The sequence below is a fragment of the Luminiphilus syltensis NOR5-1B genome (genome assembly GCF_000158175.1).
GTDB classification, from domain to species: domain Bacteria; phylum Pseudomonadota; class Gammaproteobacteria; order Pseudomonadales; family Halieaceae; genus Luminiphilus; species Luminiphilus syltensis.
The window spans coordinates 2,331,126-2,388,796 of record NZ_DS999411.1 but is presented as its reverse complement, the minus strand read 5'-3'; the positions used below and the strand labels follow the sequence as shown (position 1 = coordinate 2,388,796).

At 58.1% G+C, this 57,671-nt stretch carries 50 protein-coding genes, 3 tRNA genes and 1 pseudogene (2 of these 54 cut by a window edge); 12 read left to right on the top strand and 42 right to left on the bottom strand.

Going from position 1 to position 57,671, the window contains the following annotated elements:
• Positions 1–830, top strand: the 3' portion of a protein-coding gene (gene aguA, locus NOR51B_RS10765) for an agmatine deiminase (protein WP_009019361.1). The gene continues 277 nt to the left of window position 1, outside the view; only the last 830 of its 1,107 coding nucleotides appear in the window; the start codon falls outside the window, past its left edge; its stop codon occupies positions 828–830.
• Positions 831–1,064: 234 nt separating this feature from the next.
• Here the strand turns inward: aguA and NOR51B_RS10760 are convergent.
• Positions 1,065–1,140 (bottom strand) — tRNA-His (locus tag NOR51B_RS10760).
• Positions 1,141–1,226: 86 nt separating this feature from the next.
• Positions 1,227–1,303: transfer RNA gene (locus NOR51B_RS10755), tRNA-Pro, on the bottom strand.
• Between the two features lie 161 nt (positions 1,304–1,464).
• Here NOR51B_RS10755 and folD point away from each other — a divergent pair.
• Positions 1,465–2,316, top strand: a complete 852-nt coding sequence (gene folD / locus NOR51B_RS10750) for a bifunctional methylenetetrahydrofolate dehydrogenase/methenyltetrahydrofolate cyclohydrolase FolD (protein WP_009021716.1) — start codon at positions 1,465–1,467, stop codon at positions 2,314–2,316.
• Positions 2,317–2,318: 2 nt separating this feature from the next.
• Here the strand turns inward: folD and cysS are convergent, their stop codons facing one another.
• Together cysS and NOR51B_RS10740 are read right to left on the bottom strand one after the other, a co-directional pair.
• Complete coding sequence (gene cysS, locus NOR51B_RS10745; RefSeq protein WP_009019134.1) at positions 2,319–3,704, bottom strand: cysteine--tRNA ligase; 1,386 nt, start codon at positions 3,702–3,704, stop codon at positions 2,319–2,321.
• Positions 3,697–5,352, bottom strand: coding sequence for a glutamine--tRNA ligase/YqeY domain fusion protein (locus NOR51B_RS10740; protein WP_009019391.1), 1,656 nt, complete (start codon positions 5,350–5,352; stop codon positions 3,697–3,699). Before NOR51B_RS10740 ends, cysS begins: the two co-directional genes overlap by 8 nt.
• Before the next feature lie 130 nt (positions 5,353–5,482).
• On the opposite strand from NOR51B_RS10740, the gene NOR51B_RS10735 reads away from it, so the two are divergent.
• Both NOR51B_RS10735 and NOR51B_RS10730 read left to right on the top strand, forming a co-directional pair.
• Complete coding sequence (locus NOR51B_RS10735) at positions 5,483–5,992, top strand: peptidylprolyl isomerase (protein ID WP_040482032.1); 510 nt, start codon at positions 5,483–5,485, stop codon at positions 5,990–5,992.
• Positions 5,993–5,997: 5 nt separating this feature from the next.
• A complete protein-coding gene (locus NOR51B_RS10730) occupies positions 5,998–6,714 on the top strand; it encodes a UDP-2,3-diacylglucosamine diphosphatase (RefSeq protein WP_009021625.1) in 717 nt (238 codons plus the stop codon).
• On the opposite strand, the gene miaE is transcribed toward NOR51B_RS10730, so the two are convergent.
• The gene (miaE, locus tag NOR51B_RS10725; protein ID WP_050759466.1) at positions 6,676–7,332 is read right to left on the bottom strand and encodes a tRNA-(ms[2]io[6]A)-hydroxylase; all 657 of its coding nucleotides are present in this window, start codon (positions 7,330–7,332) and stop codon (positions 6,676–6,678) included. The genes NOR51B_RS10730 and miaE overlap by 39 nt on opposite strands.
• Entirely contained in the window at positions 7,323–7,838 is a 516-nt protein-coding gene (locus tag NOR51B_RS10720) for a DUF1289 domain-containing protein (protein WP_230198453.1), read from the bottom strand. Before NOR51B_RS10720 ends, miaE begins: the two co-directional genes overlap by 10 nt.
• A 181-nt stretch (positions 7,839–8,019) precedes the next feature.
• Here NOR51B_RS10720 and acnB point away from each other — a divergent pair, with 181 nt between their 5' ends.
• Positions 8,020–10,632 carry a bifunctional aconitate hydratase 2/2-methylisocitrate dehydratase gene (gene acnB, locus NOR51B_RS10715; protein ID WP_009020990.1) on the top strand — a complete coding sequence of 871 codons (2,613 nt, stop codon included), beginning with the start codon at positions 8,020–8,022 and terminating at the stop codon, positions 10,630–10,632.
• 86 nt (positions 10,633–10,718) lie between these two features.
• Entirely contained in the window at positions 10,719–11,261 is a 543-nt protein-coding gene (locus tag NOR51B_RS10710) for a DUF924 family protein (protein WP_009019547.1), read from the top strand.
• Positions 11,262–11,355: 94 nt separating this feature from the next.
• Here the strand turns inward: NOR51B_RS10710 and NOR51B_RS10705 are convergent, their stop codons facing one another.
• The 25 genes and pseudogenes from NOR51B_RS10705 to NOR51B_RS10585 form a co-directional block, all read right to left on the bottom strand.
• On the bottom strand, positions 11,356–13,206 hold the full coding sequence (locus NOR51B_RS10705; protein WP_009019498.1) for a transglutaminase family protein: 1,851 nt from the start codon (positions 13,204–13,206) through the stop codon (positions 11,356–11,358).
• Positions 13,203–14,162 carry a DUF58 domain-containing protein gene (locus NOR51B_RS10700; RefSeq protein WP_009019035.1) on the bottom strand — a complete coding sequence of 320 codons (960 nt, stop codon included), beginning with the start codon at positions 14,160–14,162 and terminating at the stop codon, positions 13,203–13,205. Before NOR51B_RS10700 ends, NOR51B_RS10705 begins: the two co-directional genes overlap by 4 nt.
• Positions 14,163–14,172: 10 nt before the next feature.
• A complete protein-coding gene (locus NOR51B_RS10695) occupies positions 14,173–15,090 on the bottom strand; it encodes an AAA family ATPase (protein WP_009019228.1) in 918 nt (305 codons plus the stop codon).
• 39 nt (positions 15,091–15,129) lie between these two features.
• On the bottom strand, positions 15,130–16,332 hold the full coding sequence (locus tag NOR51B_RS10690; RefSeq protein WP_009019868.1) for an O-succinylhomoserine sulfhydrylase: 1,203 nt from the start codon (positions 16,330–16,332) through the stop codon (positions 15,130–15,132).
• Positions 16,333–16,341: 9 nt separating this feature from the next.
• Entirely contained in the window at positions 16,342–17,847 is a 1,506-nt protein-coding gene (gene purF / locus NOR51B_RS10685) for an amidophosphoribosyltransferase (protein ID WP_009020879.1), read from the bottom strand.
• Positions 17,848–17,862: 15 nt separating this feature from the next.
• Positions 17,863–18,432 (bottom strand): CvpA family protein, encoded by a 570-nt coding sequence (locus NOR51B_RS10680; RefSeq protein WP_009020035.1) that lies wholly within the window; start codon positions 18,430–18,432, stop codon positions 17,863–17,865.
• 3 nt (positions 18,433–18,435) lie between these two features.
• The gene (locus NOR51B_RS10675; RefSeq protein WP_009020006.1) at positions 18,436–19,053 is read right to left on the bottom strand and encodes an SPOR domain-containing protein; all 618 of its coding nucleotides are present in this window, start codon (positions 19,051–19,053) and stop codon (positions 18,436–18,438) included.
• A gap of 3 nt (positions 19,054–19,056) precedes the next feature.
• The gene (locus NOR51B_RS10670; RefSeq protein WP_009021185.1) at positions 19,057–20,286 is read right to left on the bottom strand and encodes a bifunctional folylpolyglutamate synthase/dihydrofolate synthase; all 1,230 of its coding nucleotides are present in this window, start codon (positions 20,284–20,286) and stop codon (positions 19,057–19,059) included.
• Positions 20,287–20,524: 238 nt separating this feature from the next.
• A pseudogene (gene accD / locus NOR51B_RS10665) lies at positions 20,525–21,370 on the bottom strand (acetyl-CoA carboxylase, carboxyltransferase subunit beta); the annotation flags it as partial.
• A 46-nt stretch (positions 21,371–21,416) separates the two neighbouring features.
• Complete coding sequence (trpA, locus tag NOR51B_RS10660; protein WP_009021186.1) at positions 21,417–22,244, bottom strand: tryptophan synthase subunit alpha; 828 nt, start codon at positions 22,242–22,244, stop codon at positions 21,417–21,419.
• An 8-nt stretch (positions 22,245–22,252) separates the two neighbouring features.
• A complete protein-coding gene (trpB, locus tag NOR51B_RS10655) occupies positions 22,253–23,473 on the bottom strand; it encodes a tryptophan synthase subunit beta (RefSeq protein WP_009021233.1) in 1,221 nt (406 codons plus the stop codon).
• Entirely contained in the window at positions 23,470–24,096 is a 627-nt protein-coding gene (locus tag NOR51B_RS10650; RefSeq protein ID WP_040482030.1) for a phosphoribosylanthranilate isomerase, read from the bottom strand. Before NOR51B_RS10650 ends, trpB begins: the two co-directional genes overlap by 4 nt.
• 51 nt (positions 24,097–24,147) lie before the next feature.
• Positions 24,148–24,972, bottom strand: a complete 825-nt coding sequence (gene truA / locus NOR51B_RS10645; RefSeq protein WP_040482029.1) for a tRNA pseudouridine(38-40) synthase TruA — start codon at positions 24,970–24,972, stop codon at positions 24,148–24,150.
• 13 nt (positions 24,973–24,985) lie between these two features.
• On the bottom strand, positions 24,986–27,412 hold the full coding sequence (locus tag NOR51B_RS10640; protein WP_009020841.1) for a FimV/HubP family polar landmark protein: 2,427 nt from the start codon (positions 27,410–27,412) through the stop codon (positions 24,986–24,988).
• An 89-nt stretch (positions 27,413–27,501) separates the two neighbouring features.
• Positions 27,502–28,524 (bottom strand): aspartate-semialdehyde dehydrogenase, encoded by a 1,023-nt coding sequence (locus NOR51B_RS10635; protein WP_009019794.1) that lies wholly within the window; start codon positions 28,522–28,524, stop codon positions 27,502–27,504.
• A 27-nt stretch (positions 28,525–28,551) separates the two neighbouring features.
• Positions 28,552–29,628 carry a 3-isopropylmalate dehydrogenase gene (leuB, locus tag NOR51B_RS10630; RefSeq protein ID WP_009021055.1) on the bottom strand — a complete coding sequence of 359 codons (1,077 nt, stop codon included), beginning with the start codon at positions 29,626–29,628 and terminating at the stop codon, positions 28,552–28,554.
• Positions 29,628–30,278 (bottom strand): 3-isopropylmalate dehydratase small subunit, encoded by a 651-nt coding sequence (leuD, locus tag NOR51B_RS10625; protein ID WP_009021239.1) that lies wholly within the window; start codon positions 30,276–30,278, stop codon positions 29,628–29,630. Before leuD ends, leuB begins: the two co-directional genes overlap by 1 nt.
• The gene (leuC, locus tag NOR51B_RS10620; RefSeq protein WP_009019692.1) at positions 30,278–31,705 is read right to left on the bottom strand and encodes a 3-isopropylmalate dehydratase large subunit; all 1,428 of its coding nucleotides are present in this window, start codon (positions 31,703–31,705) and stop codon (positions 30,278–30,280) included. The genes leuD and leuC overlap by 1 nt, the downstream gene beginning before the upstream one ends.
• A 186-nt stretch (positions 31,706–31,891) precedes the next feature.
• Positions 31,892–34,102 carry a bifunctional 23S rRNA (guanine(2069)-N(7))-methyltransferase RlmK/23S rRNA (guanine(2445)-N(2))-methyltransferase RlmL gene (gene rlmKL, locus NOR51B_RS10615; protein ID WP_009020813.1) on the bottom strand — a complete coding sequence of 737 codons (2,211 nt, stop codon included), beginning with the start codon at positions 34,100–34,102 and terminating at the stop codon, positions 31,892–31,894.
• Positions 34,095–35,237, bottom strand: coding sequence for a hypothetical protein (locus tag NOR51B_RS10610; protein ID WP_040482028.1), 1,143 nt, complete (start codon positions 35,235–35,237; stop codon positions 34,095–34,097). Before NOR51B_RS10610 ends, rlmKL begins: the two co-directional genes overlap by 8 nt.
• Positions 35,237–35,923 carry a hypothetical protein gene (locus NOR51B_RS10605; protein ID WP_050759465.1) on the bottom strand — a complete coding sequence of 229 codons (687 nt, stop codon included), beginning with the start codon at positions 35,921–35,923 and terminating at the stop codon, positions 35,237–35,239. The genes NOR51B_RS10610 and NOR51B_RS10605 overlap by 1 nt, the downstream gene beginning before the upstream one ends.
• Positions 35,924–36,012: 89 nt before the next feature.
• A complete protein-coding gene (locus tag NOR51B_RS10600) occupies positions 36,013–36,636 on the bottom strand; it encodes a class I SAM-dependent methyltransferase (RefSeq protein ID WP_009020202.1) in 624 nt (207 codons plus the stop codon).
• On the bottom strand, positions 36,636–37,355 hold the full coding sequence (locus NOR51B_RS10595; protein WP_009021111.1) for a dienelactone hydrolase family protein: 720 nt from the start codon (positions 37,353–37,355) through the stop codon (positions 36,636–36,638). Before NOR51B_RS10595 ends, NOR51B_RS10600 begins: the two co-directional genes overlap by 1 nt.
• 43 nt (positions 37,356–37,398) lie before the next feature.
• Positions 37,399–38,262, bottom strand: a complete 864-nt coding sequence (locus NOR51B_RS10590) for a lysophospholipid acyltransferase family protein (RefSeq protein ID WP_009019386.1) — start codon at positions 38,260–38,262, stop codon at positions 37,399–37,401.
• Positions 38,259–39,356, bottom strand: coding sequence for an alpha/beta hydrolase (locus tag NOR51B_RS10585; protein ID WP_009021443.1), 1,098 nt, complete (start codon positions 39,354–39,356; stop codon positions 38,259–38,261). Before NOR51B_RS10585 ends, NOR51B_RS10590 begins: the two co-directional genes overlap by 4 nt.
• 157 nt (positions 39,357–39,513) lie before the next feature.
• On the opposite strand from NOR51B_RS10585, the gene NOR51B_RS15860 reads away from it, so the two are divergent.
• Together NOR51B_RS15860 and NOR51B_RS10580 are read left to right on the top strand one after the other, a co-directional pair.
• Entirely contained in the window at positions 39,514–39,843 is a 330-nt protein-coding gene (locus tag NOR51B_RS15860) for a hypothetical protein (protein WP_009020899.1), read from the top strand.
• 72 nt (positions 39,844–39,915) lie between these two features.
• Positions 39,916–41,343 carry an SDR family NAD(P)-dependent oxidoreductase gene (locus NOR51B_RS10580; protein WP_009021669.1) on the top strand — a complete coding sequence of 476 codons (1,428 nt, stop codon included), beginning with the start codon at positions 39,916–39,918 and terminating at the stop codon, positions 41,341–41,343.
• 104 nt (positions 41,344–41,447) lie between these two features.
• On the opposite strand, the gene NOR51B_RS10575 is transcribed toward NOR51B_RS10580, so the two are convergent.
• Together NOR51B_RS10575 and NOR51B_RS10570 are read right to left on the bottom strand one after the other, a co-directional pair.
• Complete coding sequence (locus NOR51B_RS10575; protein ID WP_009020874.1) at positions 41,448–43,049, bottom strand: amidohydrolase family protein; 1,602 nt, start codon at positions 43,047–43,049, stop codon at positions 41,448–41,450.
• 70 nt (positions 43,050–43,119) lie between these two features.
• Positions 43,120–43,341 (bottom strand): SlyX family protein, encoded by a 222-nt coding sequence (locus tag NOR51B_RS10570; RefSeq protein WP_009020440.1) that lies wholly within the window; start codon positions 43,339–43,341, stop codon positions 43,120–43,122.
• Positions 43,342–43,419: 78 nt separating this feature from the next.
• Here NOR51B_RS10570 and NOR51B_RS10565 point away from each other — a divergent pair, with 78 nt between their 5' ends.
• Entirely contained in the window at positions 43,420–43,788 is a 369-nt protein-coding gene (locus NOR51B_RS10565; protein WP_040482027.1) for a translation initiation factor Sui1, read from the top strand.
• Positions 43,789–43,792: 4 nt separating this feature from the next.
• Here the strand turns inward: NOR51B_RS10565 and NOR51B_RS10560 are convergent, their stop codons facing one another.
• Together NOR51B_RS10560 and NOR51B_RS10555 are read right to left on the bottom strand one after the other, a co-directional pair.
• Complete coding sequence (locus NOR51B_RS10560) at positions 43,793–44,911, bottom strand: zinc-binding dehydrogenase (RefSeq protein ID WP_009018850.1); 1,119 nt, start codon at positions 44,909–44,911, stop codon at positions 43,793–43,795.
• Between the two features lie 24 nt (positions 44,912–44,935).
• Positions 44,936–46,870, bottom strand: a complete 1,935-nt coding sequence (locus tag NOR51B_RS10555; protein ID WP_050759464.1) for a transglycosylase SLT domain-containing protein — start codon at positions 46,868–46,870, stop codon at positions 44,936–44,938.
• A gap of 134 nt (positions 46,871–47,004) precedes the next feature.
• Here NOR51B_RS10555 and selD point away from each other — a divergent pair, with 134 nt between their 5' ends.
• The 3 genes from selD (at position 47,005) to NOR51B_RS10540 (ending at position 49,296) form a co-directional block, all read left to right on the top strand.
• A complete protein-coding gene (gene selD / locus NOR51B_RS10550; RefSeq protein ID WP_009020884.1) occupies positions 47,005–48,063 on the top strand; it encodes a selenide, water dikinase SelD in 1,059 nt (352 codons plus the stop codon).
• Complete coding sequence (mnmH, locus tag NOR51B_RS10545) at positions 48,056–49,159, top strand: tRNA 2-selenouridine(34) synthase MnmH (protein ID WP_009020519.1); 1,104 nt, start codon at positions 48,056–48,058, stop codon at positions 49,157–49,159. The genes selD and mnmH overlap by 8 nt, the downstream gene beginning before the upstream one ends.
• A gap of 60 nt (positions 49,160–49,219) precedes the next feature.
• Positions 49,220–49,296 (top strand) — tRNA-Arg (locus tag NOR51B_RS10540).
• 81 nt (positions 49,297–49,377) lie between these two features.
• Here NOR51B_RS10540 and NOR51B_RS10535 read toward each other — a convergent pair.
• The 7 genes from NOR51B_RS10535 to NOR51B_RS10505 all read right to left on the bottom strand — a co-directional run.
• Complete coding sequence (locus NOR51B_RS10535; protein ID WP_009019688.1) at positions 49,378–49,692, bottom strand: chaperone modulator CbpM; 315 nt, start codon at positions 49,690–49,692, stop codon at positions 49,378–49,380.
• On the bottom strand, positions 49,689–50,624 hold the full coding sequence (locus NOR51B_RS10530) for a DnaJ C-terminal domain-containing protein (protein ID WP_009021072.1): 936 nt from the start codon (positions 50,622–50,624) through the stop codon (positions 49,689–49,691). The genes NOR51B_RS10535 and NOR51B_RS10530 overlap by 4 nt, the downstream gene beginning before the upstream one ends.
• A 386-nt stretch (positions 50,625–51,010) precedes the next feature.
• Positions 51,011–51,790: an SDR family NAD(P)-dependent oxidoreductase gene (locus NOR51B_RS10525; RefSeq protein WP_040482026.1), complete on the bottom strand. Its 780-nt coding sequence runs from the start codon at positions 51,788–51,790 to the stop codon at positions 51,011–51,013.
• Between the two features lie 47 nt (positions 51,791–51,837).
• Positions 51,838–52,272, bottom strand: coding sequence for a DUF3429 domain-containing protein (locus NOR51B_RS10520; RefSeq protein ID WP_009019860.1), 435 nt, complete (start codon positions 52,270–52,272; stop codon positions 51,838–51,840).
• Positions 52,257–52,811, bottom strand: coding sequence for a DUF3833 domain-containing protein (locus NOR51B_RS10515; protein ID WP_009021393.1), 555 nt, complete (start codon positions 52,809–52,811; stop codon positions 52,257–52,259). Before NOR51B_RS10515 ends, NOR51B_RS10520 begins: the two co-directional genes overlap by 16 nt.
• Before the next feature lie 233 nt (positions 52,812–53,044).
• The gene (locus NOR51B_RS10510; RefSeq protein WP_009018897.1) at positions 53,045–54,538 is read right to left on the bottom strand and encodes a hypothetical protein; all 1,494 of its coding nucleotides are present in this window, start codon (positions 54,536–54,538) and stop codon (positions 53,045–53,047) included.
• Positions 54,539–54,579: 41 nt separating this feature from the next.
• Positions 54,580–57,671, bottom strand: the 3' portion of a protein-coding gene (locus NOR51B_RS10505) for a TonB-dependent receptor domain-containing protein (protein WP_230198452.1). It continues 139 nt past the right edge of the window; 3,092 of the gene's 3,231 nt are visible here — the last part of the coding sequence; its start codon lies beyond the right edge, outside the window; it ends in the stop codon at positions 54,580–54,582.

Below are 57,671 nucleotides of genomic sequence, written 5' to 3'. Positions count from 1 at the left end.
TTCGTGACTCTGCCTGCGCGTTTCTCGTCAACGACAAAGGCGAGGTTCGTGGTACCGACTGGACCTTCAATGCTTATGGTGGCCTGAATGACGGACTTTACTTTCCCTGGGACAAGGACGACCAGATCGCCCAAAAAATACTCGAGATAGAAAATCTCGATCGCTACCGGTCCAGCCTCATTGCCGAAATGGGCGGTATCCAATGCGATGGCGAGGGCACTCTGCTCACCACGGAGCAGTGTTTACTCAATCCAAACCGAAATGGTCATCTGGGTAAGACCGCGGTAGAAGAGCAATTGCGTGAGTACATGGGCGTTGAGAAGATCCTATGGCTACCCCGTGGATGCAAGTTCGACGAAACCGATGGTCATATCGACGATCTGGCCTGCTGGGTCGCTCCAGGCGAAATCCTGTTGCAATGGACCGATGATCTTGAGGACCCCCAGTATGAAATTTATCAGGAGGCCTACAACATTCTCAGTCATGCGACTGATGCGCGCGGCCGCCGGCTGAAAATTCACACCATCCACCAGCCAACAGCACTCGAGTGGACACCCGAAGAAGCCGCTGGATTGGACGTCGGCACCGGCGCCCACGAGCGCACAGCGGGTACCAAAATCTGCGCCTCTTATATCAACTACTACATTGGCAATACGGTGGTTGTCGTTCCCGAATTCGATGACCCACACGATGAGCCAGCTAAGGCAATGCTGCAGGTCTTATTTCCCGACCACGAGGTCATCGGCATAAAAAACGCCCGCGAGATCCTGCTGGGAGGAGGCAATATTGCCTGTATAACCCAGCCGCAGTACGCCGGCATCGGAAAATAGCCCGCCCGGCCTCAGTAAACCCCGGTATGTGCGCCTCCCCCCCTGTGCTCCAATTCTCGAGTACACCAAGTAGTAACGCAGAAAGAGCTGCGGATCCAGAGCACGAGTCGCTCGATGATAAATGCGCAGAGGGATGCCCGTGGCAGGCATTCTCGAGGGCGCTCAATCGCAGCCGCAACGCCAAGGGCTTCCGGCCGTTGGAGTACGCCCGATCCTGTCGAGGGCGATTGAAGATGGGGTGGCTGACGGGTCTTGAACCCGCTACCTCCGGAGTCACAATCCGGTGCTCTACCTGGTGAGCTACAGCCACCACTGAACATTACGGAGCGCCACATCGAGCGCCGCCTCCCTGGAGGCGTCAGCGGGTGAAAAGAACTCACCCACCAACCTGAAAAGTGGTCGGGGTAGAGGGATTCGAACCCCCGACATCCTGCTCCCAAAGCAGGCGCGCTACCAGACTGCGCTATACCCCGTAACGGAACCACCAAACCCTGTTCCGCGCGGCGCGCAGCATACTGTTTTTGCCCCCGCTTAGCAACAAAACCACCCCGTTGCGGGTGGCACCGTCGACAGCAGCGGTGCTTCCGGTGACAATGCCGTCCCCTGCCCGAAGTTTGTGAATGGAGCACCCCCAATGACCGCGTTGACTCTCGACGGCAAGTACGTCGCCCAGCTCACCGAGCGGGACCTCGCCAAGCGCGTGGAAACACTTAAATCGGTGTCTGCAGGCAAAACGCCCATACTCGCCACGATACTGGTGGGTGATGACCCGGCATCGGCCACTTACGTCCGGATGAAGGGCAATGCCTGTCGCCGGGTCGGCATGGAATCCATGGCGGTCGAGCTCCCGGCCACGATTAAAACCAATGACCTGCTGCGTGAGATCGACAGCCTCAACCACAACCCCGACGTGCACGGCATTTTGTTGCAACATCCGGTGCCTTCGCACATCGACGAGCGCGCCGCTTTTGACATGATTGCGCTGGAGAAAGATGTCGACGGTGTCACCTGCCTGGGCTTCGGTCGCATGAGTATGGGCGAGCCCGCCTATGGCTGTGCAACCCCGCAAGGCATTATGCGCCTGCTCGCGCATTACGACATCGATCTCAGCGGTCAACACGCCGTGGTGGTGGGCAGAAGCCCCATTCTCGGTAAGCCAATGGCCATGATGATGCTGCAGGAAAACGCAACCGTGACGATCTGCCATTCACGAACCCGCGATCTTGAAGCCCATATCGCCCGTGCCGATGTGCTGGTTGGCGCTGTTGGTCGACCTGAATTCATCAGGGCCGACTGGGTCAAAGATGGCGCCGTGGTCGTCGATGCCGGCTATCATCCGGGTGGTGTGGGTGACGTTGAGCTCGGGCCCCTGCTTGCGCGCGCATCCGCGGTCACACCCGTTCCGGGCGGCGTCGGACCGATGACGATCAACACGCTGATTCAACAAACGGTAGCGTCAGGGGAGAAGGCTCTTCTGAAAGACTAGACCTACTGTCGGCGCCAGGTCGTGCCCGCCGCACTGTCCTCGAGCACAATGCCGGCACTGGCCAGCGCGTCACGTATGGCATCGGCGGCAGCGAAATCCTTGTCGGCTTTTGCTGCGGCACGCGCGGCAATTTGACCCTCAATTTCGTCGGCAGAGAGGCCCTCCCCCGATCCTGAGCTTAAGCCTGAGGTCAGCCAGTCGACCGGGTCGTGCTGTAGCAGTCCCAACAACTTACCTGCGGCCAGTAATTCGCCCTTCAATCTGGGAATGGCAGCTTCTTCGGCCTTATTCAACCGCTTGCTCACAGCATGTAGCTCAGCGATCGCCTGGGGCGTATTGAGATCATCGAGCAAAGCCTGCGCCACCGCTGTTTCACTCGCCTCAACTGCTTCAGGCGCCGTATCAGCTACTTGGCGCAGTGCGCTGTAGAAGCTGTCCAGCGCCGACTTGGCGTTATCGAGTAAGGATTCCGAAAACGTCAGCTCCGAGCGGTAATGGGCAGACAGCAACGCAAAACGCAGGACTTCACCGCGATAGCTTTGCAGCAACTCGCGCACGGTCCGGACGTTACCCAATGACTTGGACATCTTCTCACCGTCCATGTCGAGATATGCGTTGTGCATCCAGTAGCGTACGAATTCACCGCCATAGGCGCAGCAGCTCTGCGCACGTTCATTTTCATGGTGTGGAAATATCAGGTCGCGACCACCGCCATGGATATCGATGGTGTCCCCCAGATGCGCTTTGATCATCGCCGAACATTCGAGGTGCCAACCCGGACGTCCCCGACCCCAGGGGCTCTCCCAGCCGGGCTCGTCATCGCTCGAGGGTTTCCAGAGTACAAAATCACCGGGGTGGCGCTTGTAACTCGCCACTTCAACGCGGGCGCCGGCAAGCATATCGTCGAGGGATCGTCCGCTCAGCTGTCCGTATTCAGCCATGGAGTCAACGGCGAATAAAACGTGACCTTCGGCGACATAGGCATGGTCGCCGGCCAGCAGTCGCTCCATTAAGTCGAGCATCGGTCCGATATTGTCGGTGGCATGGGGCTCAATGTCGGGAATTAGGGTATTGAGATTGCCCATATCCTCGCGGTACTTGGCCGTAAACTCGTCGGTGACATCCTTGATGTCGGTACCCGCCGAGCGCGCCGCCTCGATGATCTTGTCGTCGATATCGGTGATGTTGCGCGCATAAATCACGTTGGGGTAGCGCGACCGCAGCACCCGGTTCAGGGTGTCAAACACAACCACCGGCCGCGCATTGCCAATATGCGCGAGGTTGTAGACCGTGGGACCGCAGACGTACATAGTCACGCGGTTAGGATCGGCCGGGGTGAAAATCTCTTTTTTTCGCGAAAACGTGTTGTAAAGCGCCAGTTCAGCCATTGCCGCCACCCCAGGTATCGCGCAACCCAATGGTCAGGTTAAACACCGGCGTCGCGTTACTGTGGGCATGTCGATCGGCGACAAAATAGCCCTCACGCTCAAACTGAAATACCTGCTCGGGCTCGGCGTTTGTCAGGGATTCCTCGATGACGGCATCCACAATCGTCGCCAGAGAATCGGTATTGACTACCGACAACAGCTCCTCGGCGCGACCGGGGTTGGCATCGTTAAACAGCCGATCATAGAGTCTCAGCTCCGCCGTCGCGGCGCCATGGCTCGCCACCCAGTGGATCACCCCTTTGGGTTTAACGCCATCCCCGGGATCTTCACCGAGGGTATTTTCGATCACGCGGCAATAGACCGTCGTAACGGTTCCCGCCTTGTCCGTATCGCAACGATCGGCCTCGATAACATAGGCCCCGCGCAGCCGCACCCGCTTGCCGATAACCAGCCGCTTGTACTTTTTATTCGCCGACTCCCGAAAGTCGTCAGAATCAATCCAGAGTTCCGGGCCAAAGGGCACCTCGCGGTGTCCCAGAGATTCATCCGAGGGGTGGTTGGCGATGCGTAGTACCGACGTCTCGTCGACATTGGTGAGCACCACCTTGAGTGGTCGCAATACACAAAACGCCCGCGGTGCAGTTTCGTTTAAGTGCCCGCGTACGGCGTGCTCAAGCATGGCCATATCGACCATACCATCGGAACGCGATGTCCCCACTTCCTCACAAAAGTGTCGGATCGCCGCCGGTGGATAACCGCGTCGTCGCATCCCGGCGACGGTGGGCATTCGCGGGTCATCCCAACCGTCAACAGTGCCTGAATCCACCAATAGCTTGAGTTTACGTTTGCTGGTGACGGTGTAGGACGTATTCAGCCGGGCGAATTCGATTTGCCGCGGGCGATGGGGCACGGGCAAATGCTCGATCAACCAGTCGTACAGCGGCCGGTGGTCCTCAAATTCGAGCGTGCAGATCGAGTGGGTAATCCCCTCAATCGCATCCTCCTGCCCATGGGCAAAGTCGTAGGTGGGATAGATCGGCCAGTCATCGCCGGTCTGATGATGAGTCGCATGGCGAACGCGGTAGAGTATGGGGTCGCGCAGGTTGATGTTCGGCGATGCCATATCAATTTTTGCACGCAACACACAGGCGCCATCGGCAAATTCACCGGCGCGCATGCGCTGAAACAGATCACGGTTCTCCGCGGTGGTTCGCCCGCGATAAGGGCTGTCTTTACCCGGCTCGGTAAGCGTACCCCGATAGGCCCTCGCTTCCTCCGCATCGAGATCACAGACATAAGCATTACCGGCATCAATCAATACCAGTGCCCATTGGTAGAGCTGCTCGAAATAGCTCGATGCAAAACGCACCTCACCATGCCACTCGTAACCGAGCCAGCGGAGGTCCTCCTGAATCGCGTCGATAAAGATCTGGTTCTCTTTCTCGGGGTTCGTATCGTCAAACCGCAGATGGCATTGACCACCAAACTCCGCCGCCAGCCCAAAGTTCACCGAAATCGACTTGGCGTGGCCAATATGGAGAAAACCGTTCGGCTCGGGCGGAAAACGAGTGACCACGCAGTCGGACCGGCCAGCATCGAGATCGGCCTGTATCTGGGTTTTCAGAAAATTACTGCGCGGGGTGTCCATTGCGGCTGCCTGAAAAAGAGTGGCGCGCAGTATAACGGCACTACACCATCGGGGTTAAGCAGGAAACCCGTTTTCGTAGCCGTTGAGACGCGTTAATATCGCCCCCTCACGCAACCCAGGGATCAATCTCATGTCCACAACCCGAATTCTCATGAAAACCACCTTTGGCGACCTGACGTTATCGCTCGACGGCGAAAAAGCACCCAAAACCGTTGAAAACTTCCTCAATTACGTCCGCAGCGGCTTTTACGACGGCACGATTTTCCACCGGGTCATCGACAATTTCATGATCCAGGGCGGCGGCTTCGACAGCGATATGCAGCAAAAACCCGCCGAAGCACCTATCGAGAACGAAGCAGACAACGGTCTCACCAACGACCGGGGTACCATCGCAATGGCTCGAACCACCGATCCCCATTCCGCCACAGCGCAGTTCTTCATCAATGTGGGTAACAATGATTTTCTCAACCACACCGGCAAGACCATGCAGGGCTGGGGCTACGCCGTGTTTGGTGCCGTCACCGAAGGTGATGCGGTACTCGACAAGATTCGCGACGTTAAAACCGGCAATAAGGCGGGTCATCAGGACGTGCCTGTGGAAGCTGTCATCATTGAGTCCATTACCGTTCTTGACGACTGACTACGGTGAGCGAATGCCTGTTTATCAGTGATCTGCACCTCAGCGAGGAGCATCCCGCTGTCGAACAGGCCCTCACCGATTTTTTGCATCGCGAGCAGAAAGCGAACGCCCTGTATGTGCTCGGGGACCTGTTCGAAGTCTGGATCGGCGATGACGACGACACACCACTCGCCGAACGCGTCGCCGACCGATTCAAAGCCTACAGCGATAACGGTCCGGCCCTGTTTTTCATGGTCGGCAACCGCGATTTCCTGATGGGCCCGTATTACGCCGGGCGCTGCGGTGCCACGCTGCTTGAGGATCCCACCGTGCACAACATCGGCGGCGAACCCACACTGCTAATGCATGGTGATTCACTGTGTACCGAGGATATCGACTATCAGGCGTTCCGCGCCCAATCGCGCCAGCCACAATGGCAACAACCGGTACTCGCAAAACCACTCGAGGAGCGGCGACAGCTTGCACAATCGCTCCGTGCAATGAGCCGTGACGCTGGCAGCAATAAGGCCGAAGATATTATGGACGTAACCCACAGTGCCGTTAACGCCGCCATGGAAACCGCCGGCGTTACGCGACTGATCCACGGCCATACCCACCGTCCGGCCCACCACCGCGTGGATAGGGGCGATCGGTGGGTTCTTGGAGACTGGCTGGAACTCGGTTGGTGCCTGCGCGCGAGGGACTCAGGCCTGAGCCTCGAGAAGTTCGATATCGGCAGTTAATGCTGCTGTTGTGGCGGGCACTCCGCTGTGAAAGCGAAACTCGTTGTCTGCACCCTCTATGAGTGACTGCTCCAATACCCGCAGTGTTTCGAGCCGCTGAGCAACCTCTTCCTTAGTCGTCAGCCCCTCTGCCAGCGACAGATAATCCATGAAATGCCGCGCCTCGGATTTCAGAAGCGACTCATAGAAGTCGGCCAGTTCCACGTCCAGCGCGGGAATCAATGCGGCAAACCGCTCGCAGGAGCGCGCCTCGATCAATGCACCAATCAGCAGCGTATCGACCAGACGCGAGGGTTCTTCCGCGCGGACCAGGCGTCGCAGCGAGGCCGCGTAGCGCGCAGCCGTTAGCGGGACATAGTCAATGTGCCGACGCGCCATAATCTTGAGGACCTGCTCAAAATGACGCAGCTCCTCCCGCGCCAGCCGGGACATTTTGTTCAACAACACAGGCTGGTCGGTATGCCGATTGAGTAGCGCCATCGCCGACGCGGCGGCCTTTTTTTCACAGTTGGCATGATCGATCAGCAGTACATCAAGGTGCTGTACCGCAGTATCAACCCACGCCTTGGGCGTAGGGCAGGGCAGAAATTCGAGTACGGGCGCGATATCTACACCCATGCCGCACCCTCCGCATCGCGAAACAGATCGGGCGTAGCCAGATAGCGCTCATAGTGAGCCACCGACAACAGCCAGAACTCATGATCGATGCGATCACGAAGCTCGCCCAGCGAACACGAGTGCCACTCGGGAAGCACTTCAAAGCCAAAGGCCTCGGGGTCATCGATTTGGCTTGCGCCCGCTTTTAACAGGGCAAATAACCAGCAGTAAGGGTCGTGGTCGGGGTTATGCCGCACCAATTGGACCGACAACTGCCACTCCAGCAACGACCGATCCAGGATCCTGAACTTGTTCGCCACGCAGGTGGCGAGAAATGCGGCCAGTCGGCGATCAACAATCGTCTTTTCGGCTTCGGAATAGGCGTTCCAATCGATAACTTCATGACTAAAGCGCTTGCAGCCGCGACAAACGGTGTCGCCGATACCCGTCGAGCACACGCCGATACAGGGCGTGCGGACCCGCGGTCTTGGCCCCTCCATACCCCTGTTTGCCGCCTCATCTGTCATGCCCGAAAGTCTAGGGTATGGCGTCTGTGAATGCACGGTATCAACGCGCAAAGGTATCGACAAATCCGGACGCGAGCTATACTACACATTACAAACCCCCGTTTTTCGGCACTGCAGGCGCCGGTAACCACTCCGTACGTGTGCAGGTCGATGCCACTGGCTTGATCAAAGGAGTTTTATCGTGCTGGAAGCCTACCGCGAACATGTCGCCGAGCGCGCTGCGCTTAACATCCCCCCCAAGCCGCTCAGTGCTGAGCAGGTCGCAGGACTCGTCGACCTTCTGAAAGATCCCCCGGCCGGAGAAGCCGACACCCTGCTCGACCTGCTCGCCAACCGCGTTCCCCCTGGTGTTGATGAGGCGGCGTACGTGAAGGCCGGGTTTCTCTCAGCTATTCTGAACGGCGAGGCTGAGAGCCCGCTAATCGACAAAGAAGATGCCATCAAGTTACTGGGCAACATGCACGGCGGCTACAACATAGAAACACTGGTTGGACTTCTCAATGACCCCGATCTGGGTGCTTTGGCCGCGGAAGAACTCAAGCACACCTTGCTCATGTTTGATGCCTTTCACGATGTTGAAGAACTCGCGAAAGCCGGTAGTGAAAATGCCAAAGCCGTTATTCAGAGCTGGGCTGACGGCGAGTGGTTCACACGTCGAAAGCCGGTTCCGGAGTCAACCAAAATGGTGGTCTTCAAGGTCACGGGGGAAACCAACACCGACGACCTCTCCCCCGCTCCCGATGCCTGGTCCCGACCCGACATCCCGCTCCATGCATTGGCGATGTACAAGATGGAGCGCGATGGCCTGACTCCCGACGATCCCGGCAACACCGGCCCGATGCAACAAATCCAGAAAATTAGCGGTGGCGAGCTGCCGGTCGCTTTTGTCGGCGATGTTGTGGGCACCGGCTCGTCGCGCAAATCAGCCACAAACTCCGTACTCTGGTTCTTTGGCGACGACATTCCCGGCGTACCCAATAAGCGTGCCGGCGGCGTGTGTATCGGTAGCAAGGTCGCCCCGATTTTTTACAACACCATGGAAGATGCCGGAGCACTGGTTTTCGAGGCGCCGGTTGATGACCTGTCGATGGGTGATGTGATCGAAATCCGGCCCTACGACGGTAAGATTCTGTCCGAATCAGGTGCGGTTTTATCCGAGTTCAGCCTTAAATCCCAGGTCCTGCTCGATGAGGTCCGCGCCGGAGGTCGCATTAATCTGATTATAGGCCGCGGTCTCACTGCAAAAGCCCGCGAGTCGTTGGGTCTTCCGGAAGCGGATCTGTTCCGCCTTCCTGAGCAGCCCAAGGACAGCGACGCGGGCTTTACCCTGGCCCAGAAAATGGTGGGACGTGCCTGCGGCACCGATGGTGTGCGTCCGGGGACCTACTGCGAGCCGAAGATGACGACCGTGGGCTCCCAGGATACGACCGGACCGATGACCCGGGACGAACTCAAAGACCTGGCCTGTCTCGGTTTCTCAGCGGATCTCACCATGCAGTCCTTCTGTCACACCGCCGCGTACCCCAAGCCGGTTGATATCGACACCCAGCACAGCCTGCCAGACTTTATTCGCACGCGAGGCGGCGTGTCACTGCGCCCCGGTGACGGCATTATTCACAGCTGGCTGAACCGCATGCTACTTCCCGATACCGTCGGTACGGGTGGCGATTCACACACCCGATTCCCGATGGGTATTTCATTCCCGGCAGGATCGGGCCTGGTCGCCTTTGCCTCGGCTACCGGTGTAATGCCCCTCGACATGCCGGAATCCGTGCTGGTGCGCTTCAAAGGCGAGTTACAACCGGGAATCACGTTGCGGGATCTGGTTCACGCCATTCCCTATTACGCGATTCAGGAGGGCCTGTTAACCACCGACAAGAAGGGCAAGAAGAATATCTTCTCCGGTCGAATCCTCGAAATTGAAGGACTCGATTCGCTGACGGTTGAGCAGGCCTTTGAGCTGTCCGACGCCTCCGCCGAGCGCTCAGCCGCCGGATGCACCATCAAACTGGGCGAGGAAACCATCGCCGAGTACCTGCGATCGAATATCGTGCTGCTGCGTTCCATGATCAGCGAAGGCTACGGCGACGTGCGAACCCTTGAGCGTCGCGCCCGCAAAATGGAAGACTGGCTTGCCAATCCCGAGTTGCTCGAGGCCGATGCCGACGCAGAATATACCGCAGTCATCGAAATCGACCTCGCGGATGTCAAAGAACCTATCGTCTGCGCACCCAACGATCCCGACGATGCCCGACTGTTGTCCGAGGTCGCCGGTGACAAGGTCGATGAAGTGTTCATTGGTAGCTGCATGACCAATATCGGTCACTTCCGCGCAGCGGGCAAATTACTGGAGGCCCACGGATCGCCGGTTACCACCAAACTGTGGATCTGCCCTCCGACCCGAATGGATGAATACCTCCTCATGGAAGAAGGGTATTACTCGATATTCGGCCGGGCGGGTGCTCGCACCGAAATGCCAGGGTGTTCGCTGTGCATGGGCAACCAGGCTCGGGTGGCGCCAAAATCGACGGTGCTCTCGACCTCTACGCGTAACTTCCCTAACCGACTCGGCGATGGTGCCAATGTGTATCTCACATCAGCTGAGCTCGCAGCGATTGGCTCACTGCTCGGTCGTCTGCCGACGCCTGAGGAGTATCAGGAATTCGCGGGCAAGCTCAACGCCATGTCCGCTGAAATCTATCGCTACATGAACTTTGATCAGATCATCGAGTATCAAAAGCTGTCGGATGATGGCAAGCAGATTGCAGCGGTACAGATCGACCAGGTGGCCTGAACCTCTAATCAGCACACAAAGGGGCCTAACGGCCCCTTTTTTATGTACGATTAAACACATCGTGGACGCGAAATCTTAGGCACACTATGAGGGATCCCGAAACAGTACTCGCCTTCTGGTATGAGGAACTTTCGCCGAAAGATTGGTTCAGGAAGAACCCGGCGATCGACCGCACGATTGAAACCCGATTTTCAGCGCTGCATCAGCAGGCCAGTCGCGGAGAATGCTATTGGTGGCGCAGTAGCCCACGCGGCCGACTCGCTGAAATTATTGTACTCGACCAGTTTTCACGCAATATCTATCGCGATGATGCCCGCGCCTTTGCTCAGGATGGCATGGCGCTGACGCTGGCCCAGTGGGCAATAGCAAGCGGTGCCGATACCCCGCTGACCCCTGCCGAACGCCAGTTTCTTTACATGCCCTTTATGCACTCGGAATCGTCCGCAATACACGAGGTCGCGGGTGTATTGTTCTCGAGTTCAGGACTGGAAGACGCACTGCGATCAGAGCAACAGCACCGGGGCATTATTCAACGCTTTGGCCGCTATCCGCATCGCAACGCAGTATTGAGGCGCCCGTCAACGCCGGAGGAAATTGAATTCCTCAAGGGCCCGGGGTCGGGTTTCTAGACCATACTCACCACGAGCGCTTCTCAGCGATACAAGGCGCCCTCAATACTTTCAAGTTCGCGAAGTAGCGTATCGGGACAATTACCCTCCTCCATCAAACGACGGCGGAAGACCCCCGGTGCTTCACCGCGGCGACGGGAAAACCGCGGCGTTCGAGTCGTTTACACAGTGCGTTGAGCGACCGCTCCTCTGAATTGAGCGCTACACTCTGGCGACCACGATAGCTCCACCAGGTAATCGGAAGCAATACCAGCGCCCAGCTTCCAATAATCAGGGCCAGTAATTTAGCCACCTCGGTACCGCCCAGCCAGCGCTGCAATAAATCGATTTGAAACTGGTTATCAAAGCCAATAATGAAAGACTGCCATCGCCAGGCGACGGCTTCGTAGCGCAATCTCACCCAATCGAGTAGGCCAACCCCCCGGAACCGAAGCATCGATAATGGCGAGTCGGCAAGAAACGACCCCTCCTCCCGCAACGCCTCTTCGATACCCCATTCAATTCGGTCGGGAGCCACCGCCGCGGTGGGGTCAACCCGTGTCCATCCACGATCAGGCAGGTAGACTTCGGTCCAGGCGTGGGCGTCGAACTGACGTACGATCACCGTATTGTTGAGCGGGTTTACCTCCCCGCCCTGATACCCCCCAATGACCCGTGCCGGCAAGCCCGCCTGGCGCATCATCACGGCAAAACTGTAGGCGTAGTGTTCACAAAACCCGCGACGACTCTCAAAGAGAAATTGATCAACAAAATCACGACCTTCGATGGCAGGTGGTCGGAGTGTGTAGAAAAAAGGATTGTTGCGAAAATAGCTCAGGGTGGCGCTCACTAACGCCGCAGGCTCTGGGTTTTCCGTTTGCAGTGAGCGCACCAACGCCGCGGCTTTGGGATTTTCCCCGGTCGGCAGCGCCAATTCGGTACGGCGGCGCCACGGGCTAAGCGCCTGGTTGCGCTGAGCCTCAGGCCAGGTCGATACCTGGTAACCAAACTGCCCCTCAATGGCTCGGGGCGTAAAAAGACGCGCGTCAGCGGCGTTCGCCACGCCCGGGGTTGACGATTCCGCATAAGGCAACGCAAACAGCCAATTCTGCAGCGTGGCCTCGAGTATGACCCGATACTCGATGGGCTGGCCTGTCAACGGTCTGGGCTCGGGCAGGCGCTGATCGGGGGGTACCTCTCGCCAGCGCAGCGATCGCCAGGCGCCGTCTTCCAAAATGCTCATAACGACACCACGCCAGTACAACTCGGGTTTGGGTGGTATGACGTCCTCAAACTGCGCGCGAAACGCAAGCTCGCTGGAGCGACTCAGCTCAGAGACTTCGCCGGGGCGCATCGAATCGCTCATGCCGGTGACGCCCGCCTGACTCTTGCTGGGTACATTCCAGAGTGGGCCGATACGCGGAAAAAGCAGGAATAAAACCAGCATCAACGGTACCGCCTGAAGCAGTAACTTTGCCGAATACCCGAGCGGCGCCCAGGACGCGCGCTTCCCCGGAATCTCATTGAGGGCATTCAATGTCGTGATGAGCAGTAATGTGTTGACCAGGGTATAGAGTAGCGTCGGCAATTCCTGCGAAAACAAAAACTGGGTTACGCAGATGAAAAAGCCGAGTGCAATCAGTACATACCCGTCTTTCGCCGCCACTGTTTCCACCAGCTTCAAGCCGGCGGCGATCAGTAGTAACGCGACCATGGGTTCCAGCCCCAGCAGCGACCCAAAACTCCAATACACGCCGACTCCGGCACCGATCGCCAGTGGCAATCGCACCACTACCGGCAGCATTTTTTCGCCGGCCTTCAACATCCGCAAGCGCCAGGCGGCGGCGCCCACGTACACCAATATCACCCAGGGCGGTATTCGCGCCAGATGCGGTAACACCAGGGTAAATTGGCAAAACAATAACCAGTAAAGGGCATTTCGTGGTATTTGATCGGCGAACCTCATGACGCCTCGGTATCCGCAAGCCCGAACAGGGCCAGTGCACGAAGCACCTGTTCACGGTGCCTGTCGCCTCTACCCAATGGCAACTCCAGTCCGGACAGCCGCAGTCCGTACTCGTCGCCGCTGGCATCCAAGATCAGCGCCCGATGGCACAACCACGACAGGCGCTGAGCCTCGGTGCCACTGTCGTAATCTTTCCAGTCGAGCCAGTGATGCTGTTGTTGCGGCTGCGCGAAAAGCCGGGTTTGCAGGGGCTGCTCCCGGGCATAGCCGCGCCAGTCGATAGTGCGGGGGGAATCCCCCGGACGATAATCCCGGAAACCCGACAAATCATCATCGCCCGCGCTGGATCCGCCACCCTCGTCCCCCCCCAAACCCTGTGACCGCGGTGGGGGACCGGGTATGGGGGTTGGATAGACCAGTGCCCGCAGCTGGAGATCTACGAAGCTCCAGCATCGCAACAACCCCAATGGGTAGCAGGTCTCGACACGCAGGCGTCCCGGGTAAAACCAGCCGCGCTCGCCGACACGGTGATAGAGCTTTACGTTCACCGTGTCCCTGGCAGGAACGTCGATACAACACTCGGAGCCAGGCCATGACAAACGCACAGATTGATGCGCCCGCTTTCCGCCCGCATCAAGTCGCAACTGAAACTCGGCCTGTTGGCCGGCGAACACGGCTGGCGCCCCAACCCCTGTCAATTTCAGGTTCAACAGGTTGCCGTGGGTGTGATGGATGCCCACCATCAACATGGTGCCCAACCAAAACGTCAGTCCATAAGCCAGATTGTTCTGATAATTGATCGCCGTGAGCAGCATCAGTAACAGGGCGGCTAAAAACAGCGCACCGGCTTTTGAAACAAAGATAAAAAGACGTCGGTTCTTGAGAACAACCGAGGATTCTGCCGGAAGACGCTTTGACAGCCAGCGTTGATAGCGATCACGAACGCGCGAGCGCACGCCACCGGACTCAGTCGGGGATAACGTCGACACGATCACGAAGCAAGGCGACCAGAGCGTTCCCATCACCCGCAAAATCAGCGCTCGGTATAACCCGGTGGGCAACAACCGCAGACAGCACGGCCTGCACATCTTCCGGAATCACAAAATCGCGGCCCTCGATCACGGCCCAGGTTCGAGCCGCTGTGATCAAAGCCAGTGCCCCCCGGGGAGAGAGACCTACCGAGAATTCGGCGGCGTTCCGGGAGTAGGCAACCAGACGCTGCAGATAGCCGACAAGGCTGTCTGACACTTTGACCTCAATCACCTGCTCGCGGACGGCTTGAAGCTGTTGCGACTGCAAGACGGGTTCGATGGTGGACACATCCGGCGCCTTGCCACGCAGCAGCAACTGACGTTCTGACCGTGGATCGGGATAGCCGAGGGTGAGTCGCATCAGGAAACGATCCAATTGAGACTCGGGTAACGCATAGGTACCGCTTTGATGCGCCGGATTCTGTGTGGCGATGACAAAGAAGGGATCAGGCAAAACCCGAGTCTCCCCGTCGATACTCACCTGCCCTTCCGCCATCGCCTCGAGCAGCGCGCTTTGGGTTCGAGGGGTTGCTCGATTGATTTCATCGGCCAGCAGTACCTGACTGAATATGGGCCCGGGCTGGAACGCAAAGCCCCCCGCATCCCGATCAAAAATCGATAAACCCAGAATGTCCGATGGCAGAAGATCAGAGGTAAATTGCACTCGCCCGTAGTCGAGTCCCAGCGCCCGCGCCAAAGCGTGGGACAGTGTGGTCTTGCCCATGCCGGGCAGATCCTCGAGCAACAGATGTCCACCCGCAATAAGGCAACAGAGCGCCTGGCGTATCTGCAGATCCTTACCCAGCAGGACTCGCCCGATCTCACTCACTGTACGATCAATGACCTGCTGCATGCAATTGTCCGTCTGGTTTACGCCGAACCGGCGCGAGCGTCAGCGCAACAAGGCAGCAAAGCCACGGTCGCAATCCGCCTTGATATCCTCAATATGTTCGAGGCCCACCGCGATTCGGATCAAACCATCACTGATACCGGCTTCATCGCGCTGTTGCTGGGTCAGTCGGCTGTGGGTCGTCGTCGCTGGATGCACTATCGTGGTTTTGGCATCGCCGAGATTGGCGGTCAGGGACATCAGTTCGGTGGCCCGGATAAATTGCCACGCCGCCGCCTGACCTCCCTGCACTTCGAAAGACAGCACACCACCGAAGCCTTCCTGCTGCGCCACAGCGAGATCGTATCCCGGGTGATCGGGCAAACCCGCATAGTTCACCCGATTGACCGGCGCCATGGTCTGTAGCCACTCCGCCAGATGCTGGGCTCGCTGACAGTGCGCCTGCATACGCAGCGACAGTGTCTCGAGACCTTTCATACAGACCCAGGCATTGAAGGGGCTGATCGCGGGTCCGCAAGTGCGCAAAAACCCAACCAGCTCTTCCATGAGCGACTCGGCACCCACAACGGCCCCGCCCAGCACACGACCCTGCCCATCGAGGTATTTGGTCGCCGAGTGAATTACCAGGTCGGCACCGAGATTGAGTGGTCGCTGCAATGCAGGGGTACAGAAACAGTTATCGACCACCAGCAGCGCACCCTGATCATTGGCGATCTGCGCCAGCGCTGCCAGATCGGCAACCTCGCAAAGTGGGTTCGACGGCGTCTCACAAAACAGCAGCCGTGTTGACGGCCGCGCGGCAGCGCGCCACGCGGAGGGGTCACGCAGGGACACGAAGCTGGTCTCTACACCAAAGTTACCGAGATACTTTTCAAATAGCCCCACGGTGCTTCCAAATACATCACGGGAGCAGATAACGTGGTCACCACTCTTTAGCAGCGCCATGCAGGTAGCGAGTATCGCAGCCATCCCGGACGCTGTGGCCACGGCCGCCTCCCCCTCCTCCATCGCCGCGAGGCGCTGCTCAAAGCCGCGAACCGTCGGGTTGGTATAGCGGGAATACACATTGGCTACATAGTCACCGCTAAAACGCGCGGCCGCGTCCTCGGGTGAGTCAAAAATAAAACTGGATGTCGTGTGGATAGGCTCGCTGTGCTCACCTTCGCTACTTCGCCTGATACCCGCCCGGATCGCCTGGGTTTCAAGGTGCGCCCTGTCCAGCCAGTCACCGTCTTCCTTGGTCATTGCACGCCCCTAGGCATCATTGTGGAGGCCGACTACCGCGGCATCCTGATTACGCGACACACCCTCACCGCGGGCAGCCTCAATAGTGGTCAGGTAATCCGCATCGATATTGCCCGCCTGGTAAATGCCATCGAACACGGACGACTCAAAGCCGGAGATCGACTCATTGCCCTCCTGAGAGCACGCCAGAAGATCCTCGATATCCTGATACACCAGCCAATCAGCACCGATCAATTCGCAGATTTCATCGACCGTTCGGTTGTGGGCGATAAGCTCATTGGCCGCGGGCATGTCGATGCCGTAAACATTGGGATAGCGTACCGGCGGCGCTGCCGAGGCAAAGTACACCTTGCTGGCACCGGAGTCCCGCGCCATCTGGATAATCTGACGGCAGGTGGTTCCCCGGACGATGGAGTCATCGATCAGCATCACCGTTTTGCCTTCAAACTCGAGCGGTACCGGGTTCAGCTTTTGGCGCACGGATTTCTTTCGCGTATTCTGCCCCGGCATGATGAAGGTTCGACCAATGTAGCGATTCTTCATAAAGCCTTCCCGGAACTTCACGCCCAGGTGATAGGCGAGGGACTGCCCGGCAACACGCGAGGTGTCGGGAATTGGAATCACTACATCAATGTCCTGATCGGGCCGCTCCCGCATAACCTTCTGCGCCAACCGTTCGCCCTGACGCATCCGTGTTTTGTACACCGACACACCATCCATCATGGAATCAGGCCGCGCGAAATACACGTGTTCAAAAATACACGGCAGCAGCCGATGGCTCTCTGCACATTGATGGCGGCGCATCTCACCGGCAGCCGTAATGTACACCGCTTCGCCAGGCTGAATATCACCCAACAACTCAAAGCCAAGCACATCGAGAGCCACACTCTCCGACGCCACCATGTATTCCTTGCGTTGCCTTGGACCTTCACGGACACCAAGAACCAGGGGACGAATACCGTTAGGATCACGAAAGGCCACCACGCCCAGATCGGTCAGCATCGCCACCGCGGCATAGGCGCCTTCGCAACGGCGATGTACCGCCGAGACGGCGGCAAAGATATCAGCGGCCTCAGGTACCAGCTTCCCTCGCCTTTGCAATTCGTGCGCGAACACATTGAGCAAAACTTCCGAATCCGAATCGGTATTCAGATGTCGCAGGTCACTGCGAAAAAGCTCAGAGGCGAGTTGCGACGCATTGGTCAGGTTGCCATTGTGGGCGAGCGCAATACCATAGGGCGAATTGACATAGAAAGGCTGGGCCAGCGCGGTCCCTGAGCTGCCCTGCGTTGGATAGCGCACATGACCGATACCGAAGTTCCCGAGCAAACCCGCTATTTGCGGACCGCTGAATACATCGCGCACAAGGCCCTCGCCCTTGCGCTGCTGAAACTTCCCGTCTATGCAGGTCATGATGCCCGCGGCATCCTGACCACGGTGTTGCAACATGGTTAACGCATCGTAAACATCAGCGGCGACATCCGTTGCCCCGACAATTCCTACCAGGCCGCACATCAGCTGTCCCCCACCCTAGAGCATTTCACTGGACTCAAAGGACTCGCCCAGTGTTTCAGGGGGGTCTGCCTCGAGTACATCATCAAAGGTTTGACCAAAAACTTCGGCCATGTCGTCCAAGGGATCGACCAACTGTGCGTTGTCAAGCCACGCCTCTTCGGAGTCGGGTAAAAAGGCCCGCAGCAGTAATACCGCCGCCATCATGATGACAAGGCCTCTGACTACACCAAACATTCCACCGAGAAAGCGATTACCCAGATTGAAACCCGGCTGGCGCATTTGCTTTGAAAAAAACGCACCGACAGCGCCAAAAATAGCCAGCACCGCGACAAAGATAAGCAGCCAACCCGCCAGATAACGCAGGGTTGGATCGTCGATAACATGGGTGAGCGCATTGGCCAGCGGCTTCGCCAGAAGACTGGCGCCCACGAAAGCGAGAACCCATCCCAGCACTGCCATCACCTCGCGCGCAAAGCCGCGCCACAACCCGACCACCATAGACAGCAGCACCACCGCCACGACCACCCAGTCGAAACCCGAAAACCCCTGGGTTGCTGAGGAAACATCGGAAAGAAGATCGTCCATGGCCTACTGAATATACCTAATCACTGCGGAATCCACCTTTAGCAGAGGGTCTATCACCGTTTTGATCGGCGCAAGCTTATCACGCTCAATTTTAGGCCCTATCTGCACACGGTATAACTGGCGCCCTGCTTTTGAGGTTGAACGGACAAAGGCCGGATACCCTTTGGTGGTTAAACGGTCGACCAGTTCATTGGCGCGAGATTCCGAACTCAATGTCGCCACCTGAAGCACCCAGGCCATCGCAAGGCCCTGCTCATCAACCGCCGGTGGTTGCGGCGCGCGCTCCCTCGGGGCGGGCGGATCTACCTCATCCGCCGAGGGGAGCAGGTCTTCCGATGCCTGAGTCGCGAGCGTCTCATCAATGCTTGTCGCTTCGTCCGCGGCTATCTGTTCCTGATCAAGATCGGGGAGTTGGGGTAGCTGGGGTGCAATGGAGTCCCTGCGATTTTCAGGTTCGGGCATGGGGCTTCGGTCAATCGTCGGTGCCGGGGGAATGGGCTCTAGCGCAATGGGGTCGTTTTCAAAGCGCTCAGGCTGCACAAAAATAATCGGCCAGAACACCACGCCCAGTGCGATCAACACTAAAGCACCTACCAGCCGTTGCTTGAGAATCGGATCCATTAACTAGTCCAAGCGAGCGAGCGCTGCACCTACAGTGATGAAAGAGCCAAATACGATGAGGCGGTCACCGGGCACAAGCGCGGCCGTCACCGCAGACCACGCGTCGTCGAAATCATCGAAACACGTTGATATCACTTCGGGCATTAATGCAGCTATATCCGCCGGTTTCATGGCACGCGGTTGCTCCGCGAGGTCGGGCAAAAACCAGCGGTCAAAACAGCCGGCACAGGCGTTTAGCATAGCATGGATAGGCTTATCAGCCATTGCCGCAAACAAAGCCAGCGTGCGTTCACCCCCCGGTAGAGACTCCAGCGACGCGACCATCGCCTCCACCGACTCAAGGTTATGAGCGACGTCGAGCAGCACTTCATGACCCTTCCAGTGTCGCCGCTGGCGACGACCCGGAACACGCACCGAGGCGAGCTCATCGAGCATAGGCGCATCGATTACCACCCCAGCCAACGATAGCGCCTGCAACGCGCCGCCGATATTGTCCGAGAGCAATCCGTCAATGTCAGGGAGAGCTACCTGTCCACCGTCGCAGAGGTGTACCTGCTCCGCCGACATCGTCCAGTCCCTGCCCCGCCACTTGATATCGGCACCCATCGATTCCAGCGACTCAGCGAGGCTATCGGGAGGGTCTGTTTCGAGCACCACTACCGGCTTTCCTCTGCGGGCAATACCGGCTTTTTCCGGTGCGATCGCTTCACGTGTTGGCCCCAACCACTCGGTATGATCCAAACCAATACTTGTGATCACCGCAATATCAGGATCGAGAATATTGACCGCATCAAGCCTACCGCCGAGTCCTACCTCCAATACCTGCCAATCCACACTGGCGCGTCGGAATAACCAGAGCGCGGCCAGGGTTGCGAATTCGAAATAGCTGAGAGAAATATCGCCTCGCGATCGTTCGATTTCCTCGAAGGCTGCCAGTAAAGCCTCGTCTGGGACCGGCTTATCGTCAATAACGATCCGCTCATTGAAATCGATGAGGTGCGGCGACGTATAGACACCGACAGAGTGGCCAGCCGCACGAAGACCGGCAGCTGTAACAGCGACAACACTCCCCTTGCCATTGGTTCCCGCTACCGTCAGCGTCGAACAGCGCGGAGGACGCAGTTCGAGCGCGTCCGCCACCGCGCCAACACGCTCAAGGCCAAGATCGATGGCCCTGGGGTGCAAGCCCTCCAGATAGCGCAACCAGTCAGCGAGATCAGCGCGGCTTGTCATCACCCTCGGGGTCTACAAGTGGATCTGCCGCAACGTCATCTGGGGCCGTAGCATCATCTTGGGCTGCCGCATCGCCGCCCTCAGTGGGTTCGTTTTCCGCGTCCTCTCCGGCACGATCCGGTTCAGCGGTCGCCACAAGCAGCACGTCCTCGGACTCACTGGCGACGGGCGCCGGCTCCTCAAGGTCCTCTTCCACGATCGCCGGTTCGGGCGCTTCCTCGTCGGCAGGTATGTCCTGTAACTTCGCCAACAACCGAGCCAACGTATCGCGCATCTCCGCACGGGGAACAATCATATCGATTGCACCGTGCTCAAGCAGAAACTCGCTGCGCTGAAAACCTCGCGGGAGTTTTTGTCGGATAGTCTGCTCGATGATATTGGGGCCCGCAAAACCCGCTCTGGCCTCCGGCTCGGCAACATTGATATCGCCAAGTAGCGCCAGCGATGCAGAAACACCGCCGTAAATCGGATCTGTAAGCACCGAAATGTAGGGCACACTAGCCTGCTTCATGCGTTCCAGCACCGCCGACGTTTTCGCCATTTGCATGAGCGAGATAAGCGCCTCCTGCATCCTCGCGCCTCCCGATGCAGAAAAACAAATCAGCGGAATACGCTGATTCATTGCTAGGGTCGCGGCGCGAGTAAACTTCTCGCCCACCGCGTAGCCCATCGAGCCACCATGGAAATTAAACTCAAAAGCGAGCACCACCACGTCCTGGCCTTTGAGTCGGCCACGCATGGCAACCAGGGCATCTTTTTCGCCGGTACTTTTCTGGGCCGCGGAAAGTCGATCACGGTATCTGCGCTTGTCCCGGAACTTCAGCCGATCGACTGGAACGATCTCGGAAAAAACCTCCTCTCGCTCCTCCGGATCGAGGAAAAGGTCCAGCCGGCGACGAGCGCCAATGCGCATATGGTGATCACATTTCGGGCACACATCGGAGTTGCGCTCGACGTCAGGTCGATAAAGAACACCCTCGCATTTGACGCATTTGGTCCAAAGCCCTTCCGGGATGTTGGTCCGCTTCGAGGTTCCCTGTTCCTGACGCACCCCGGAGGGGAGAATCTTATCAATCCAGCTCATACCGTGCTTCGCTCCACCTGATTTCGAACAGTATACCTGTCACCGGTCAGGCGGCGGAAGGACGCGAGTCAACTCCGTGGCGAATCGCTTCAACCAGCTTCACCGCCACACCAGCGGCGCCCTCGAGACCGTCTCCTGCGGCTACCGATCGGGCAATCGCATCGACAAGCGCACTTCCGACCACCACGCCGTCGGCGTACTCGGCAATTGCGGCGGCGGAAGCCGCATCCTTGATACCAAAGCCGACCGCTATCGGCAGGTCAGTAGTCGCTCGAATACGCTCAAGATAGGCGGCAACGGCGTCCGCATCGAGATTACCGGCCCCGGTAACGCCCTTTAGCGCCACGTAGTACAGGAAGCCACTCGCAGTCGAAGTAATCGTGCCTATCCGAGCATCCGGGGTCGTTGGGGAAATCAGAAAAATATTATCGATCCCAACACGTTTGAGCTCCTGGTTAAGGTCCGCGACCTCCTCCGGGGGCAAGTCGACCGTGATCAATCCATCGACACCGGCTGTGGAACAGGCATCGGCAAACGCGGCGTAGCCCATGCGAACCACAGGATTGGCGTAGCCCATCAGTACAACCGGCGTATCACGATCTTCCTCCCTGAAGGCAGTGACCATCTCCAGTACATTGCGAAGACTGACACCATGCTCGAGCGCGCGTTCATGCCCCTGCTGGATGACCGGTCCTTCACTCATGGGATCCGAGAACGGAACTCCGACTTCGATCACATCAGCACCGGCTTTGACCAAACGATGCATTAACGACACCGTAAAACCGCGTTCAGGATCGCCCGCCACGATGTAGGGAATCAGCGCCTTGCGTTTCGCTTTGTTTAACTCAGAAAAAACAGTGCCCAGTCGACTCACAACAGTTCCTATAGCTCGATGCCATCCAACGCGGCAACAGTGAGGATATCCTTATCGCCGCGTCCTGACAGATTGACGATAATGTGCTGTTCCGGCGTCATGGTCGCCGCCAGCTTCTCCGCGTATGCCATCGCGTGTGCAGTCTCCAGCGCCGGCATAATGCCCTCGATACGGGTGAGTCGATGGAACGCAGCGAGTGCCTCATCATCATTGGCTGAAACATAATCCGCACGCCCGATATCCTTGAGCCACGCATGCTCGGGGCCCACCCCGGGATAATCAAGACCCGCCGACACCGAATGGGTGTGCATGATCTGCCCGTTTTCATCCTGCATCAAATAGGTTCGGGTGCCGTGTAAGACACCGGGGGTACCTGCATTCAGGGGCGCTGCGTGCTCACCGGAGGCAACGCCATGGCCACCGGCCTCCACGCCGTAGATACGGACCGACTCGTCGCCGAGGAAAGGATGAAAGAGACCGATGGCATTGGAGCCACCGCCGACACAGGCGACCAGGGCATCGGGCAGCTTACCGGTCATTGCCAGCGATTGTTGCCGTGCTTCTCTGCCGATGACGCTCTGAAAATCCCGCACCAGCATAGGGTACGGATGCGGCCCGGCCACAGAGCCGATAATGTAGAAGGTCTCGTCGACGTTGGTTACCCAGTCCCGCATCGCCTCATTCATGGCGTCCTTTAGCGTCCGCGATCCGGACGTCACGGGCACAACCGTGGCACCGAGTAGTTTCATGCGGTACACATTCAGCGCCTGCCGCTGAATGTCCTCTTCGCCCATGAAGACGCTGCATTCAAGTCCCAGACGGGCCGCGACAGTGGCGCTGGCAACGCCGTGCTGGCCAGCCCCGGTCTCCGCAATGACGCGCTTCTTACCCATGTGCTTGGCCAGCAGCGCCTGCCCAATGGTGTTGTTCACCTTGTGGGCACCGGTATGATTCAGATCTTCCCGCTTGAGGTAAATCCGCGCTCCACCAATTTCGTCGGAGAGCCGCTGCGCCTCGTACAGCGGCGAAGGACGCCCGACGTAATGCGCCAGATCGTAATCAAACTCTCGCTGGAAGTCGGCATCGTTGGCGAGTTCCCGATACAGTGCTTCCAGCTCGGACAATGCTGTCATCAAGGTCTCTGCGACGAACTTGCCGCCGTACTGCCCGAAGCGACCGTGCTCGTCCGGAACCGATGCGTACTTGTCTGGATGTGTTTCCGCGGTCATGAATCACCTCTGGCGGCTGCTCGAGCCGCGTTGATAAAAGAAGCCATTTTAACGGGATCTTTGATCCCCGGTGCGCTTTCGACGCCGGTACTGACATCGACCGCCGCCGGTTCCACCACGCGAACCGCCTCGGCTACATTGTCGGCGTTCAGGCCACCGGCCAAGACAATAGGGGCACCGAGGTCTCTGGGTACCAGCGACCAGTCAAATGTCTTGCCGGTGCCTCCCGCGAGCTGCTCGTCCGCACTGTCCAGCAACAGCCCACGGGCAAGGGTATGGGTCGCCGCCTGGATCAGCACGTCCTCACTGACGCTGACCCGAACCGCTTTCATATAGGGGCGGCGAAACGCCTCGCAGAAGTCAGCCGGCTCAGACCCATGGAACTGCAGCAGACTCACGGGTACGGCGTCGCAGACCGACTTCACCCAGGCAGGCTCGGGATCGACAAACAGCGCCACTACGGTCGTCAACGGCGGCAACGCAGCAACGATTTGCTTCGCCGACGCTATGGACACCGACCGCCTGCTAGGCTCCCAGAAGACCAATCCGATAGCGTCGGCTCCTGCCGAGACAGCAGCCACGCCGTCTTCGGGCCGGGTAATGCCACAAATCTTGATTTGCACCGTAGTTCGTTCGCCCAAAAGGGACGCAGTGTAACAAAAACCCGCGAGAAATCAGGTGACTGCGGATAAAAGCATCGGCCCCTCAGGCACGGGGGGAAGTCCAAACCGATCGGGGTAGCTGACATGAATCAGATAAAGACCGGCTGCCGCCGCCGTATCCGCCGCTACCGTTCGGTCCCTGCCCCTGAAGATGTCGCGGAACCAGTCCGCAGTGCGCAGCCCCGAGCCGACCATGATCAGTGAACCTGCAATATTGCGCACCATATGGTGAAGAAAGGCGTTGGCGGCAATTTCTATGACGACCAGATCGCCACGACGCGTTATCGAGATCTGTTCTACCCGCCGCATTGGCGTATTGGCACCGCATGACGCCGCACGGAACGCGCTGAAATCATGTTCGCCAACCAGTGCCTGGGCCGCTTTGTTCATCACATCGGCGTCGAGGGCGCGTCGCACCCAGGTGACAAGACCGGCAAGTTGCGCGGGATGCACCCGGGTGTTGGCGATGACATAGCGATACGTTCTCAACTCGGCGCTGAACCGCGCATGAAAATCATCCTCTACCGGGTGGGCCCAGTGGACCCGGACCGTCGAAGGCAGTGCGCTGTTGGTGCCCATCACCCACGCCTTTTCGCTGCGACCGACGGGGTCATCAAAGTGAACAATCTGTGCAAAGCCGTGAACACCCGTATCGGTGCGCCCCGCGCAGCCCGTAACCATGGGCTGATTGGCGATCTGACTTAACGCTGCTTCGAGTGTCGCCTGAACCGTAGGATGATCTCGGCTGGGCTGATATTGCCACCCGTGGAATGAACGACCATCGTATTCAACGCGAGCGGCAAAGCGGGTTCCCGGAGGAGCAGACTCGCTGCTCAACCTATGGGAATACTCATTCAATACGCAGCAGGAGCTCTCGCGCCTCAGCTTGCTGCTGAAGGTCGCCCTCGGCGATGACCTCCTCCAACACCGGCCTGGCGCCGTCGTCATCACCCATATCAATGTAGGCACGGGCGAGATCGAGCTTGCTCGCAATGGGATCGCCCTCGTCCGCCACCACCAGATCCCCGGACTCGTCTTCAGGCGCGGCGATTTCGTCGCCTGAAGAGACATCGGCTAGATCAGAACTTATATCGTCGATTGACGCCTCGTCGGCCTCTGGATCCGGTGAAGCGGCTTCAAGCTCCAGCTCTTCATGCAGATCACTGCTCGACCCACCACCATCAAGGGCGCCCCAGTCGGCTTCCGCGACAGGAGCAGGCATCCCGCCTTCTTCTTCGCCCTCGCGAGCGGGAAGTTCCAGTTCGAGTTCGAGACCAGACTCGAGGTCCGAATCCACATCATTTGCGATAGACGCCGTCACGGTATCTTCATCACCAGCGACGGCAGCGCCTATTTCTTTATCGTCTTCTTTATCGTCGGTATCGGCCGGTTCAACCGGCACGGCGGGTGAGACCATTTCAAAATCGAGCGCTGCTTCACCGCCCGATGGCGCGCTCCAATCCGGTGCCTGTTTATCCTCGGTAGCGGCTGCGTCGATGGCAACCGGCGACGACGGACCGCTGTCGACAGTCGTCAGCTGACTGCGTGCCTGTGCGATGAGTTCGGCATCACCTGTACGCTCAATTGCAGGGATCAGCGCGTCGGCTTCCTCACGCCTATCGGTTTTTAAGTAGATCTCCAGAAGCTTGGAATACGCACCGGTGGCCTTAGGATCGGAATCCACTGCCGCCTTCAGCAGATCGATAGCTTGCTGGTAACGTCCGTAGGCCACATAAATGTCTGCCTCTGCCAATGCATCGGCAGTGGCGCCCTCCTGGGCATACTCGTTGTACAATCTCTGGCCATAGCCCCGTTCGCCACCGGAATCGAGACCGGCATCTTCGCTGGGTGTTGACTCCGACTTGGCAACGGGTTCGGCGGGGGATGCGGGCCTTGCCACGTCCTGGCGTCGAGCGGGGACCACTGGTGCCGCAACCGAAGACGCCTCCTGCTCACCACGGTTGCGCAGTCGCAATGCCACCCAACCGCCTCCCAGAAGCACACCAATCCCGAGAATCGTATAAGCCCACCAGGGTATAAAGGATCCGCTGCCAGGTGCCGCGGCTCGCGCAGGTGCCGCACTGGTTGCGACCGACGCGTTCTCCTTCGCTTGCAGCTGCGCCTGCAAGGCAGCAATCTGCTCATCCTTGACCGAGACCAGTTGGCTAAGTTGTTCGACCTGTTGAGCCAGCTCCGAGAGGCGAACCTGAATATCAGCAAGACCCGATGCGTCAGCCGATGTCTGCATAGCATCGGTCGATCCGGAGTCGGCCATCGATTCATCGGAGTCGATGGGCGCAACATCCCCCGCTTGCGCCACCTCCACAGTGTCCGGGGCGGCTGCCTCCGGGTTGACTATCGATTCGGCCATGGCCAACTCATCTGTGGACTCGGTGGTACCCGCATAATCGGGTTCAACTTCGCTGTCAGCGACCACGCGCAACGCCGGCCGTCGTCGAACACCGTCACGCCAATCCTGGTTATGCTGCGATACCCGCGCAATGGCGTCTGCGTTGGACCCTTCGATATCGTCATCTGAGGGAAGATAGAGCACGTAACCGGCCCTGAGGCCATTGATATTGCCACCGGTAAACGCCTGGGGGTTCATATCGACTGTCGCCAGCATCGTCTGTTCAACACTGGCACCGGCGGGGCGTGCTTTTGCCGCAATATCCCACAGGGTGTCATTCTTGACGACCAGATAACGCGAACCGGGCTCCGGTATAACACGAGTATCCCGGTCATACTGGCGTTCGGGACGGGGGGCGCGTGGTGACGCTCGGGGGGCGCTGGGCTCCGCCACGGGCTCAGGCTCACTAGCCGTCTCCTGCTGATCTTCCGTTCGGGATGACGATGACGCCATCACACGGGTATTGTCCATCCTCGGCAGATCGACCAGAACAGTGTATTCACGCAACAAGCGACCGGCAGGCCACCGCGCTTCCAGAATGAAATCGAGGTAGGGCTCCAGCAGAGGCTCGGTCGTCGTCAACAGGATACGCGCGCCCCCATCGGCCCCGACCTGAACATCAAAATTCACACTGGTCAGAAAATAGGCACGCTCGACGCCCAGACGATCGAAGTCCTCAGCAGTGGCGAGACGGACCTTGATGTCATCGACCGCGAGACCCTGCACGTCGAGCAGCGCCACCTCGGCCACCAACGGCTCGTTGAGGTAGGACTGCATGGTGATCTCACCCAGGCCCAGTCCCCAGGCCGGCGCACCCACCAGAGGCATGATCGCGGCGAATAGCGCCGAACGTCTGAAGTTAAGCATACTTCGTCTCATCTTGAACCTAGCGCAGGATTTGATGTCACTCGTGCTCTTTTTTACCACTTATCGGGGTCAGTGATAAGCGGTTTTCTTCATAGATGGTCTTGCAGCAACCGTTCTGCAATCTGGACGCTGTTGAGCGCCGCTCCTTTCCTGACATTGTCGGAAACCACCCAAAGGTTCAAGCCCCTTGGGTGTGAAATATCCTCACGGATTCGGCCCACGAATACGTCATCGTGCCCGGCTGAGTCAGTAACGGCGGTGGGATAGCCGCCATCTTCATGCTTATCGAGAACACAAATGCCCGGCGCTGCCGCGAGCAACTCGCGCGCCTCGGTTGCGGTAATCGGGTCAACGGTCTCAATGTGTACGGCCTCCGAGTGCCCAAAAAACACGGGGACTCGAACGCAGGTTGGATTGACCAGAATGCTTTCATCATCAAAAATCTTCTGGGTTTCCCATACCATCTTCATCTCCTCCCGGGTGTAACCATTGTCCTGAAAGGTGTCGATATGAGGCAATACATTGAACGCAATCTGCTTCGGGTAGACCGAGGGCTCGGCGGCTTTGCCGTTTAAGAGGCGAGCGGTTTGCCCCGCCAACTCGTCAATCGCTTCCTTGCCCGTCCCGCTCACCGCCTGATAAGTGGCCACATTGATGCGCGTGAGTCCAACCGCATCACGAATGGGCTTGAGCGCCACCAGCATCTGTATCGTTGAGCAGTTCGGATTCGCGATGATGCCACGGGTTTTATAGCCGCCAATGGCTTCGGGATTTACTTCGGGAACAACCAACGGAATATCCTGATCACGGCGGAAATGCGACGTGTTGTCGATAACCACACACCCCGCGGCTGCCGCCTTGGGCGCATACTCTGCAGAAATAGAGCCCCCGGCAGAAAACAGTCCAATCGAGACCTTCGAAAAATCGAATTCGGCGAGATTTTCGATCGTGACCGTTTTGCCTTTAAAACGCAGCGTCTTGCCCGCGGACCGCTCGGAAGCCAGCGCGTAAAGCTTACCCACCGGGAAATTCCGCTGCTCAAGTATTTCAATCATTGTTTCGCCGACAGCGCCCGTGGCGCCAACGACGGCTACATCTACTGTCTTTGACATTGTTTACCTTTGATTAACAGACTGTGATCAACTTATGGACTCGACGACCGCTTCACCCATCTGCTGGGTGGTGACAACTACCCCGCCGGGACTTGCGATATCACCTGTGCGAAGACCCCTATCGAGCACGGCGGACACCGCGGTCTCTATCGCATCCGCCGCCTCAGATCGGCCGAGGCTGTAGCGTAGTAACATGGCCACTGACAGGATAGTGGCCAGCGGATTCGCTTTACCCTGCCCCGCGATATCCGGGGCTGAACCGTGAACCGGTTCATAAAGACCCTTTGAGTTGGCATCGAGGGACGCCGAGGGCAGCATGCCTATGGACCCCGTCAACATGGCTGCCGTGTCGGATAAAATATCCCCAAACAGGTTACCGGTCACAATCACATCAAACTGCTTGGGCTCACGCACCAACTGCATCGCCGCGTTATCGACATACATATGGCTCAATTCCACGTCGGAATACTCCGACGCCACCCGCTCGACCACCTCGCGCCAGAGCATGGTGACCTCGAGTACGTTCGCCTTGTCGACGGAGCACACACGATTATCACGACGCCGCGCCGTATCAAAAGCGAGGCGCGCGATACGCTCGATTTCACGCTCGCTGTAACGGTAGGTGTTGTAGCCTTCGCGTTCTCCGTTCTCCAGCCGGTGTATGCCTCGAGGCTCGCCGAAGTAGATGCCTCCGGTCAACTCGCGGACAATCATAATATCCAGTCCCGCGACCAGCTCCGCCTTGAGACTGGACGCTGCTGCCAGCTGCGGATAAAGGAGCGCAGGCCGCAAATTGCCGAAGAGATCGAGGTCAGCACGAATTCTCAGGAGGCCCTTCTCTGGCCGATCCGGGGCCGGTAAACCGTCCCACTTCGGCCCACCGACGGAGCCCATGAGAACCGCATCGGCTTCCCTGGCAGCCTGTTGGGTTGCCGGCGGGTATGCATCACCATGGCGGTCAATCGCTATGCCACCGAGGTCGGCCTCCGACAGTTCTATATCGATGGCGAAGCGATCGGCAGCCCGTCGCAGTACCGCAGCGGCCTGCTCAACAACCTCAGGCCCGATACCATCGCCGGGTAGCAAAAGAATCTTGGCGGACATCAGACCTCCAGGCGGTGAAAGAGCCAGGGGTAGGTTTTCTGATAACCCGACTCGAACTGCCTGATGGCGTCGGCGCTCTGCAAGGTAATACCGATATCATCCAGGCCTTTAAGCAGGCAGTCACGCCGAAAGGCATCAACTTCGAAGCTTATCTCTTCGCCGTTGGGTTCAATGACGACCTGTCGCTCGAGATCGATAGTGAGCGCATAACCCGGTGTCTCGTACATGGCCGCAAACAAACGATCGACAATGTCGCTATCCAGCGGAATCGGCAGCAAGCCATTTTTGAAACTGTTGCCATTGAAAATTTCGGCGAAGCTGGGAGCGATAACACAGCGAAAACCATAATCGACAAGCGCCCAGGGGGCGTGCTCACGGCTTGATCCACAACCGAAATTTTCCCGGGCCAGCAATACCGAGGCGCCCTGATAACGCTCGAAGTTGAGGGGAAAATCCGGATTCAATGGCCGTCCGCTGCAGTCAACGCCGGGCTGGCCCTCGTCGAGATAGCGCATTTCGTCGAACAAATTGGGCCCAAAGCCAGTCCGCTTGATCGACTTGAGGAACTGTTTGGGGACAATCATATCGGTATCAACATTGGCGCGATCCATTGGCGCGACCAAACCCGAATGCACGGTAAACGCTAGCATTAGCTCATCTCCTCCAGAGTTCTCACGTCGACAAATCGGCCGGTTACTGCTGCCGCTGCAGCCATCGCCGGACTCACCAAATGAGTCCGACCACCAAACCCCTGTCGGCCTTCAAAGTTTCGATTCGATGTGCTGGCACATCGATCTCCCGGGGACAGCTTGTCGGCATTCATAGCCAGACACATCGAACAACCGGGTTCTCGCCACTCGAAGCCGGCCTCCAGCAAGATCTTGTCCAGACCTTCGGCTTCGGCTTGTTGCTTCACCAACCCCGATCCGGGGACAACCAGCGCCTGCTTGATACCACCGGCGACCTTGCGACCCCGCGCCACTTTTGCCGCGGCACGGATATCCTCGATACGGGAATTGGTGCAAGAGCCAATGAAAACCACATTGGGCTCGATATCTTCAATCCGCTGACCTTCTTCCAAACCCATGTAGTCCAGCGCACGCTTAAGTCCGCTTCGAGCTGTATCCGTAGCCATCTCGCTCATGAGGGGCACACGCCCGCCGATATCGACCACCATCTCTGGCGACGTACCCCAGGTCACCTGCGGCTTGATATCGGCTGCCTCCAACACCAGCTCACGCTCAAATACAGCATCATCATCAGAGTGCAGTGTCGACCAAAAGGCCTTGGCCGCCTCCCACTCGTCCCCTTTGGGTGAGTAAGGTTTGCCCTCAACGTATTCAAGCGTGGTCTCGTCGACCGCGATGAGACCCGAGCGGGCGCCCGCCTCAATCGCCATATTGCACAACGACATTCGACCTTCCATGGTCAGGCCGCGAATGGCGTCTCCCGCGAATTCGATGGCAAAGCCAGTACCGCCCGCGGTGCCAATTTTTCCAATAATCGCGAGGGCAACATCCTTCGCGGTGACGCCCAGACCCAATGGGCCGCGCACCTCAATCCGGAAATTCTTCATCTTCCGCCCGATAAGGCATTGCGTGGCGAGCACGTGCTCGACTTCAGAGGTGCCAATACCGTGGGCCAGCGCGCCCAGCGCACCGTGAGTCGAAGTATGGGAATCGCCACAGACGATGGTCATGCCGGGAAGCGTCGCCCCCTGCTCGGGCCCCATTACATGAACAATCCCCTGTCGTAGGTCATCCAGCGGAATTTCGGGGATATCAAAGGCTGCACAGTTGTCGTCCAGCGTGGTGAGCTGAATGCGGGACACCTCATCTTTCAGCGCCTGGACGCCGGCCAGTCGTTCGGTGCGATCCGTCGATACATTGTGGTCCGGAACCGCAATATTCGCGCTGATACGCCACGGCGCACGCCCGGCCAGACGCAACCCTTCAAAAGCCTGAGGGGACGTCACTTCATGCAACAGGTGGCGATCGATATAGATCAGCGCGGTGCCATCTTCGCGCTGTTCGACGAGGTGGTTATCCCACAGCTTGTCGTAGAGGGTCTTACCCATTTCACGGTCTCCAATCAATGTTTATCGACCAGGTCCAGGCGCAAACGAGCGCCTCAGCACAAGATTCCAATGCCATAGACCAAAATCATAAGGGGCGTAAGTTTATCAGCTGTAGACCTTGACGTCGTCGCATTTGCTGACTGGACGCTCTGACTACCGGGTGGCGCCTGGTATCGTGCTGACGGCTCAATCGTCAGTGCAATGCCTGATGCGAAAGCAATGGTGGATATTGGATCGCCGAATAAAATCCTCGGGTATCGTCTGCGAGGTGATATCCGACACCGAAAACTCGGTTTCAAGGTGCTCATCGAGCTTGAAACGCCGTCGGTTATTGGAAAAATACAGGGTACCCTGTGGGCGCAGTAGCTTCATCGTCATCGCCACCAGTCTTGCGTGGTCGCGCTGCACTTCAAAGCTCTCGTCGGTGGACTTCGAATTCGAGAAAGACGGCGGATCGAGGAGAATGAGATCAAACCGCTGCTGACTGGTCTCCAAAAACTCCCGGGCATCGCTGCGGATTGCTCGATGCTGGCGCTCGGAGAGTCCGTTGAGCGCCAGATTATCCTCAAACCAGCGCAGGTAGGTGTTCGACAGATCAACACTCGTGGTGGTTATGGCACCGCCCAGGGCGGCGTGCAGTGTTGCCACGCCGGTGTAACAGAACAGGTTCAGGAAATGACCGCCCCTGGCTTCTTTGCCAATTCGTTCACGCAGGGGTCGGTGATCGAGAAATAAGCCGGTATCGAGATAATCGTGGAGATTCACCAGCAGCTTAACCCGCCCCTCATCAACCACGAAACGCTCCCCGCGCTGAGCAAGGCGCTGGTATTGGTCGCGTCCAGACTGTCGTTGTCGGCGCTTGCAGGCAATTTCAGTATCGGGCGGCAGGCTCAAGGCTGTGGGTAGCACCGCTACAGCCTCATTGAAGCGCGCCGCGGCCACCGCTTCATCGATGTCTTTGGGTGGCGCGTACTCGGCGACGTGGAGTCGGTCGTTGTAGACGTCGACTGCGACGGCATACTCGGGAATATCCGCATCGTAAATTCGATAGCACGTGGTCCCCGTGGTGCGCAGCCAGGATTTCAGACGCCGGCGATTTTTCTTGATGCGGTTGGCGAACATGATCGCCCCGTCCGAAAGGGTCTCGGGGGGGGATGGGGCGTGAGATTTTTTCCACGGATCACCCCCCTTGCCCGATGGGTCGGCAACCGCAGCGGGAGGATCCGATAACCGATTCTCAGCATCGAGTCTGAAGAGCAGTAGCTGCACGTCGACCGCACCGTTGTTCAATTTGTATTGCTTGTGACTGCGCAAACCCACCGCTCGACCCAGAGCCAGTTCGCTGGTGAGAATGCCCGCATTCCAGCCCTGAAACTCTCGATGCAGCGTCTCACCCAATTGACGGTACAAAAACGGTAGTGAATCCGCTCCACCCATCCGCTCTCCCCACGGCGGGTTACAGACAATCAAGCCCGAGGGCATCACTCGGTGGGTCGGTCTGACCAGCTCATTGAGGGGTTTACAACGAATTCTGACGCTGTCTTCGAAGCCCAGACGGCGGGCATTTTCCTGGGCTCTGTCGACCGCTCTGATATCCCCGTCATAGCCACGCAACTCGCAACCTTCAACCAGCGGTCGCTGTTGATCCCGGGCGTCACTGACAATCGCCTGCCACTGGGCTTCGCTATGCTGCGCCCAGCCGTGGAAACCAAAACGCTCACGATGCATCCCCGGCGCACAGTTCATCGCCATCAGCGCCGCCTCGAGCAGTAAAGTCCCGGAGCCGCACATCGGGTCGATAAGCGGCCACCCCTGGGCGGCGAGCTCGGGCCATGAGCAGCGCATCAGGACCGCGGCCGCTAAATTCTCCTTGAGCGGCGCCTTGCCACCATCAAGCCGGTAGCCGCGGCGGTGCAGCGACGTACCCGACAGATCAATGCCTACCGAAACATGACCCCGGTGCAAACGGACGTTCAGGCGAAGATCTGGCGATTGCAGGTCTACATTGGGGCGCGCTCCCCGGCGCGCTCGTATCGCGTCGACAACCGCATCCTTACAACGCTGTGCGCCAAATTGTGTATTGCGAATATCGTCTGAGCGACCCGAGAAATCGACGGCCAGCGTCTTTTCCGGAGCGAGATGATCCTGCCACGCCAGCCGGGTAATGCCCTCGTACAGATCATCCGCGGATTCTGCTGCAAACTGAGACAGAATCAACAACAAGCGGTTGGCAATTCGACTCCACAGGCAGACTCGATAACCCAGCGCCATAGACCCGCTAAACGCGACCCCCGCCGGTGTCTCTCGACACTCGACCGCACCGAGTGACTCCAGCTCCTGCGCGAGTAAACCACCAAGACCCTTAGGGCAGGTAGCGAGGAATTGGCATTCAGCCACCGGTTGCTCCCATCTCCAGAGCAAAGATCTGCGCAAGAATACGGCGCCACTCCTCGTACTGGCTGTCGAGGGTCCCCGTCAGCCGAAATACCCGATCGCCGGTATCGACTACGGTGTCCTCAACTTCATTACCAAAACCGAGCGCGAGCTCGAAAAGATCCTGCTCCTGAACCCGCACCGAGCGATAGGTCGCATAAACCTGCTGCATCGCTGCAAAACTCCCTTTGGGCGCACTAAGCTCGCGCTGACCTGCCCGGTCGCGATAGGAATCGAAATAAGCCGCCTGTTCAAACGTCGCCTGGCGCCAGAGCGAGTACACCGGGCTTAACCGCTGACGCATATCCAGGAACTGCTCATCTACCGTATCCACAAACAGGTATTCCTGATTGCGGATCCGGTTGATGCGGGCAAACATGGGATCCGAGGTCGCCGGTAGGCGAGCAATGGCCAGCATCCCCGGCGCTGACTCTTCAAGGTAGGCGCCGAACGCCTCGGGTAATAAGTCCGCGGCATAACGTAACTCGGACAGCAACGGCAGCCGCGCAGTCGCCGAGTCGGGAAGACCTTTGGCCGCCGCGAGTACATCGTTGGCGATCGCGTTAAACAGATCGTGGAAGGCAGTGGTCCCTGCGGGCTCGGGATAGACCGAGGCGCCAACCTGCTGCCGGTAAGTTCGCTGTAACCACACTTCGCCGCTGGCATCCTGCACGTCGATCGCAACCACCAGATCCCGCCCATCGGAATGCAGTATCTGACCAGACAGAATGACAGGAACAATAGGGCTCGCCGCTGGCAGCACCCGCACCGCACCCCAATTGCCGCTTGCGGTCAAGGTATCCCGGAGTGTGCTGGCCAAAAGGCGAGCTTCGACCTCGCGCAGGGCGACGTGGGCTTCGTCGCTAACGGTGGCGGTGGCGGGATCAAAGATGACCACACCCAACTCGATCGCAGGATAACCCTGTGGGGCGGTAAACAGCGAGGTGTCTGGCACACTGGCAGGCCAGCTCACGGTCGAAACGGCGCTGGGCGCAGTCTCGGTTACCGCAGGTCGAGCGCCGCCGCAAGCAGCCAAAAACGACACCAGAAAGCCAACCACTAACGCCCGGGAAGCCGAAGCCGACAATCGACTGTGCATTACAGGCCCTCGGTAGAACATACACGGCCTTTGCTCAGCGTCTGCCGACAGCGATAACCCGCACTCTCGGGGTCGTATCGCGCGTACACCTTATTCACCAGAAATGATTCGCTCACCTGACCGGAAGATACCGTCGTCGATATACCGAGCAAATCACGGGTTTGGGCCATGGTAATTCGATGCTCGATAGTGAGGCCGTCCGGCAGCGCAATTTGAAAATAAAGCTGATGGCCATCCCAGCCGCAGCGCTCAGAACCAAAGGCCGTCATCTGTACGACCGGTGGCGGCTTGCGAATATCGCAGATCAGGGCAAAGCTGTTATCCCGCTTGATCCGCACTTCGCGATCGCTCTGGACAATCTCCACCAGCTCTATGGCGGTAATCAAATCGGCCATCTCGGCAAGCCCGATTATCGAGCGCCACGAATTGCGTCCGGATTGGGCGGGACCCGGCGATCGTCCCTGCTCAATGGCTCTTGCCCTCCTCGCCTGCTCGCGCTGCACTTCGCGAATGACCGCATTGAGTTTGGTTTGTACGTTCTCGCTGCGGCTGTAATCGACCTCCCAATGACCCGAAAAATCCGCGGGCCGGGCCGGCGCGAAAGTGACTGGTTTTGGCTTCTGGCTGCCACCGCAGGCGAGCAGGGGCATAATCAGCAAGCTAACAATAAGGAGGCGGGAGGACATCCCGGCAGTGTAGCCCACTCGAGGGGCTAGCAAACAGCCTTGCCCCAAAAAGCGCACTACCTTCTGTGGGAAGTTTTCACCGTCATCGACTAGCGCGCGGGAAAAACACAGCCCCAGGTGTTGAAGCCTGCAAAACGAGGCGTTTTCGGCAGATACAAATGCTCTATGTCATCACCTCGAAAGCCCGACTCCAACAGTATTTCAACAATATCGCGATTGAGATTGCAGCCGCCGGCAATCCGACGCCACAAGGGGTTCAAACGGTCCTGCCAGCGTCGAACGCTGGCATCCGGCGCCCGACCGTGTTCACAGAAAAGCAACTGCCCGTCGGGTCTGAGCACCCGATGCGCCTCGCGCAACGCCGCAACCGGATCGGGGATCGTACAGAGCGTATAGGTGAACGCGACGGTATCCATCGATGCGTCCTCGATCGGAAGATCCTCCGCACTACCGGCAATAAAGCGGACGTCGAAGGGTGTGGCGGCCACACGCTTCGCGGCCAGCTTCCACGACGTTTCACAGGGATCGATCCCCACCAGGGAGGTGACCTGATTGGCGTCGTAATACGGAAGGTTGTGTCCCGCGCCCAAACCCATTTCCAGTACCCGGCCCCGCGCCCGCGGCACAATCTTGGCGCGCTGCTTCGCCATAGGTTCGGCACCGCAGGCGCAGGTGATCCATCGCGGTAGGAGTTCGCGGCTGTAAAACCCCATCAGCCGGGCAACACTTCAGCGAGAAACGCGCGCATGCTGGCGAACGAGCGAGCCTCAGCAGTCGCGTTGTAAATGGTGCCCATTTCCGGGTTATTGGCCTCGGGATTGGTGAACGCATGGTAGGTCCCACCATAGGCATGAACCTGCCAATCCGCACCCGCACGGCCCATTTCATCGGCGAAAGCCAGAACTGCATCAGGCGTCGCCATCGGATCGTCATAACCGTGTAGCACCAGGACTTTGGCGGATATAGATGGCTCGGGAATATTGTCTGCAGGGCCGAGCAGCCCATGGAATGAGACAACACCTGCCACATGGGCGCCGGTGCGGGCCAGGTCAAGCACCGAAAGGCCGCCAAAACAGAAACCAATAGCCGCCGAGGGCCCCGCAGCGACCTCGGGCTGACCCGAAGCGGCCTCCAGACCAGCGGCCATTCGTGCCTGCAATAGCGCGCGATCACCCAACAAGGGTTCAATCATGGCGCTACAGGCTTCTACCGAATCGCCGACCACACCCTTCCCAAACATATCGACAGCAAAGCCCACGTAACCAAGCTCAGCCAGCATCTTTGCCTTGCTTCCCTCGAACTCGGTTCGCCCTGCCCAGGTCGACACCACCAGAACCACCGGTTTGGGGCCACCGGCGTCGTCCCACGCCAGTTCCCCTTGAAGCGCTACGCCATCGTGAGAATAATCAATCAATCGAGTTTGAATCGTCATACGTCGTCCTCCAGTTAATCAATGGTCAATACAGTGGTGCCCGTTAGCGGGTGTCTTCGTCGGTAGACGTCTCTGCACTGTCGAAATCCGGTGCTTCGTACGACGAAGCCCGAAGAAACTCTGCCTTTCTGCCGCGCTCAATGGCCTGCTTTATCGGATCGGAATCCGGATAGGCCTCTGCATCAATAAGGCGCATCTCGCGCTCAATCCAGTCCTCTATCTGCACCATCAGTTCGCTCGGGGATTGATCCGGTAGCGGTTTGATCGGTTCACCAATCGAAACATCAATGGTACCGGGAATAAAGCGCCAGGTGCGCCGGGGCCAGCAACGACCCGAAGCGACGGCGATCGGAATCACACTCGCCCCGGTGGCAACGGCAAGGCGAGATGCCCCCGTCTTATAATCCCCCTGCCCACCCCGGGGCGCGCGAGTGCCTTCGGGAAACATAATGATCCATTTGCCGCGGTCCATCAGTTGCACACCAAGGGTGGCCACCTTGTTCCAGGCCTCGCTTCGGGCGCTCCGGTCAATATGAACCATCTCCAGGCGTGCCATGGACCACCCAAAAAAGGGGATCCGGAGCAGCTCCCGCTTGAAAACATAGGCCAGTGGATGCGGCATCATGCTTGGAAAGAAAAACGTCTCCCACGTGGACTGATGCTTCGCGCACAAAATGATGCGTTGATTGTCACTGCGCTCGGGCAGGTTCTCCAGGCCACGTATGCGATAGCGTACCCCGCCCACCCATCGCGCCACCCAAATAACGCTGGCCAGCCAGGGTCGTACGAACAGCCACCAGAGTCTGTGGGAGTTTACAAAAAGGGATATGACGAGAAGCGCAGTGGCAACGGGCACCACCGAGGCGGCCGTATAAAGAAAAACGATAATCGAGCGAATAAATCTCATACGCTGGCTGAGACGACCCCATTACCGGGAGCGCAATCGTGCTCGCGGAGAAAGTCTGCTATCCGCTCAAGGGCGATGTTGGCCTCATCGAGCTCCGGATTGAACAGATGCCAGACGTGGATCATACCGGCGTAGGTCTCCAGCACAGCCGGGACTCCTTGCTCAACGGCCTTGTGATAGAAGCGCACCGAATCGTCCAGGAGCATCTCGTCAACACTGACCTGCAGCAGCGTCGGCGGCAGCCCCTTCAACTCACCCAACAATGGAGAAAGCAGCGGATTGGCAGGGGACCGTCGACCAGTGAGGACGAGCAATGTACCGCGAACCAGGGTTGGGAGCTTCATGAAACCACCGAAAGACGTACCGAGCATGAGATCCGAGTCGCGATTGTAAACCAGCGACGGCGACCCCATGGTCGCATCTGTAGTGGCGCAGATTGCAATCAGCGCATCCACTGGCCTCAAGCCACGATCCCGGGCCAACGCCCCGGTGACCAGGGTCAGGTTGCCACCGGCCGAATCACCAGCGACTGACACCCGCATCGCCGTCTCGGGTCCATCAGGACTGTTCTCCACAAGCCATTGGTAGGCCTCAACACAGTCTTCGATACCCCGGAGGCGACTGTGCTCCGGACAGAGTCGATAGTCGACGGAAAAGACCGGCATCCCGGTTTGCCTGGCCAGTCGATCGGTAATATTGCGGTGGCTCATCGGGCTTCCGGCAATAAAGGCGCCGCCGTGAATATAAAGCAGCCGGCACCTCGAATCGCACTGGGGCGGTATAACCCATTCACCGCGAGGCTCGCCCGCACCGCTCGGCCTGATAGTACACAGGTAATCCCGGTTAAAAAAACGGTCCATCGTCTCCCGGAGCGAAGCAATCTTTGCCCGCGTGCCCCCGGTTATCGATCCTGCATCGCCACTTATCGCTGCAACCTGACGATTGACCGCGTCAATCGCGCTGCTCGGGGTTGTCCCGGCGAGCGGTGTCGGATAACCCCGATCAAAACGCGAGTGGTCGGATCCTCGAAGAAAGAAATACCAGCCTAGAATCGCCGCCGAAAAGAGGAGCAAAAAAAGTAGAGCGCCGTGCATTCATAGCGTCCCGAGTGAAGTAATGGGCGACATTAAAGACCATTTTGCGTGTGATTGCGCGGACAATGGTAAACGCGGCGAACAACACAGACTGGAACACACCGGAGTAATGCTTATACTGAAAGGCTGTTTCTGAAGAGACCCCTCATTTTTCGCTGTGAAAAAGCCTCCATCCAAAGCCGAGTTGCGCGCCGCCCTTCAGAAGGAGATGCGACGATTCCTGTCTAAAGGGGGAGAAATCGACCGCATAGCGCCGGGGGAGACAGCATTAGAGGGGCGCAGTAATCCCCTGCGGACTCCGTTATTTAATACGCCTACCGAAAAACGCACGCCAGTGGATGATGTCGTCAGCGCCCTCGAAGCGCGTCGCAGTGCCCGCAAAAAGCCTACCCCACCAACGCAGCGGAATACGGGCTCATCAAGCAGGAAAAAGGTCATCTATGATGATTTCGGGGAACCGCTTCGCACCGTATGGACCGATGATTAGCGCTATATCGCTGTGAACTGAATAGCGCCCAGCGGCGTAACCTAAGCCATATTCTGTTCTGAGAACGTTGTAATGATCACCCTGCATGAAGAAGCGGTTGTGCCTCGCTCAGCCCGAGAGTGTTTCCGCTACGTCGCCGATTTTCGAACCACGGTTGAGTGGGACGCCACCGCGGTGCTGGCTTGCAAAACCAGCCCGGGTCCCGTCGCTAAAGGCACCGAGTTTGAAGTGCATTGCAAAGCAGGTCCGACAACACTCAAGCTGACCTACGAGATTATCGAATACGAGCCCTGGCATTGCCTCGTACTTCGAGGCCGCGGTCGGCTGTTCGACGTCACAGATACCATTTTATTTACTGAGCGCGACGACGGCACCCACATCAGCTACACCGCCGAGTTCCAGTTTTCGGGTGCTCTGAGCCCGCTGCTATCGGCCATGGAGCCGGGTCTGCACAGCATGGGTAAAACCAGCGTTGAGGGACTCGCCCAGGCGCTGACCGACGCCAATCCTTTACCCGAGTCGCGACCGGCGACCCAACGTGCCGATAACTGGGTGGTCCCGGGTCTCGCCATGTTCAGCAAATACGGCTTCAGACGGGGTCGCAGGCACTGGCACCCGATGAGCACATCGATGAAAAACAAGCACGTTGTGATCACCGGAGCGACCTCGGGTCTGGGCAAGGCTGCCGCCATTGCGCTTGCGGAAGCGGAGGCAGATCTGACACTGGTCATACGTGACAAGAAGAAGGGCGAGCAGTTGCGCCAGGATATCGCTGCTGAAACCGGCTGGGAGCAGATCAGTCTGGAAATTGCGGATCTGTCTCTGGTATCCGAAGTCGATGCTCTCGTCGAGAGGCTGCGGGCCAAAGATCGCCCCATCGACGTGCTGATCAACAATGCCGGCGCGCTGTTTGGTGAATACGACGTGACGTCCGAGGGTCTTGAACGGAGTTTCGCGCTGCTACTGATGAGTCCGTGGCGACTGACCGAAGGTTTGCATCCGCTGCTGGCTGGCCACGAGCAACCCGCCCGCGTCATCAACGTCGTCTCCGGTGGCATGTACACCGAACGCCTTGAATGTGATCAGTTGGTGATGACACCCGAACACTACAACGGCCCCAAAGCCTATGCGCGGGCAAAGCGGGGGCTGACCGTATTGACCGAGCAATGGGCAGACGCGTGGGCCACCGACGGCATTGTGGTCAATGCGATGCATCCTGGCTGGGCGGATACCCCCGGGATCGGATCCGCCTTGCCTACGTTTCATAAAATTACCAGAAGCATTCTGCGTACACCCGAAGAGGGCGCGGACAGCATTATCTGGCTGGCACGCGCGCGGGAAGCCGATACAACCACGGGTAAACTCTTTTTGGATCGAGAGATTCGTACGCCTTATCTACTCGAGAAAACCCGGGAGTCCAAGGACGAGCGTATAAAGCTGCCCGCCTTTCTCTCTGCGCTTTACGAACAAAGCAAAACCGAGGGGCAACAGGCTGCCTAACGCGGGGCGTTGCGTGTGCGGCAATGGATCAAACCGCAATGGATGCATAGCAAACCCGGAGGCATAGAAGCACGGAATACATCAGGTGGCGCTATGCAGAAAGATCATCGCCGCGAATAAATAACGGCGCCGCCCACCAGCGTTTCTTCAACCACAACGTCAGTGGAGTCGCTCTTGATCAGGGGGTTCCCCGACAGCACCACCAAATCAGCGGCTTTACCGACCTCAATGGAGCCGATCCGGTCATCAATCAACCACAACCCTGCGGGGTCAATGGTCAGCGCGCGCAAGGTATCCAAAGGCGATAACGCAGACTCTCGCGACACCACACCCGTAACAGGTGATATCACATCCAGTGGTTCCCCTCTTCCCGCGTCAATGCTCATGCGAAGACTGAACCGCGGTCGCGGTTCCGGGACACTGCCCGTCTTTTCCTCTGAATCGCGCTGCTCAGAGTCAGGCTGGTTATCGGCGCCCAGCGGATTGATACCCGCCAACCCGGGGGTAACAATGAATGATGCGGTGGTGGTGGTTTGTCGGTTCGTACCCGCGGTGTCCATCCGCTCCGGAATCAGGATCACAGGTCTCGCATCGGGCCACGGGTGGGCATCAGCAGAGGCTTCGATGGCATTGAGCGCCTGCTGCATCTCCGCTTGCGAGACACTGCGTAGCAAAGGCTGGGTGCGATATGAATAAAGTTCAATGAGCTGTTCGCGCAAGGTAAAGTCGTCACGCAGCGGTGTTTCCTGCTCCAAAAAACCGATGCTGACCCGAGGAATCACCAACCGGCCATTCTGCAATGACGCGAGTAATTGTTCTTTATCCGCTGATACCGCGGACAGCTCAGCGTATGAAGGGGCACCCAGCACTCGCTGGGGGAACACATTGAAACGACTCAACCAACCAAGGCTTTCCAGCCAGGACATCGGCATCGCCGCTGCCGAGACCGTGGTGACCCCACGCTCCGCGTACCAGCGCGCGGCGGCCGTAGTCACACGGATACGATCGAACCAATCCAGTTCATAAACATGCTGAATAACACTAGCTGCAGCAGCGCCCTCAAGCGGCCCGGCAACCGAAGTCGCGGGGGTGCCTGAGATTGTGTCGGGATAATCCGCCGCCCTACTCTCCAACCCCAGCTCGCGCAGCGCCGCGCCGTTGACAAGGACCCCGGCACCTAAACCCGGAATAATCGCCACCGGTCGATCGGGAAAACTTCGATCAAGCGCAAGCCACAGCCGCTCGGGCTGCTCCAGTTGAGACGCTTCGAGCCCCCAGCCAACCACCCAGCCGTCCTCGCGAGCACGTGCATAGGCGTCCAAGCGTCCAAGGAGTTGATCAAGGGAAGCGATATCACCAGCCGGCGCAGTGCGTAAATCGACGAACACTGCCGAGCCGCCGGCACGGGGGAAATCACCATAGGCGTCGACAAACCCAGGAATCAGGGTTCGCCCGCGGAGATCTGTGACTTCGCTGTCGTCGCTGACAGTTTGTAAAATAGCGTCGCTGCTGCCTACACGTTCGATTGTTCCCCGTCTGATGCTGACTGCTTCGGCAACCGTATTTGCCGCGTCCATCGTTAGTACGGTGCCATTAAAAAACACCTGATGTTCAGGAGCATCGGGTGCCCGCGTCGCAATGGCAAACAAAACGTAAACACCCAGACAGAACACGGTAACGATCAGCAGACTGGTGCGCAGATTCATGGTTCGAAAAATTCCTTATCGGTGAGACTGGCGACAAAAAGGGTTGCTAACGGTTTAATGACAAGCCCGTTCAGTAATGGGGTGGCGGCGCGTCCTGCTCACCGGGGCCACTATCAGCGCGTGATCCCTGCTCGAGTAATCGACGGTGTAACTCGCGAAGCTGAATCGCTTGCTCTTCGGCGACGCGCTGCTGATTGGCCAGTGCGCGATCGAGCTGCGCGACCGTGTCCTCCAAAAACGCCACCTGCGACTCAAGTTCACTCATGCGCTTGTCGACATCGCTTTCTGTCACAACTGGTTACTCCTTACTTCGGTGCGTACTATAGCGGTTCAAAACCACCAACAACATCGAGATTCCAGATTACCCACCATGAATCGATCGCGAAAAGAAGCAGCCTCGAAACTGGTTTACTCCACGGAGACCGGCAACCGCTGCCGCCAGTGCCAGCGACCGCTGAAATCCTGTATTTGCGGTGCTGATCGCCCTGTCGACCAGGGCGACGGCATAACGCGACTTCGACGAGAAACCAAAGGGCGAGGCGGCAAATCCGTGACCATCATCGAAGGCCTCCCCCTGCCCCCCGATGCGCTGAAGAAAACCGCCAAACAGCTCAAGCAGCGCTGCGGCGTAGGCGGTTCGGTAAAGGGCCCGCACATCGAAATTCAGGGTGATCAGCGTGAGGTTTGCAAAGCCGCCCTCGAGGCGATGGGCTTCGAATGCAAAATCGCCGGTGGCTAGTCCCCTAGCCGTTAACGATTAAGGTCTTCTGACCCGTCGCCCTCACCCCGTACTGCTGGATAGCATCAATGGCCAGCGCGTCGGTCAGACGCACCCTGCTCGAATAATGACTGGCAAAGGTAGTGGTCATTTCCGACACCACTCGCTGCTTCATGGCCTCCACGCGCTCCCCACCGAATCGTTGCAGGAAGGGCACCAAAAGCCATCCGGAAACGCCCCAACAGAAACCATAACCCCGACTCAGGGTCGTCGGCGACATATCGAGTGCACCGTAAATATAGACCTGCTTCATTTCTTCAGATCCATACCGAGTAAATCCACCGGCACGACCTACCGCCGCCGCCTCCATGGCCATCAGGATTTGATTCGCAAGTTTGCCCCCACCAATTGCGTCGAATGCCAGCGTCGCCTCGGTTTCTGCCACAGCGGAAAAAAGGCGTTCGTTGAAGTTGTCCGTAGAACTATCAACAACAAGCTTCGCCCCCTGACTCTCCAATAGCTCACGCTGTGCCGATGAGCGAACAATGGATACCAGCGGGATGTCATCTGCCAAACAGATTCGATTCAACATCTGCCCGAGATTGGACGCTGCCGCGGTATGCACGATCGCTTTGTGTCCTTCCATCGCCAGCGTCTCGACGAAACCCAGCGCTGTCATTGGATTGACAAAACACGAGGCGCCCTGCTCTGCCGTAATGGGGTCCGGCAGTACCATGCAGGTCGAGGCGGGCAAGCAGCGATGACCGGCATACATCTCGCCGCCAAACGCGCCCACGCGCTGGCCCATCATCGCCTGCGCTGATTCCGCATTACCCGCGGCAATAACGGTACCCGCCGCCTCATTACCCGCCGGCATCCATTGCCCCACACGACTGGACATGGCCTTGAGCGCTGCGGGGGGCAAACTTAGCGTCACCGAGGGATAGCCATTACGCTCCCCGGGTTTCGCGGAATCGATCGCCGCCGGACCGAACATCAAACCCAGGTCAGACGGATTGATCGGGGCGGCCTCAACCTGAATAAGTACCTCGTGCTCCTTGGGATCAGGAATATCGACCTCGAAAAAGGCGCACTCGATCGTCCCCTCCGGGTGTACACAACTCTGCATTTGCAGTGTTTTCACGATTTTCTCCTACTGTCTATGGGTTTAGTACGTCGCAGACCGTTCCGACGCCGTCAGAAGCTGCGCAGGCTCTCCTGATCGGACTTTATAAATTACGGCATAGGCGAGCACAGCGCGGACGTATTCTCGAGTTTCGCGAAACGGCAGTGTGTCTACCCAGCGATCGACGGAAAGGCCCGATTGCGCCCAGCGATCGACCCGATTGGGGCCCGCATTGTATCCCGCCAGTGCTTTGGGTCGGTTACCGTCGTAGCGGTCCAGCAGTCGGCGATAATACGCGCTCGCCAGCCGGACATTGAACTCGGCGTCATACAGACGCTCGTTGGAGTAACGCAGCCCCAGCTTGCGCGCCATTTCACGCCCTGTAGCGGGCATGACCTGCATCAATCCACGGGCACCCACCGGCGATACCGCCTGGGGGAACAGCGCGCTCTCCCGTCGCGCAATGGCCGTCAACTCGACGCCATCAACGCCGACCCGCTCCGCGGACGCCGCAAAAATGTCGCGGTAACCGCTGGGAAAACGGAGGTCGACCCTGTTTTTGGCCTGCGCACTGTTCGCCGCGTCGATGGTGAATCGCGGCATCCCCTGCTCAAATGCCCATTCAGCCAGTACCAATCGCTGACGCGTGCTACTGCGCAAGAGAAGATAGTTCCACTCCAGCCGAGCGGCCTCGAGTTCTTCGAGGGCCAGAAGTTCACGCACACGGTCTAAACCACTGTCGGAGGGTAGCGATGCGGCGGTTGTGGCCTCAGGCATTGCGCCATTCAGATCAAAGGGCCGACCTATCTGCTCAGCCGCGAGGAAGCCGTGAAAGTGTCGCTCACCGGACAATGTCTCGAGCAGGCTATGTGCCAGCTCGGTGTCCCCCTGCTCGGTGGCCGCCTTTGCCCGCCAATAACGCCACTCGCCGGTGTTTTTCCGCTCATCGCTCAACCAGTCGATAGCGGCGACCAGGCGCTTCCAGTCGGCCTGTTCAAGCTGGTTTCGCAGATAAATTTCAGTAAGTTCGTCATCCCGGATACGTGCGAGGGTCGTCTGTAACCAATCCGCGGGAGCCGCACTCTTCGCAAATAAACTGTGACGGGCAATCATGGTCTCCATGGACCGCAGTTGTACCGTGGTGAAAGGCTGCACCGAGCTGGCGTTCTCGAGCGCCCGACGCCCTTTCTCGGGGTTTACCCGGGCGAGACGTCGGATACCCACCGTCATTAACTGCGCATGACGCTCATCGGATTGGTGCGCATCGGCGACCAGCGCATCGGGCCTGTGATAGACCACCAGCAGCTCGTCGATCAACGGCGCCAGCGCTGACGATGCGAAGCGGCGCAAGTAGCGAATCAAGGCATAGGACCGGGCGTCAAAGGCCTTGAGGGCACGGGACCATACGAGTTCGTCGTCGGGCCCACCCGCCTCCATCCACGCGGAAAACAATGGGTCACAGACTTTTTCCTGAGAGCGCCCCGTGTTCCAAAGGGCCGCTGCACCGGCATAGGCGGACTGCTTATCTCCTGTACCCCAGAGCGCGCGATAATAGTAGCAGCGGAGTTCAGGGTCCTTGGGTGGCGTATCCAGCACCGCCAGAAATTCGCGCCAGCGACGATCCTTGCCCTTGTGCAACAAGTACGCATGGAGAAATCGGTTGTGCAGTGGGGACCCACGACTTCGTTCCAAAAAACCACGCGCCGCCTGTGCCTTGAGATCGTGCAGGCCCTCTAGCAGTACCTCGTAGTCCAGATAAATGACCAGGGGATAGTCCGCCAGGCGAGCCCGCAAGCGGTCATAGCGGGGCCCGGCTCCAGTGCGTAATTCCGCCATCGCCAAACCGTAGTCAGTCCGCGACGCCTCCCGGGAATCCATGGTTTCTGTGCGGGCCTGCGCCGCCGAGAGCAGCAACAAGACGGTGAGAAAGCTCAGCCAAAAGCAGGGTCGGCAGGCGAAAGTTGGACGTGGCGGCATCGGGGACGCGGCAAAACTCCGAAAAAGTCGGTAAAAGGCAGTTTCTGGCGGGAAGCATGGCGTTCGGGGGTCGGCTTTGCAATACAATTCCGACACCAAGACAGTAAAATCGTGCAAAAGGGAAACGACAGCCCATGACTCAAGAGCCCATCCGACTGACCCAGTACAGCCACGGCGCTGGATGTGGCTGCAAGATAGCCCCGGATGTGCTCGACCGAATCCTGGCCGGCAGCCTTGATCGAACCCGCAACCAGACCTTTCCGGAACTGCTGGTCGGCAACGCCAGTCGAGACGATGCAGCCGCAGTAGCGATTGACGACGAGCGCGCCATTCTCAGTACCACCGATTTTTTTATGCCTATCGTCGATGATCCTTTTGACTTTGGCCGCATCGCCGCAACCAATGCCATTAGCGATATTTATGCGATGGGCGGCAAACCGCTCGTTGCCATTGCCATACTCGGCTGGCCGATAGATAAGCTTTCGCCGGAGATCGCCGCCGACGTTGTTGCGGGAGGGCGCGCCGCTTGCCAGGAGGCCGGCATTGCATTGGCCGGCGGTCACAGCATCGATGCCCCGGAACCCATATTTGGTCTCGCTGTTACCGGTGAAGTATTGCGTTGCCACCTGAAACAAAACACCGGCGCCCGGGTTGGTGACCGGCTGCTGTTGACCAAGCCACTGGGGATCGGGGTGCTGACAACCGCCGAGAAACGCCAGTTACTGGCTGAAGCGCATCGCGGCATTGCAACGACCACGATGTGTACGCTGAACCGGGTCGGGACGGCCCTCGCCAAACAGGCCGGGGTTAACGCAATGACCGACGTGACCGGTTTCGGTCTGGCTGGTCACCTGCTTGAACTCTGCGCTGATCACGGTCTCGCCGCCACGCTGCAACTCGATGCCATTCCCACCTTGCCCGGCGTGACCGACTACATCGCCAAGGGCTGTATCCCCGGGGGTAGCGAGCGCAATTTTGCCGCCTATGGGCTGAACTTGCCGACAATGCCTGAACCCACCCGTGCACTTCTGTGCGACCCGCAAACCAGCGGCGGCCTCCTCCTCAGCGTCAGCCCCGAGGCGATGAATGCCGTCGAACAGACCCTGGCGGCGTTCGATCTGCCGACGCACATCATTGGCGAGGTAGTCGCGCGACAAGCCGACCAGGCCATTATTCAATTGATCGGTGACTGATATTGATATCACCCCCTCAGACTTTCGGGACCTGCTACTTGAAGGCAGGCCGCTGATCGATACCCGTGCACCCTGCGAGTTTGCCAAGGGCAGCCCGCCCAGCGCGATCAACCTGCCTTTGATGGACGACAGCGAACGCGCGGCCGTCGGGCTCTGCTATAAACAGGAAGGTCCCGATGCCGCCATTGCACTGGGGCATCGACTGGTCAGCGGTGAACGGCGCGCTGCACGCATTGACGCCTGGAAGGCATTCGCCGAAAAGCACCCCAACGGTGCCCTCTTCTGCTTTCGCGGCGGCATGCGCTCGCAGATCGTCCAGCAGTGGATGGCCGAGGCCGGCGTGGACTACCCGCGGATCGAGGGTGGCTATAAAGCGCTGCGTCGCTGGTCGATCGAGCAGATAGAGCGCATCGCTGCCAGCGCCGACATTCTCCTGATCGCAGGCAGGACCGGCAGTGGTAAAACCGAGTTCATCAATCACGCGTTCAAGGGAGAGCCCATACCAGGCAGTGTTGATCTTGAGGGCCTCGCCCATCACCGTGGCAGCGCCTTCGGCAAATTACCCGGCGGACAGCCCGCGCAGATCACCTTTGAACTTGCAGTGGCGATCGCCTTGGTCGGCGCTGAACATCACCGACCGATTATCCTCGAGGACGAGAGTCGATTGATCGGTCGCTGCGCGCTGCCACCTGTGTTGCAAGAAGCCATGGCCCGGGCGCCGGTGATGGTGCTCGACTCGAGCCTTGAAGCGCGAATTGAGCATTCCTACCACAACTATATTGTCGATAATTTGGCTGCTTTCGAGCAACTGAGCGGCGACCCCGTACAGGCGTGGACTGCGTTTTCAACGCAATTGATCGACGCCATCAAAGCCATCAGAAAACGGCTGGGTGGCGTGCAGTACGACCGGCTGTCCCAAATGATTCAAAACGCACTAGACCATCACCAACGCGGTGATCCCACGCACCACCGCTTGTGGATCGGCGAATTACTCACCCATTACTACGATCCGATGTACAACTATCAACTCGAGAAGAAAGGTGGCCGGGTCATTTTCACCGGGGATTACAACGCCCTGGCAGCACGCCTGTGTTAGCGGCGCCAAATCGTCATGACACGTGAGACGATCGGCGGGCGTTGTTATACTTGCACTTCAGCCCCTGTAGCTCAGCTGGATAGAGCGCTGCCCTCCTAAGGCAGATGTCAGACGTTCGAATCGTCTCAGGGGCACCATATCCATAAACCACTGATTATAAAGCGTCGACTGGCGCAATCGGTGGTTCCACCCAATACAAGTCAAGGCTGGCGACAGCTTTAGTGTTCCTCCGACTTGAGAAACCGCCCCAGCTGTCTGCGCAGGTTCTGGTTTTCCTTCAGGAGCCGCTCTCGCTGGCGAAGCAGGTCGATCATCGTGGCGACAGTGACCCAATCGAGTTCGAAGTCCCGTTGCAAGCGAATCGCACGCTTCATCCAGTGAACCCCAGTGGCATCAAACTGCCAGTCCGCGGCCGAGCCTTCATTCAGGGGCCGTGCAACGTCGCACTCCACAAGTTCAGCGACTGTTCTACGCGACAGCCCCTCCTGCTCACAGAATTCACTGACGGTAATACGCACAAGTGTAGACATCATCGCTTACTCCACTCTTTTCGCGGATCGAAGGCCGCCTTTGTCGCCAGCGTTTGCCAGAGCGCCTCCGTTTCGGCGTCGACCGTGGGCGGCATGACCACTTTCAGTACCGCGTAGAGGTCGCCCTTTCCATCGCGTTTCGACAGCCCCCTGCCACGCACACGCAGCTTCTGCCCCGATTGACTGCCCGGTGCAACGGTAAGCTTGATCTCCCCCTCAAGGGTCGGCACGGTCACCTTGGCTCCCAACGCCGCCTCCCAGGGAGCGACCGGCACAGTCACCAGCAGGTTGTGGCCCTTCAGATCAAACACCGGGTGAGGCACCAGGCGTACATGCAGGTACAGATCACCTGCCGGAGCGTCCCCCTGCCCCGGCGAGCCTTGTCCCTTGACCCGAATTCGCTCTCCGTCGGCGGTCCCGGCGGGGATTGTTACCTTGAGGGATTTTTTGACACGCCGGATGCCCCCGGCCTCGATCACTGGCAACTCATACTCCACCGGCTTGCTTGCGTCGGTGACGGTCTCCTCAAGGAACACCGGCAGCTCGATTTCCACGTCCTGTCCGCGAAAGCCTGAACCGCCAGGGGCCCCATGGGGCTCGCGGCCGAAACCGCTGCCGAATATCTCGTTGAAAAAGTCCGAGAAGTCCGCACTGTGGTGTTGCTGACCTGACGCCGACTGCCAGCCCGGCGGCGGCTCGAATCCTTCACGCTGCCTGCCCCCGTAACGGCGCAGCTCGTCGTACTCTGCGCGCCGCTCGCTGTCTTTAAGAACCTCCCAGGCCTCCGCGACCTCCTTGAAGCTGGCCTCTGCGCCCTCGTCCGGATTCAGGTCCGGGTGAAACTTGCGTGCCAGCTTGCGGTAGGCCACTTTGATGTCAGCCTTTTCCGCGTCAGGCGCCACGCCGAGGATCTTGTAGTAGTCCTTGAATTCCATAGCCCCTTGAGTTCCATACTGTTCGGGTTTTTTATCAATAAGTGTAGCAGTTGCATTGTGGCCGCGATATTGCAGGGTATGATCGCGAATTCGCCGTCTGACGAATTTCGGCGGGCGTCCTACGTGGTCGAAAGCAACGATCCTTATAGCCGTCGAACCGAAAGAGTTCCGGGGTTCGAATCGTCTGCGGACCGCCATATACCCAGGCTTCACGCGCGTCGGCACACGAAACCCTCTTCTTGTTTTTTGAGGAATTGCGCGGGATGTGCGAATCAACTGCCATCGCGATACTGCCGATCACCATGGGCCCCGTTCTGTTTATTGCTTTGACCCATACCGAGACAACCTGAGAAATATGAGCCGACAAAAAATCCGGAGCACCCGCATCAATCGGGTCGCGTTCGAAAACGAAACATCCAGCGCGTCCAGACCGATTGCAAAAACGGGTCGAGCCATCGATAAAGTCTACCCGATACCATGACAGGCTTGCCGGCCTCGACGGCACGAAGCCCATCTCGTACAACGCCATCGGCGTCATACCACAACCATTTGGGCATCTCAGCCTTCATCTCCCCAAGGCCCGCGGTCTCGTGGAAATCGGTGTGGGTATACCCCGGACACAATGCACAAACGTTGACGCCGGTGTCGGCCACCAGCAGATTGAGCTCTTCTGACAGCGCGATGACGTAGGCCTTTGCGGGCCCGTAATTTCCACTGCCATTCAAGGCGATGCGACCAGCGACCGAGGCCACGTTGACCACCCGACCGAAACCCCGCTCGATCATTGGCGGGATCAGGTGATGACAAAGCTCAGCCACGGAGGTCATCATCAACTGGAAAAAGTCGCGCTGTGCCGGCCAATCGCGATCGGTGATCAGATTGGGGCCGGCAATGCCTGCGTTATTGACGAGGAAGTCGATGGAAAGCCCCCGTTGCGCCAACTCCCTGACAATCTTTTCAACAGAGCCAGCCTCGCTAAGATCCGCCACCAAGCACTCGACCCCGACCCCAAATTCCGCCGCCAATGCAGTACCAATGGTCTCAAGCCGGTCTTCTCGTCGTGCCACCAGAACCAGGTGATAACCTTTTGCCGCAAGTTGCCGGGCGAACTCCAACCCCAGCCCCGCAGAAGCGCCGGTAATCAAGGCACGGCGAGGAGTTTCCATAACGCTTCGATCTCTTTCAGTCCACCGAGGACGCGGCTTTAGGGTGTTTAGAGCCCCGACATGTGCAGCGCTATGTATAACAGGTGGGCAATAACAACGCCCACCGTCAATTGGGTACGCATAGCGGCATACCATGTGCCAGTTCCATCGACGTTGCGCTCGTACCACAACAACCCAATAAATCCGAGCATCAACAGCAATGACGCGATCATCGCCTGGGCGGTTAATACTGCCGCCACCCCAAAGATCACCAGACCATTGCTGACCAGCAACCGGATCGGCTGCTCACCTACCGACTGGGTTCGGGCGTGTCCCCATACGGAACCGGAAAGGAAACACAGGATTGCCAGCGAATATACGACGAAACCCTGCACCGAGAGGGCTCTGGGGTAATCCTCGTACCAGTAGATTCCCGCCAGGAATGCATAGAACGGGATGAGCCCAGCAAAGCCAAGGGTGCGTGCTGTCAGCTTGGCGTGCACTGGGCGTCACCACCTGGATGGCGAATAATAGTGAGTACAATCTCACCCACCTTGAAGCCGAACTTGGTCATTATCGACTCATTGATCAGGATGTTTTCGTTAACCAGGTACATACGATCATCGATGGTCAAATCGATGGTGTCATCATCGAGCGGAACCCGCAGAACATATTTGAGGAACATGGCGTTGCCCGCCCAGGACGCCTTACCCTCGCCGACGACATCTCCGGCGGTTGCGTTGTAGGTACCATCCCCCGCAGGGCGCAGGGTCCAGATGCGCTTTTGCTTCTCGCCATCATCGAAAATAAAGTCTTCGTCGAGGGTGCCGACGCCATCATCCCAGCACGCGGCAATATCTGCATTGAAGCGGCGGATGACTTCGCCGGAAAAATTCTTAACGACCCCATGGGCGGTCAATTTTCCATCGAAAAACTGCTCGGGGTCGAGCTTGGGGGTGTTTGACGCGTAATCACTGACCTTTACGGAATTACAGGCAGAGACAAACAGCGCCATCAGTGTAATTGCAGCTATTTTCGACATAGAAACTCTTGAAAAGGAAATAAAAAAACCCCGGCCTTGTGGGCCGGGGAAGAAATACCATCTGGGGGAAGATGGTGTAGAACCGGTTTGTAGGTGCCCCATGAAAAGCTCCAACAAAACAACAGTTACAAACAATTACGACGGCTTTTTTTATCCGGATCACAGAGACAGAAAAAAAATCTCAAAAACAAAAAAAAGCGGCCCTAAGGCCGCTTACGAGCGAAGGTCTGGCTCTAGGGTAATGCAATGACCCCATCGACAAAGTCGTACCATGTGTCGCTGCTGTCATCGGGGTCAACCGCACCAATAAAAGTGGTGCTGTCGAGGAAGTCAGGATCGGCCACCGACTCGGTAAACACGCCGTTGATACCCGGCCAATCGAGTGCATCGAGCCCGGTCGCCTCGGCCGCCATCGACTCGTAGCGATCGCCGAGCATGGCAGGAAGCGCCGCAATCGTGCCGTTGTCGAGACTGACATTCGCGCCCGATAGCGTGCCTTGATCGGCATCACCAGCCGCGCAATCCTGAATCCAGTTGTTGAGCACCAGCGCCGTACCCACCAGGGCCTCGGAGTCGACACCGTCGACGTTGACACAGGTGGTTAGTGGTGTCGCATTGCCCTCGGCAACAGTGACAACCGTATTGTGGAAAAACCCGCCGGAGCCCGCCTTGAAGTTGAAGATGAACGGATCATCGCCCTCGCGCTTGTCCGCGATTACGGTGACGTTGGCCAGAGTGGGCTTGGACAGGAACAGATCGGTCCCTTGTGTGTCCATTTCAAACGCCTCACCGCCGCCTGAGCTGGACTGGATCACCAGTACATACTGCAGGTTACCCTGGAACCCTTCGTCCCAGTCGAGGGAGTCATCGAGGTTGTTCACCAGCAGCAGGTGCTTCACATTCACGGTGCCGCCATAGAACTCAATACCGTCATCGGAGTTTCCACCGATAGCGATGTGGCTCATATCGGTGCCAGCGCCCACACCAATCAGCGAAATGCCATTGATCTCGTTGCCCGGTGAGAACTCAAAGCCGCCCTCAACAACAATAACGTAGGCCAGTACACCACTCGAGTCCTCGGGATCGTAACCACCAGCAAAACCGCTCTCCCCTTCGGAGTCGATGTTGCAGATCGCACCGCCGGCAGTGCATTCGTTGTGTGGCGCATAGCCGTGCAGGATAAGACCACCCCACTCGCCAGAGCCATCGAAGCCATCGTCAGTAGAGCTGAAAACGATGGGCGCGTCGGCTGTGCCCTGGGCATCAATCTGACTGCCACGGGTGATGATGAGATTGGCAAAGGTCCCGCTAACCGCCTCAATCTGAACCCCCGGTTCAATTGTCAGAGTGATGCTCTGAACAGGAGTGCCATCGAGCAGATTGCCATCGTCCCCGAGCTGACCGTTACCGTTACCCACCGTGACTCGGCCATTGAGCAAGTAGGTATTACCGGCGACGAGGGTCAGGTCCGCCGAGACCACCTCGGGCAACTGACAGACATCGGTGGCCACTTCACTGGTGCCTTCAGGGCAGGCGACGCCGCTGGGACCATCACCATCATCGCCACCGCTATTATTGTCTCCACCAATGATGTCACCACCGCCAGAATCGACGCTTTCATCGGTAGGCGCCTCAATAGTGATAGTGGTGTTATCACCGTCGGAGCACCCGCTGATTGCGGTCAGCACCAGTAGTGCTATTGCCATCGAAATAAACTGCGTCTTCATTACCTTTCTCCTACTGTGGGAAAATCGTAGCCGTTAAAAAATCAAAACTGCCAGCGCAAACCGAGCTGGAAAGTCATACCTTTTTCAAACTTCTGAAACACATTGCCGCCCTGTGTGTACTCGACTGGTTCGTTGAGTACGTTCTGAATTCGGGCGCGAATCGTCGCCGGCTCAAATCCGGTATAGCGATACACCAGATTGAGCTCGCCCCTCGGCTCGAAGATGACATCGGGCGCACCCGAGACACCCACATCGGCAATAGACTCTCCGTTTTCGTTATAGAGCAGCGTGAGCTGATGGCCAGAACTGAAGTTGTCGTAACCGAGGACCAAATTGGCCGTGTATTCGGGCTGGCCCTGTAATGCTCGCGCGTCCTGGTTATCGGCAGTCACTTCAGAATCAATCCAGGCGGCATTGAAGGAAACAAACAGGGTGTTGTTGTAGTCGTCGGTAAGATTGAATTCGCGACGACCCTCGACCTCAACACCCAGCAATTCCGCGCTGTCAGAATTCTGGAAGGTGCGGGAGTTACCGGCAGTTCCCGACGCGGGCTGAACCACCCGCTCGATCGGCTTCTCCATATCCTTGTAAAAAGCCGCGATGGACAAATTGTCCTGCTCGTTCTCATCCGAATACCATTCCCAGCGCAAATCCACGTTGACGATGTCGGAAATCTCAAGAAACGGATTGCCACGAATCCGGAAGTTGAATTCATTGTCATAAAAAGTGGCATTCGCCGCCTCTTTAAAGTCCGGCCTCGCTACTGTTTTTGACACCGCAAATCGCAGCTGTTGGTTGTCGGAGTAAAACCAGTTGATACCCAGCGAAGGCAGAATGCTCGCCTCGTCTATCGTCGACTCGACGGCCTCCTGGGCGCCCTGGAGCGAGAACGTTTCCGTCGTCTGGTCGTAAATCTCGTAGCGCGTTCCGGCAATGACCTGCCAGGTATTGTTGATGGTGTGGTCGTAGGACGCGTAGGCGCTGGTGTAGGTCAGCTCGGCCTCGTAACTGTCGGAGGCCAGGGTTTTATCATCAAAGACAAAACCATCGTCGGGATCATCGGCGATACCTCCCTCGGCTCCCTCCGGGCAGCTCACCGCACCATTGCCTTCGCCACAGACGTAGATGACATCGGAGACGAGCAGATTATCGGACGCGAGCAAATCATCACGGGCCTGGTTGATGTTGAATCCGTAGGAGTTACTTTCCGAATCACGCTCCCGATAGATCGCCTGCACGCCCGCCTGCAAGACGCCGAAGCTCCCTCCATCGTCGTAGGCGTCCCAGGTAATATCAAATGAACCGTCGAAGTTGTTATCGGTCAATTCGTCGTAGCGCCGGAGAATGACGTTGGGTTCGATGAAAAAGCCCGCGAGGGGCACGGTCTGCTGATCGTTGGTTTTCTGAAACTCAAAGCCCTGCTTCAGCGCATCGGCATCGGTCTGGGACTGGGAGGCCCGAAACTCCACTTCCCGTCGATCCGGTGCATAGCGATCGGCCTGGCTCGCAGTAAATTGCCACTCACCAAAGAGTGATCCGTCCTCATTGAGAAAGTGTGAGCCCAGGAGCTGTGAAGAAATGTATTGACGCTCTTCCCACTGAGTTGTTTGACGGTACACCGACTGGCGCTCATCGCCCTCCTCACCGACAAAACGCTCGATCTGACTTTCACTGACGCGGGAAAGCACATTATTCCACTCCAGGGTGCTGTTACCGACGTTCCAGCCCACTGAGAAGAGCCCACTGGTCTCGACCGAATTGGATGAGCGCTGAAATACAAAGTTGTCCAGCAAATCGAGGGTCGGCGTGTAGCTGTTGCGCTCACCCTCATCGCGCTTGGACCATTGGTTGGAGTAATTGACGGCGGCGTAGAATCCGAGCTCGGAGTTATCCAGATAGAACAGATCACCGTAATTGGCGCCCAAACCGACATCGGGCTTCACACTGGCCGTATGGAGATCGAAACCATCCTTGATCAGGATGGCGCCAACGCGAGCGAGCTCACCTTTGATGGGATCATTCAGCGCGAAGGTCTCGCCGGTAGTCGTATCCGTCGCAAACCCCGAGTCCAGCAGCGTTGCAATGGCGGCCACACCACCATCCTCGGAGCGGTTGCCAGCGTCCCAACCAAGCCAGTCGAAGTCATCCTCCAACGGATCGACGAATGTTGTTTTCCCCGTAAAATCCGACGTTCCTCCCAGGGAAACGTTAACGCTACCACCGCGCTCATCAGGAAAAGTCTTGGTGTTGATCACCAGATTGCCGCCCGTCGACTCACCCGGCATATACGCAAGAAACGTTTTTTTGATATCGAGCTGATTGACAAAATTGGAGGGGAACAGATCGAGTGGAACCGTACGTCTCGAGGGGTTCGTGGATGGCATGGTCGCATTGTTCAATGTCGATGAAATATAACGACCACCCAACCCACGAATAAACACAAACTTGTCGTCCTGAACCGAGATACCCGGTACTCGTACAACCGACGCGGCCACGTCCGAATCCGAGAAGCGGGTCAGCATTTCGACACCGATCGTATCGACGATATTGCTGGTATCGCGCTCGCTGACCTCGAACCCACTGGGGTCAAAGGTGGCCGTAACGAACACCTCTTCGATCTCCGGGGCACCAATATCCAACGCAATGCCTTCACGCCCGGGCAAACGGATGACCACCTGGCTGCTAATTCCGGCAACCACTCGCACAGACTCCCGGATATCACCCACGGTCAGCCGATACAGGCCCCGAGGTAACTCCCGCTGGGCCCGACCCTGGGTATTGGTCGCAACCCCTCCCCCACCATTGGAAATAACCACCAACTGATTGGCGGCAGGACGATCGCCCTCCAGCACAACCACCTCGAGGCTACCGGGAGCCGCATCTCGACGCTGCTCGGCTCCTTCCACCCGGGCATAGCTTTCAATGCGGGGGTTCGCAGGCTCGTTTCGGTCAAAAATGACATCGACCAACTGTGCCGGCCCATAGGTCAGGCGCAGGGGGTAGGTCTCGCCGTCAGAGAAGGTCATCATCGCACCAGCTTCGGTGCCGCTCAGGTCTGCTACCAAAGCGCCGTCCCGCGATGTCTCGCCCACCGATTGGCCATCAATGCTGACTTCAACCCCGTCTACAGGTG

Bases quoted from the DNA above. Each gene is read 5' to 3' on its own strand.
- cysS (WP_009019134.1), bottom strand. From the start codon at position 3,704: ATGGCTGAACTGGCGCTTTACAACACGTTTTCGCGAAAAAAAGAGATT.
- NOR51B_RS10515 (WP_009021393.1), bottom strand. From the start codon at position 52,811: ATGTCGAAAATAGCTGCAATTACACTGATGGCGCTGTTTGTCTCTGCC.
- NOR51B_RS10600 (WP_009020202.1), bottom strand. From the start codon at position 36,636: ATGGGGTTTTACAGCCGCGAACTCCTACCGCGATGGATCACCTGCGCC.
- NOR51B_RS10720 (WP_230198453.1), bottom strand. From the start codon at position 7,838: ATGACAGATGAGGCGGCAAACAGGGGTATGGAGGGGCCAAGACCGCGG.
- NOR51B_RS10690 (WP_009019868.1), bottom strand. From the start codon at position 16,332: ATGACCAAGGAAGACGGTGACTGGCTGGACAGGGCGCACCTTGAAACC.
- selD (WP_009020884.1), top strand. From the start codon at position 47,005: ATGACTCAAGAGCCCATCCGACTGACCCAGTACAGCCACGGCGCTGGA.
- NOR51B_RS10525 (WP_040482026.1), bottom strand. From the start codon at position 51,790: ATGGAAACTCCTCGCCGTGCCTTGATTACCGGCGCTTCTGCGGGGCTG.
- NOR51B_RS10535 (WP_009019688.1), bottom strand. From the start codon at position 49,692: ATGATGTCTACACTTGTGCGTATTACCGTCAGTGAATTCTGTGAGCAG.
- folD (WP_009021716.1), top strand. From the start codon at position 1,465: ATGACCGCGTTGACTCTCGACGGCAAGTACGTCGCCCAGCTCACCGAG.
- NOR51B_RS10675 (WP_009020006.1), bottom strand. From the start codon at position 19,053: ATGGATCCGATTCTCAAGCAACGGCTGGTAGGTGCTTTAGTGTTGATC.
- NOR51B_RS10640 (WP_009020841.1), bottom strand. From the start codon at position 27,412: ATGCTTAACTTCAGACGTTCGGCGCTATTCGCCGCGATCATGCCTCTG.
- leuB (WP_009021055.1), bottom strand. From the start codon at position 29,628: ATGTCCGCCAAGATTCTTTTGCTACCCGGCGATGGTATCGGGCCTGAG.
- NOR51B_RS10580 (WP_009021669.1), top strand. From the start codon at position 39,916: ATGATCACCCTGCATGAAGAAGCGGTTGTGCCTCGCTCAGCCCGAGAG.
- NOR51B_RS10595 (WP_009021111.1), bottom strand. From the start codon at position 37,355: ATGACGATTCAAACTCGATTGATTGATTATTCTCACGATGGCGTAGCG.
- NOR51B_RS10710 (WP_009019547.1), top strand. From the start codon at position 10,719: ATGAGGGATCCCGAAACAGTACTCGCCTTCTGGTATGAGGAACTTTCG.
- NOR51B_RS10530 (WP_009021072.1), bottom strand. From the start codon at position 50,624: ATGGAATTCAAGGACTACTACAAGATCCTCGGCGTGGCGCCTGACGCG.
- NOR51B_RS10575 (WP_009020874.1), bottom strand. From the start codon at position 43,049: ATGAATCTGCGCACCAGTCTGCTGATCGTTACCGTGTTCTGTCTGGGT.
- NOR51B_RS10510 (WP_009018897.1), bottom strand. From the start codon at position 54,538: ATGAAGACGCAGTTTATTTCGATGGCAATAGCACTACTGGTGCTGACC.
- NOR51B_RS10635 (WP_009019794.1), bottom strand. From the start codon at position 28,524: ATGTCAAAGACAGTAGATGTAGCCGTCGTTGGCGCCACGGGCGCTGTC.
- NOR51B_RS10605 (WP_050759465.1), bottom strand. From the start codon at position 35,923: ATGTCCTCCCGCCTCCTTATTGTTAGCTTGCTGATTATGCCCCTGCTC.
- NOR51B_RS10705 (WP_009019498.1), bottom strand. From the start codon at position 13,206: ATGAGGTTCGCCGATCAAATACCACGAAATGCCCTTTACTGGTTATTG.
- NOR51B_RS10680 (WP_009020035.1), bottom strand. From the start codon at position 18,432: ATGGACGATCTTCTTTCCGATGTTTCCTCAGCAACCCAGGGGTTTTCG.
- NOR51B_RS10740 (WP_009019391.1), bottom strand. From the start codon at position 5,352: ATGGACACCCCGCGCAGTAATTTTCTGAAAACCCAGATACAGGCCGAT.
- trpB (WP_009021233.1), bottom strand. From the start codon at position 23,473: ATGACCGCGGAAACACATCCAGACAAGTACGCATCGGTTCCGGACGAG.
- NOR51B_RS10590 (WP_009019386.1), bottom strand. From the start codon at position 38,262: ATGAGATTTATTCGCTCGATTATCGTTTTTCTTTATACGGCCGCCTCG.
- NOR51B_RS10670 (WP_009021185.1), bottom strand. From the start codon at position 20,286: ATGACAAGCCGCGCTGATCTCGCTGACTGGTTGCGCTATCTGGAGGGC.
- leuD (WP_009021239.1), bottom strand. From the start codon at position 30,278: ATGCTAGCGTTTACCGTGCATTCGGGTTTGGTCGCGCCAATGGATCGC.
- NOR51B_RS10610 (WP_040482028.1), bottom strand. From the start codon at position 35,237: ATGCACAGTCGATTGTCGGCTTCGGCTTCCCGGGCGTTAGTGGTTGGC.
- NOR51B_RS10695 (WP_009019228.1), bottom strand. From the start codon at position 15,090: ATGCAGCAGGTCATTGATCGTACAGTGAGTGAGATCGGGCGAGTCCTG.
- leuC (WP_009019692.1), bottom strand. From the start codon at position 31,705: ATGGGTAAGACCCTCTACGACAAGCTGTGGGATAACCACCTCGTCGAA.
- NOR51B_RS10735 (WP_040482032.1), top strand. From the start codon at position 5,483: ATGTCCACAACCCGAATTCTCATGAAAACCACCTTTGGCGACCTGACG.
- NOR51B_RS10565 (WP_040482027.1), top strand. From the start codon at position 43,420: ATGAATCGATCGCGAAAAGAAGCAGCCTCGAAACTGGTTTACTCCACG.
- purF (WP_009020879.1), bottom strand. From the start codon at position 17,847: ATGTGCGGCCTGGTAGGAATTGTCGGGGCAACGGATGTCGCCGCTGAT.
- NOR51B_RS10585 (WP_009021443.1), bottom strand. From the start codon at position 39,356: ATGCACGGCGCTCTACTTTTTTTGCTCCTCTTTTCGGCGGCGATTCTA.
- miaE (WP_050759466.1), bottom strand. From the start codon at position 7,332: ATGGGTGTAGATATCGCGCCCGTACTCGAATTTCTGCCCTGCCCTACG.
- NOR51B_RS10555 (WP_050759464.1), bottom strand. From the start codon at position 46,870: ATGCCGCCACGTCCAACTTTCGCCTGCCGACCCTGCTTTTGGCTGAGC.